Source organism: Streptomyces sp. SID5469, assembly GCF_009862865.1.
Taxonomy (GTDB): Bacteria; Actinomycetota; Actinomycetes; order Streptomycetales; family Streptomycetaceae; genus Streptomyces; species Streptomyces avermitilis.
Genome location: NZ_WWIN01000001.1, coordinates 3088999 through 3146669 on the forward strand (window position 1 = coordinate 3088999; position 57671 = coordinate 3146669).

Annotated in this window: 43 protein-coding genes and 1 pseudogene (2 of these 44 only partly in view); 13 read left to right on the plus strand and 31 right to left on the minus strand. The window is 70.2% G+C overall.

Annotated features, from left to right (window positions below; all coding sequences use genetic code 11):
* From GTY58_RS13230 to eccD, 5 genes are all read right to left on the minus strand, one after another.
* Positions 1–68, minus strand: partial view of a polyribonucleotide nucleotidyltransferase gene (locus GTY58_RS13230; protein ID WP_010983960.1) — the 5' end (the start) only. It extends 2149 nt beyond the left edge of the window; 68 of the gene's 2217 nt are visible here — the first part of the coding sequence; its start codon is at positions 66–68; its stop codon lies beyond the left edge, outside the window.
* A gap of 347 nt (positions 69–415) precedes the next feature.
* Positions 416–703 carry a 30S ribosomal protein S15 gene (gene rpsO / locus GTY58_RS13235; RefSeq protein ID WP_005479656.1) on the minus strand — a complete coding sequence of 96 codons (288 nt, stop codon included), beginning with the start codon at positions 701–703 and terminating at the stop codon, positions 416–418.
* Positions 704–921: 218 nt separating this feature from the next.
* The gene (locus GTY58_RS13240) at positions 922–2307 is read right to left on the minus strand and encodes a PQQ-binding-like beta-propeller repeat protein (protein ID WP_048894236.1); all 1386 of its coding nucleotides are present in this window, start codon (positions 2305–2307) and stop codon (positions 922–924) included.
* A 317-nt stretch (positions 2308–2624) separates the two neighbouring features.
* Positions 2625–4127 carry a PQQ-binding-like beta-propeller repeat protein gene (locus GTY58_RS13245; RefSeq protein WP_010983962.1) on the minus strand — a complete coding sequence of 501 codons (1503 nt, stop codon included), beginning with the start codon at positions 4125–4127 and terminating at the stop codon, positions 2625–2627.
* A 154-nt stretch (positions 4128–4281) separates the two neighbouring features.
* A complete protein-coding gene (gene eccD, locus GTY58_RS13250; RefSeq protein WP_010983963.1) occupies positions 4282–5790 on the minus strand; it encodes a type VII secretion integral membrane protein EccD in 1509 nt (502 codons plus the stop codon).
* Positions 5791–6124: 334 nt separating this feature from the next.
* Between eccD and eccCa the strand changes: the two genes are divergently transcribed.
* From eccCa to GTY58_RS13270, 3 genes are all read left to right on the plus strand, one after another.
* The gene (gene eccCa, locus GTY58_RS13255) at positions 6125–10096 is read left to right on the plus strand and encodes a type VII secretion protein EccCa (RefSeq protein WP_010983964.1); all 3972 of its coding nucleotides are present in this window, start codon (positions 6125–6127) and stop codon (positions 10094–10096) included.
* A 146-nt stretch (positions 10097–10242) separates the two neighbouring features.
* The gene (locus GTY58_RS13265; protein ID WP_010983965.1) at positions 10243–10563 is read left to right on the plus strand and encodes a DUF397 domain-containing protein; all 321 of its coding nucleotides are present in this window, start codon (positions 10243–10245) and stop codon (positions 10561–10563) included.
* A 131-nt stretch (positions 10564–10694) separates the two neighbouring features.
* Complete coding sequence (locus GTY58_RS13270) at positions 10695–11984, plus strand: hypothetical protein (protein WP_010983966.1); 1290 nt, start codon at positions 10695–10697, stop codon at positions 11982–11984.
* 34 nt (positions 11985–12018) lie between these two features.
* Here GTY58_RS13270 and GTY58_RS13275 read toward each other — a convergent pair whose 3' ends face one another.
* The 6 genes from GTY58_RS13275 to GTY58_RS13300 form a co-directional block, all read right to left on the minus strand.
* Positions 12019–13107, minus strand: coding sequence for a hypothetical protein (locus GTY58_RS13275; RefSeq protein ID WP_010983967.1), 1089 nt, complete (start codon positions 13105–13107; stop codon positions 12019–12021).
* A 443-nt stretch (positions 13108–13550) separates the two neighbouring features.
* Positions 13551–13850 carry a WXG100 family type VII secretion target gene (locus GTY58_RS13280; protein WP_010983968.1) on the minus strand — a complete coding sequence of 100 codons (300 nt, stop codon included), beginning with the start codon at positions 13848–13850 and terminating at the stop codon, positions 13551–13553.
* A gap of 80 nt (positions 13851–13930) precedes the next feature.
* Positions 13931–14281, minus strand: a complete 351-nt coding sequence (locus GTY58_RS13285; protein ID WP_010983969.1) for a WXG100 family type VII secretion target — start codon at positions 14279–14281, stop codon at positions 13931–13933.
* Positions 14282–14400: 119 nt separating this feature from the next.
* The gene (locus tag GTY58_RS13290) at positions 14401–15627 is read right to left on the minus strand and encodes a S8 family serine peptidase (protein ID WP_282957454.1); all 1227 of its coding nucleotides are present in this window, start codon (positions 15625–15627) and stop codon (positions 14401–14403) included.
* Positions 15628–15718: 91 nt separating this feature from the next.
* Positions 15719–17500, minus strand: coding sequence for a WXG100 family type VII secretion target (locus GTY58_RS13295; protein WP_078234461.1), 1782 nt, complete (start codon positions 17498–17500; stop codon positions 15719–15721).
* A 2-nt stretch (positions 17501–17502) separates the two neighbouring features.
* Positions 17503–17919: a hypothetical protein gene (locus GTY58_RS13300; RefSeq protein ID WP_306292872.1), complete on the minus strand. Its 417-nt coding sequence runs from the start codon at positions 17917–17919 to the stop codon at positions 17503–17505.
* 486 nt (positions 17920–18405) lie between these two features.
* On the opposite strand from GTY58_RS13300, the gene GTY58_RS13305 reads away from it, so the two are divergent.
* The 3 genes from GTY58_RS13305 to GTY58_RS13315 are packed head-to-tail and all read left to right on the plus strand — an operon-like array spanning position 18406 to position 21868.
* Entirely contained in the window at positions 18406–18858 is a 453-nt protein-coding gene (locus GTY58_RS13305; protein WP_010983973.1) for a hypothetical protein, read from the plus strand.
* Positions 18859–18862: 4 nt separating this feature from the next.
* A complete protein-coding gene (locus GTY58_RS13310; RefSeq protein ID WP_010983974.1) occupies positions 18863–21163 on the plus strand; it encodes a DUF6571 family protein in 2301 nt (766 codons plus the stop codon).
* A 39-nt stretch (positions 21164–21202) separates the two neighbouring features.
* Positions 21203–21868, plus strand: a complete 666-nt coding sequence (locus tag GTY58_RS13315) for a hypothetical protein (RefSeq protein ID WP_137951656.1) — start codon at positions 21203–21205, stop codon at positions 21866–21868.
* 441 nt (positions 21869–22309) lie between these two features.
* On the opposite strand, the gene GTY58_RS13320 is transcribed toward GTY58_RS13315, so the two are convergent.
* The 3 genes from GTY58_RS13320 to eccB are packed head-to-tail and all read right to left on the minus strand — an operon-like array spanning position 22310 to position 25746.
* Positions 22310–22888, minus strand: a complete 579-nt coding sequence (locus tag GTY58_RS13320; protein ID WP_137865253.1) for a hypothetical protein — start codon at positions 22886–22888, stop codon at positions 22310–22312.
* A 5-nt stretch (positions 22889–22893) separates the two neighbouring features.
* On the minus strand, positions 22894–24177 hold the full coding sequence (mycP, locus tag GTY58_RS13325; RefSeq protein WP_042494373.1) for a type VII secretion-associated serine protease mycosin: 1284 nt from the start codon (positions 24175–24177) through the stop codon (positions 22894–22896).
* A 45-nt stretch (positions 24178–24222) separates the two neighbouring features.
* Positions 24223–25746, minus strand: coding sequence for a type VII secretion protein EccB (gene eccB, locus GTY58_RS13330; protein WP_010983977.1), 1524 nt, complete (start codon positions 25744–25746; stop codon positions 24223–24225).
* 229 nt (positions 25747–25975) lie between these two features.
* Between eccB and eccE the strand changes: the two genes are divergently transcribed.
* The 3 genes and pseudogenes from eccE to GTY58_RS13345 all read left to right on the plus strand — a co-directional run bounded on the left by eccE (position 25976) and on the right by GTY58_RS13345 (position 32136).
* Entirely contained in the window at positions 25976–27310 is a 1335-nt protein-coding gene (gene eccE / locus GTY58_RS13335) for a type VII secretion protein EccE (RefSeq protein WP_078234460.1), read from the plus strand.
* A gap of 5 nt (positions 27311–27315) precedes the next feature.
* A complete protein-coding gene (locus GTY58_RS13340) occupies positions 27316–28113 on the plus strand; it encodes a hypothetical protein (protein WP_107082997.1) in 798 nt (265 codons plus the stop codon).
* Positions 28114–28510: 397 nt separating this feature from the next.
* Positions 28511–32136: pseudogene (locus GTY58_RS13345) on the plus strand (SCO5717 family growth-regulating ATPase).
* Between the two features lie 75 nt (positions 32137–32211).
* Here GTY58_RS13345 and GTY58_RS13350 read toward each other — a convergent pair.
* The 10 genes from GTY58_RS13350 to rimP all read right to left on the minus strand — a co-directional run bounded on the left by GTY58_RS13350 (position 32212) and on the right by rimP (position 45116).
* The gene (locus GTY58_RS13350) at positions 32212–33006 is read right to left on the minus strand and encodes a DUF2785 domain-containing protein (RefSeq protein ID WP_010983981.1); all 795 of its coding nucleotides are present in this window, start codon (positions 33004–33006) and stop codon (positions 32212–32214) included.
* Between the two features lie 73 nt (positions 33007–33079).
* Positions 33080–34033 (minus strand): bifunctional riboflavin kinase/FAD synthetase, encoded by a 954-nt coding sequence (locus GTY58_RS13355; RefSeq protein ID WP_010983982.1) that lies wholly within the window; start codon positions 34031–34033, stop codon positions 33080–33082.
* Between the two features lie 148 nt (positions 34034–34181).
* On the minus strand, positions 34182–37781 hold the full coding sequence (locus tag GTY58_RS13360; protein WP_010983983.1) for a trypsin-like peptidase domain-containing protein: 3600 nt from the start codon (positions 37779–37781) through the stop codon (positions 34182–34184).
* Positions 37782–38065: 284 nt separating this feature from the next.
* Complete coding sequence (truB, locus tag GTY58_RS13365) at positions 38066–38971, minus strand: tRNA pseudouridine(55) synthase TruB (protein ID WP_010983984.1); 906 nt, start codon at positions 38969–38971, stop codon at positions 38066–38068.
* Complete coding sequence (gene rbfA, locus GTY58_RS13370; RefSeq protein ID WP_010983985.1) at positions 38968–39441, minus strand: 30S ribosome-binding factor RbfA; 474 nt, start codon at positions 39439–39441, stop codon at positions 38968–38970. Before rbfA ends, truB begins: the two co-directional genes overlap by 4 nt.
* A gap of 34 nt (positions 39442–39475) precedes the next feature.
* Positions 39476–39769, minus strand: coding sequence for a DUF503 domain-containing protein (locus GTY58_RS13375; RefSeq protein ID WP_010983986.1), 294 nt, complete (start codon positions 39767–39769; stop codon positions 39476–39478).
* 152 nt (positions 39770–39921) lie between these two features.
* Entirely contained in the window at positions 39922–43062 is a 3141-nt protein-coding gene (gene infB / locus GTY58_RS41620) for a translation initiation factor IF-2 (protein ID WP_010983987.1), read from the minus strand.
* A gap of 147 nt (positions 43063–43209) precedes the next feature.
* Positions 43210–43503 (minus strand): YlxR family protein, encoded by a 294-nt coding sequence (locus GTY58_RS13385; protein WP_010983988.1) that lies wholly within the window; start codon positions 43501–43503, stop codon positions 43210–43212.
* 114 nt (positions 43504–43617) lie between these two features.
* Positions 43618–44604 carry a transcription termination factor NusA gene (gene nusA / locus GTY58_RS13390; protein WP_010983989.1) on the minus strand — a complete coding sequence of 329 codons (987 nt, stop codon included), beginning with the start codon at positions 44602–44604 and terminating at the stop codon, positions 43618–43620.
* Between the two features lie 2 nt (positions 44605–44606).
* Positions 44607–45116 (minus strand): ribosome maturation factor RimP, encoded by a 510-nt coding sequence (gene rimP, locus GTY58_RS13395; protein WP_010983990.1) that lies wholly within the window; start codon positions 45114–45116, stop codon positions 44607–44609.
* Positions 45117–45519: 403 nt separating this feature from the next.
* On the opposite strand from rimP, the gene GTY58_RS13400 reads away from it, so the two are divergent.
* The 3 genes from GTY58_RS13400 (at position 45520) to GTY58_RS13410 (ending at position 47567) form a co-directional block, all read left to right on the plus strand.
* Positions 45520–46089: a hypothetical protein gene (locus tag GTY58_RS13400; protein ID WP_037652039.1), complete on the plus strand. Its 570-nt coding sequence runs from the start codon at positions 45520–45522 to the stop codon at positions 46087–46089.
* Positions 46086–46589, plus strand: coding sequence for a ferritin-like domain-containing protein (locus tag GTY58_RS13405; protein ID WP_010983992.1), 504 nt, complete (start codon positions 46086–46088; stop codon positions 46587–46589). The genes GTY58_RS13400 and GTY58_RS13405 overlap by 4 nt, the downstream gene beginning before the upstream one ends.
* 75 nt (positions 46590–46664) lie before the next feature.
* A complete protein-coding gene (locus tag GTY58_RS13410; RefSeq protein WP_010983993.1) occupies positions 46665–47567 on the plus strand; it encodes an aminoglycoside phosphotransferase family protein in 903 nt (300 codons plus the stop codon).
* A 323-nt stretch (positions 47568–47890) separates the two neighbouring features.
* Here GTY58_RS13410 and GTY58_RS13415 read toward each other — a convergent pair whose 3' ends face one another.
* The 6 genes from GTY58_RS13415 to dxr all read right to left on the minus strand — a co-directional run bounded on the left by GTY58_RS13415 (position 47891) and on the right by dxr (position 55341).
* Positions 47891–49585: a proline--tRNA ligase gene (locus tag GTY58_RS13415; RefSeq protein WP_010983994.1), complete on the minus strand. Its 1695-nt coding sequence runs from the start codon at positions 49583–49585 to the stop codon at positions 47891–47893.
* 113 nt (positions 49586–49698) lie between these two features.
* Entirely contained in the window at positions 49699–50268 is a 570-nt protein-coding gene (locus tag GTY58_RS13420; RefSeq protein ID WP_010983995.1) for a GNAT family N-acetyltransferase, read from the minus strand.
* 157 nt (positions 50269–50425) lie between these two features.
* Positions 50426–51274 carry a GNAT family N-acetyltransferase gene (locus tag GTY58_RS13425; protein ID WP_037652043.1) on the minus strand — a complete coding sequence of 283 codons (849 nt, stop codon included), beginning with the start codon at positions 51272–51274 and terminating at the stop codon, positions 50426–50428.
* A gap of 183 nt (positions 51275–51457) precedes the next feature.
* Entirely contained in the window at positions 51458–52615 is a 1158-nt protein-coding gene (gene ispG / locus GTY58_RS13430) for a flavodoxin-dependent (E)-4-hydroxy-3-methylbut-2-enyl-diphosphate synthase (protein ID WP_010983997.1), read from the minus strand.
* Between the two features lie 168 nt (positions 52616–52783).
* On the minus strand, positions 52784–54076 hold the full coding sequence (locus GTY58_RS13435; RefSeq protein WP_171033236.1) for a site-2 protease family protein: 1293 nt from the start codon (positions 54074–54076) through the stop codon (positions 52784–52786).
* 8 nt (positions 54077–54084) lie between these two features.
* On the minus strand, positions 54085–55341 hold the full coding sequence (gene dxr, locus GTY58_RS13440) for a 1-deoxy-D-xylulose-5-phosphate reductoisomerase (RefSeq protein ID WP_037652046.1): 1257 nt from the start codon (positions 55339–55341) through the stop codon (positions 54085–54087).
* 189 nt (positions 55342–55530) lie between these two features.
* Here dxr and GTY58_RS13445 point away from each other — a divergent pair, with 189 nt between their 5' ends.
* Positions 55531–55980: a lamin tail domain-containing protein gene (locus tag GTY58_RS13445; RefSeq protein ID WP_010984000.1), complete on the plus strand. Its 450-nt coding sequence runs from the start codon at positions 55531–55533 to the stop codon at positions 55978–55980.
* A 6-nt stretch (positions 55981–55986) separates the two neighbouring features.
* On the opposite strand, the gene secA is transcribed toward GTY58_RS13445, so the two are convergent.
* A protein-coding gene (gene secA, locus GTY58_RS13450) for a preprotein translocase subunit SecA (RefSeq protein ID WP_010984001.1) crosses the window boundary here: on the minus strand, positions 55987–57671 show its 3' portion. It continues 1078 nt past the right edge of the window; only the last 1685 of its 2763 coding nucleotides appear in the window; the start codon falls outside the window, past its right edge; its stop codon occupies positions 55987–55989.

Consider the following 57671-nt stretch of genomic DNA (forward strand, 5'->3'; position numbering starts at 1 on the left):
CGGATGGTGCGGGTGCCGAAGGAACCGTTGTCAATGACGGCCTCGGCGTAGTGGGTCTCGTTCTCCACTAGCGTTTTCTCCGATACTTTTCGTCTTTTGTCCCGGGCTGCCCGTGTGGCAGGGGGACGGTGGTCGGAGAAGCGCTCCACTGGTGCGGGCCGGTCTTCGATCGAAGCACCCGGGGCTCACTTCCCCCGGGGGCCACTACCGAGGACCGGCGGCGGCGAGGTGCGCTTCTCCTCGTTGGGTGTGGCGTGCCGTCATCGCTGTGCGCTGTCGGTGTACCACGTTGTGTGTCGTACGTATTGCGTTGTGCTACCACACTACAAAGGGGCAGCGACACTCCGCACGTTTCCGTACGTACAGCAAAGGGAGCGGCCCCCTAAGTCATGGGAACCGCTCCCTTCACGGCGTCTTACTTGGCGCCCGCCGCACCGCGGCGGATGCCCAGGCGGTCGACCAGCGCACGGAAGCGCTGGATGTCCTTCTTGGCCAGGTACTGCAGCAGGCGGCGACGCTGACCGACCAGGATCAGCAGACCACGACGGGAGTGGTGGTCGTGCTTGTGGGTCTTGAGGTGCTCGGTCAGGTCCGAGATCCGGCGCGAGAGCATGGCGACCTGGACCTCGGGGGAGCCGGTGTCGCCCTCCTTGGTACCGAACTCGGTGATGATCTGCTTCTTCGTAGCGGCGTCGAGCGACACGCGTACTCCTCGTAGTCTGAAAGAGGCCACCGAGTGCCCCCGGTCTTGGTCTCGGGGGAGCTTCCGTTACTCGGGAGGCGGGGATCCGCTGGGCGCGGCCTCCAGATCCCTGGGCGATCCTTGCGGCGCCTGGGGCGGGGTCCGGGGGTGCGTACACGAACGGCCGTTACACAGGGTACCAGGCTGTACGGAGGCGCTCGGCCGAGGTCCTGGGGCGGTCAGCCGCTGGTCTCGAACCCGTCGGCGAGCCATTCGCTCTCCCCTTCGCCGTCCTTGTTCACCGGCCCGTCGATGGTGGTGGCGGCGAAGAAGATGCGGCCGTGCTCGTAGCGGACGTCCAGGTAGTCGAAGAACGACATGCCGTCGGTGCCGAAGAGCAGGAGCAGCGTCTCCTTCCCCGACGCGGTGTCGATGCTCACGGCGGCGCTGGGCGCGTATCTGGAGACGGAAGACCGGTAGGCGATGAGTCTGTCCCCGCTCATCCGGACGGGGTACATGGGGCGGCCGACCTTGGCGTCGAACTTCCGGACGCTCTTCCCGGTGGCCAGGTCGAAGGCGACGATCTCGTTGGCCACCTGGCCGTGGGCGCTCCCCGCGACGTAGTCGCGCCCCTGGGTGGCGACGTACAGCTGCCGGTCCCCGACCACCACGGCCTCGCAGGTCTCGACCGGGCCCGTGATGTCCGTGGCGCACTTGGTGACGTACCTCTGGCCGGGCACCGAGAGCGAGGCGCGGACCGTGCCCCGGTCGCTGAGGGAGATGAGGTCGGTGATCTCGGGGGCGCCCGCCGCGACGGCGATGACGACGGGGGACGAGGAGACCAGACGGACGTCCTGGACCCCGGGGTCCACCTGGTAGGTCCACAGTGACTTCCCGGTCCTGGGGTTCGTCCCCTCCACCCGGAACCGCCTGTTGTCCGCGTTCCCGCACTTGACGAGGCGCACGAGGGCCTTGCCCCCGGCGTACCCGCTGTCCCCGCAGACCGCCCCGGGCACATGCGACCAGAGCAGCTTCCCGTCGGCCATGGCGTACGCCGCCGAGCCGTCCTTCCAGGAGGCGATGACCTTTCCGCGCGTCATGGTGACGGTGGCGGGCACAAGTTCCTTCTCGGGCAGCTTGACGTGCCACAGCCGCTTGCCCGTGTCGATGTCGAACATGGCGATCTCGTCGCAGGGGCCGCTCATGACCCCACCGCTCGGGTCGGTTCTGGTCGCCTCGCCCGAGAAGGCCACGGCGGTACGGCCGTCCACGGTGACGTGTGGGGTGGCGGCGCAGACAGCGCCGGGGAAGCCGATTTTCCACGCTTCCTTGTTGGTCGCGATCTTGAACCCGGTGATGCGGTTGCCCAGGGTCTTCGCGAAGACCTTGCCGGTCGCCCAGGTACCCGTGGCCTCGATGGTCTGGCCCGCCTTGACGCCCTTGGCGCGGCGCGTGACCGCTGTCGCCCCTTCCGGCGTCGCCGGGCGCCGCTCGACCGTCTCCCGGATGGCGTCGGGATCTTGCCGGGAGGCCGTCGGGCGCTGGTCGGAGGGGGTGTGGGAAAGTCCCCAGATTCCCGCGCAGAGCACCGCGACAGCGGCCGCCGCGGCACCGAGGATCCGCAACCGACGGCGCTTCCTCCGGTTCTCGGATTCCAGGGTGGATGCGGTGTAGGGAGACGGCGGAGGACCGAAACTCACTGGAACGGGGCCTTTCTGCCTGCTGGGTTGACGGAATCGCCGCCCTCACGGACGTACCTTCGCGATCCCCTGACCAGGGGGAACGGCGGCAAGTAGGCCAGCCGTACAGCTCGTTGACACAAAAGGAGGACCTGAACGGCGGATTCGATCCGGAGCCCACGCCGCACGGCGGGGGACCCGCCACGGAGTGCCCGGAGCGGGACAAAGGGGCGGCACGCGCGCGTTGCCGCCCCGGCTCTTGCTCAGTGGCTGACCCCGGCGCTCCCCACTCCGATCGCTGCCAGCACCGGGTCCTTGGGGTGCTTGTCGTCGGCGGTCAGTTCCCGCTTCGCGAAGAAGACCCTGTCCTTCTCGACGATGATGTCCGACTGTTCCGGGTCGCTCAGCTCGGACTCCTCGTCCTCCGGGAGGTGGAAGAGGAGGAACGGTGACTCCTTGTCGGTACGGGGGTTCCAGCGCACCACGGCCGCCGGTCCGACGCTGCCGAAGGTCCGCCGGTAGATCAGAAGCTCGTCGCCGCTCATGCGCAACGGAAGAACCGACTGGAAGGAGCGTCCGTCGAACTTCCCCGCCGTCTTGCCCGTTCTGACATCGAACGCCACGATCCAGTTCGCCGGCTGAGCGGCGTCGAAGCCCTCCTTGGTGGCGACGTACATCTGCTTGCGCCCCACGACCATCTTGTCGCAGTTCTCCATCACACCGAAGTACGGCGCCGCGAAGTAGCGCTGCCCGCACCCGGGGTCGTAGCGATTGCCCGCCAGAGAGACCGTGGCGAGGTGTTTGCCCTTGTCGTCCAGCGTGATCAAGTCGGTCACCGTGATGTCCCCGGCCGCGACGGCGAGGACCGGCGGATCGGACGAGGGCATGTACACGGCCTGGATGCCGCCGGCGACCTTGTACGTCCAGTCGGCCCTGCCCGTGCGGGGGTCGAGCTTCTGCACCTCGTACTTGGTGTCGGGCGCCTCCCCGCAGCTGACCAGGGCGAGCAGGGCGCGACCGCCGGCGAAGCCCTCGTCCTCGCAGTTGGAAACAGCGGTGCTGTCCCAGAGCTGCTTGCCGTTCTTCATGTCGTAAGCCACCGAGCCATGCCTCCAGGCCACGGCGACGACGCCTCGCGTGAGAGTCAGGTTCGTGTTCGTCACGTAGGCCTGGTTCGCCGAGGGCATCTTCGCCTGCCAGAGCTTTTTGCCGGTGTCCAGATCGAAGAACACCACCTCGTTGCAGACGCCCGCGGTCTTGGAGCCCTCGGGCTTGCTGGGCTGAACGACGACCGCCGTACGACCGTCGGCTGTGACATGTCTGCTGGTGGCGCAGATGTGGCCGCCGAGCTCGAGGGTCCAGGCCGCCTTCTCGCTCTGGGACTGGATCTTGTAGCCCACGACCTTGCGGGCAATACCCTTGGCGAAGATCTTGCCCGTGGCCCAAGTGCCGGGCGCGTAGCGCGGGTCGGTGGTGTTCTTGGCCAGGCCGTCCTCGCTGTGTTCGATCACCAGCCGGCCCTCGGGTGTGCTGGGGATCTTCTCGACCGTCTCCCTGATCTCATCAGGGCGCTGCGAGGCGGCGGCCGCCTTGCCATCGGCCGGTGCGTCGTCGCCCGCGGACAACAGGAGCCAGCCGCCCACGCACAGCACGGCGACGACGAGTGCGGCCACGGCGCCCACCACCTTCATGCGGCCGCGGCTGCGGGCCTGGTCCGCCGCCAGTGCGGATTGGGTGTAGACGGACGGTGGTGGGCCGAAGCTCACGTTGGGAGGCCTTTCTGACAGTGGTCGTGTCTCGACGGTGATCACGGCTCGGTCCGCGCCGGGGCTCGGCCGGTCGGCGTGGTCCGGGCCGAGCCCGAGGTCATGGGGTGTGGGGTATCAGCGCGGGCAGCGCGTGCCGAGCAGGGCCGGTCCCCTAGCTGGTCATGGCCCGCGCCTGCGCGTACACGTCGAAGACAGCCAGAGCCAGCGGGATCAGCGTCAGCAGGACGAAACTCTCGGCGATCTCCAAGAAGCGTCCCCAGAAGGGGGTCACGCCGCGCTTCGGAGTGACCAGGCCGATCGCGGTGACCAGGACGGTGGCCGCGGCGACCGCCGCGGCGAGCCAGACGCTGCGGATGTCGAGGGCGGTGGTGTCTCCCTGGAGAGCACCGCGCCAGTACCCCTGCGGCGGGTTCAGGGCGAGCCCGAGGCCAAGGAGGACGAGAGCCGCGAGGCCGGCGGCCAAAGTGGCGCCGACCTGCGCGGTGTAGCGGAACAGATGGGCACGCATCAGCATCGCCACGCCTGTCGCGAGGGCGAGGAGTTGTGCCCACGCGTTGCTGGAGAAGCCGAGGACGACCGACGCGCCTACGGAGACCAGCGCACAGCCGCCGACCAGACCGACGAGAAGTTCGTGACCGCGGCGGGCCTGGGCCGCGACGCGCTCGGCGTCGACGGGCTCCTGGGGGGCGGGCTCGCCCGGGTCGTAGCCGCCGCGGGACGGGTTGGGCGGTTCGAAGCCGATGGGCAGCCGGGCGAAGCGCATGGACAGGCCCGGCAGGAAGGCGAGTGCGCAGACCGAGAGCGGGGCGCAGACGGCAGCCGTCTCCATGGGTTTCAGATCCGTGAGAATCGCGATGAAGGTGGTGAGCAGGCCGATCGTGGCCGCGAAGACGAACGCCACGAAGGGCCCGTCGCCCCTCGGCGACACCAAGGTGAGCACCACGGACGCGACCAGGACCGCCGTGCAGGCGAGCAGGAACTGGAGCCGTCCGATCCCCTGCCCGTCGGAGAGCGGCAGCAGCCCGGAGCCCGCCACCGCGACGTTCGGCAGGGCGCCGAGCCCCAGAGCGACGGCCGAGCCCCGGTCGTCGTACACGCGGGCGCGGACGCACGCGAGGGTGACCAGGAGGATGCCGGCGACGGCGGCCAGGACACCCTGAAGGCTGTGCATGTCGTGGCGGATCTGGGAACTCCAGACCACGAAGGCGAGCAGTGCGGGCAGGATGCCGCCCGCGACGAGACCGGCCGTGCGCGTCAGTTCGCCGCTCCACAGGCTGCGGTCGCGGGTGACGGCGGAGGCGACGGCTTCGGAGACGTCGTCGAAGACGGCCGGCGGAAGCGACTCGGAGAACGGGCGCAGCGTGAGCAGTTCACCGTCCAGGATGCGCTGGGCCGCGAACGAGCGGGCGCTGTCGAGGACGGACCCGTCGCGGCGTACGAGGGAGTAGCCGACGGGGGCGCCCTCGGCCGGACTCTGCTGGGACAGTCGCAGGATTTCCGGGTACAGGTCGGCGACCGGTACGTCATCGGGCAACGCCACATCGATCCGGCTGTCGGGCGCCACGATGGTGACCCGGCAGAAGCCGAGTCCTGCGCCCGCCCCGGCAGGGGCCGTGGTGCCCGCTCCGCCGGTCGCGCCGGTCGGCACGGAGGCCGTCATGCTCACCTGCTGTTCCCCCTCGATCAGTGGTGCGCACAGCTCTGCGGGCGACCGCGGACGTCCGCCCGTGGAGATCCTGTGCACGTTGCGCCGCGACCCCGCGGGGTCGGCCCCTTGTGCCGTCGTGCCGGTCACTTCGAGGTGAGCGGCTGTCCCGAACCACGCCCAATGCCCGTTTTTCCTGGGCCGATCCGCGGCTGCTCACGCGTACCACCGGCACCCTACCGCCCACCGTTGTCAGCGGTCGTCAGTAGGATCGCAAACAGCGATCGGCGTCCGCCCGACACGGGGCGGCGGACGGAACAACTCGGTCCGGCAAGGGAATTGGTGCGAAGTGAGCCACATCGTGGTCAAGCGTCCGCCTCGGGCGCTGCCGTCCGAAGTGCCCACGGAAGAGGTCGTACTACAGCCTCCGCCGGAGCTTCCGCGCGGGCAGCAGGAGGGCGCTCTGATGCAGCTCCTGCCGATGCTCGGCATGGGCGGCTCCGTGGTGTTCTTCTTCAATCCGCAGGCGCAGCCCTTCATGAAGATCATGGGCATGGTGATGGTGGCCTCCACCATCGCCATGGGCATCTCGATGCTCATCCGCTACCGCCGCGGCAGCCAGGGACAGATGGCGGACATGCGCCGCGACTATCTCCGTTACCTGTCACGGACCCGGCGTGCCGCCGCGGACGCCGCGAAGGCACAGCGCGACGCGCAGTACTACTTGCACCCTTCGCCCGAGCAACTGTGGGCACTGGTCGCCGAGGGCAGTCGAGTATGGGAACGACGCACCAGCGACGAGGACTTCGCGCAGGTGCGCGTGGGTCTCGGACCGCAGGCGCTGGCGACCCCCCTAGTGCCGCCGGAGACCGCCCCGGTCGACGAGCTGGAGCCGCTGACAGCGAGCGCGATGCAGCGTTTCCTGGCCACGTACAGCGTCCTCGAGGAACTGCCGATGGCGGTGTCGCTGCGCGCCTTCTACCACGTCACGGTCAGCGGCGAGCCGACGACCGTACGGGGCACGGCCCGCGCCCTTGCCGCCTCGCTTGCGTCCCTGCACTCCCCCGAGGACCTGGTCATCGCGGTCGCGGCCGCCCGTGAGTCGCTGCCCGAGTGGGAGTGGGCCAAGTGGCTGCCGCACACCCAGGCACCGGGCCTCGCGGACGGAGCGGGCAGCCGGCGTCTGATCGCCGGCGACCCGATGCAGTTGGAGGAACTGCTCGCCGCCCGCCTGGAGGGCCGCCCGCGGTTCCACCCGGCGGGCGCCCCGGTCCCCGAGCAGCCGCACCTGGTCGTCGTACTCGACGGTCTCTCCCTGCCTCCCACATCGATACTGGCCAGCCCCGAGGGCCTGCAAGGGGTGACGGTCCTGGAGGTCGTGCCCGGCAACCTCACCGCCGGTCGCGGCGACCTCTCCGTCGTCGTACACCCGCAGCTGCTGCGCCTGGAGTCGGCGCAGGGTTCGGTCTACGACGGCACGCCGGACGTGCTCTCGTACGAGGCCGCGGAGGCGCTCGCCCGGCAGCTGGCGCCGCTGCGCGTGGCGACGGGTGGGGACGACGACGAACCGCTCCTCGCCAACCTGGAGTTCACGGATCTGCTGAACCTGGGCGACGCCGCGTCCGTCGACACCAAGCGAACGTGGCGGCCGCGCTCGCAGTCCGAGCGGCTGCGCGTACCGATCGGTCTCGGCGAGGACGGCCGGCCCGTCATGCTCGACCTCAAGGAGGCGGCGCAGGAGGGCATGGGCCCGCACGGCCTGTGCGTCGGTGCGACGGGTTCCGGCAAGTCGGAGCTGCTGCGCACGCTGGTGCTCGGCCTCGCGGTCACCCACTCCTCGGAGACGCTGAACTTCGTCCTCGCGGACTTCAAGGGTGGTGCCACGTTCGCGGGGATGGCCCAGATGCCCCATGTGGCGGCCGTGATCACGAACCTGGCGGACGACCTCACCCTCGTCGACCGCATGGGCGACTCGATCCGAGGTGAGCTCAACCGCCGCCAGGAGATGCTGCGCGACGCGGGCAACTACGCGAACATCCACGACTACGAGAAGGCGCGCGCGGCCGGTGCCCCGTTGCAGCCGATTCCGTCACTCGTCCTGGTGATCGACGAGTTCTCCGAACTGCTCACGGCCAAGCCGGACTTCATCGAGATGTTCGTGCAGATCGGCCGTATCGGGCGTTCGCTGGGGGTGCATCTGCTGCTCGCTTCGCAGCGCCTGGAGGAGGGCCGCCTTCGGGGCCTGGAGACCTACCTCTCGTACCGCATCGGTCTGCGGACGTTCTCGGCGGCCGAGTCGCGTGCGGCGCTCGGTGTCCCCGACGCGTACGAGCTGCCGAACGTTCCGGGTTCCGGTTTCCTGAAGTTCGGCACCGACGAAATGGTGCGCTTCAAGGCGGCGTACGTGTCCGGGGTGTACCGCTCCGGTTCCTCGCAGGCCGCGGCGCTCGGCGGGCCGCTTCCGGTGGACCGGCGCCCGGTGCTGTTCACGGCGGCCGAGGTGCCGGTGCAGTACCTGCCGGTGCCGCAGCAGCGCCGGCAGGCCCCGGACGAGAAGGACGACGCGCTCGCGGACACGGTGCTCGATGTCATCGTGCGCCGTCTGGAGGCGCAGGGGCCTGCGGCGCATCAGGTGTGGCTGCCCCCGCTGGACAGCCCGCCGGCGCTCGACTCGCTGCTTCCGGGCCTCGCCGCGGTGCAGGGTCGCGGCCTCACCCAGCCCGGATACGAGGGCGCGGGACGGCTCGTCGTCCCGGTCGGTATCGTCGACAAGCCGTACGAGCAACGGCGTGACCCGCTGTGGACCGACTTCAGCGGCGCCGCGGGCCACATGCAGATCCTGGGCGGCCCGCAGTCGGGCAAGTCCACCCTCGTGCGCTCGCTCATCACCTCGTTCGCGCTGACGCACACTCCGCACGAAGTGCAGTTCTACGGGCTCGACTTCGGCGGCGGCGGCATGGCCGCCCTGGCCGACCTGCCGCACGTCGGAGGGGTGGCCTCGCGCCTCGACCCCGAGAAGGTGCGGCGTACGGCGGCCGAGGTGTACGGCGTGATGACGCGCCGCGAGGAGTACTTCCGCACCACGGGCATCGCCTCGATCGCCGACTTCCGCGCCCGCCGCGCCCGGGGCGACATCTCGACGGCCGATCAGCCTTGGGGCGACGTGTTCCTGGTCATCGACGGCTGGGGCAACTTCCGTACGGACTACGAGGCGCTGGAGCCGGTCGTCCTGGACATCGCCGCGCGTGGCCTCGGTTACGGCATCCACCTCGTCCTCACGGCGTCGCGCTCCATGGAGGTGCGTTCGAACCTCAAGGACCACCTGATGAACCGCCTGGAGCTGCGGCTCGGCGACCCCATGGACTCGGAGTTCGACCGCAAGGTCGCCGCCAACGTGCCCACCGGTGTGCCGGGGCGCGGCCAGACCCCGCAGAAGCAGCACTTCATGGCGGCGGTGCCGCGCATCGACGGCCTGTCCTCGGACACGGATCTGGCCGAGGCCACGACCGCTCTCGCGACCGAGGTGACGCGGCACTGGACACAGCCCGGCGCGCCCAAGGTCCGGCTGCTGCCGACGGAGTTCCCGGCGAGTCAGCTGCCGCCCGGTGACAGGTTCCCGAAGCTCGGTGTCTCCTTCGCGCTGGACGAGAACAACCTCGAGCCGGTGTTCGTGGACTTCGAGCAGGACCCGTTCTTCCTCATCTTCGGAGAGAGCGAGTCCGGCAAGTCGAATCTCCTGCGGCTGCTCATCAAGCGCATCACCGAGCGCAACGACGGCAACAGCACCAAGCTGTTCGTGGTCGACAACCGCCGGTCCCTGCTGGACGCCACCCCGGCTACGCACCTGGCCGAGTACATCCCCATGTCGAACCAGATGCAGCACCACATGGACGCCCTGGCCGACCTCATGCAGCGCCGCACCCCGACCGCGGAGGTGACGGCCCAGCAGCTGCGCGACCGCAGCTGGTGGCGCGGCCCGACGGTGTACGTCGTCATCGACGACTACGACCTGGTGTCCACGTCGAGCGGCAATCCGCTGGCAGGCCTCACCGAAATGCTGCCGTTCGCGCGGGACGTGGGCGTGCGGTTCATCATCGCCCGCTCCACGGCCGGCGCGGGGCGGGCCGGCTACGAGACCTTCATGCAGCGCATCAAGGAACTCGGCGCGCAGGGCGTCGTCCTCTCCGGCGACCCGGGGGAGGGTGACCTGCTCGGCGGGGTGCGGCCGCGGCCCATGACGGCGGGGCGGGGCGTGTTCGTGTCACGTCGGCGCGGAAAGCCTTTGATTCAGGTGGGACTTGCGGAAACCGCGGAGTACTGAGGGCCGAGGAGTACGTGCGCAAACTGTCCGGCGCGCGGTGCCGGGCCCCCAGTAGGCTGATCCCTCGGTTGGTTCGCACCCTTCGTGGTTCGCGCCGTTCATCGTTCGCACAGTTCAGCAGGTACGTCGGAGAGGGGCCGCCCACCATGGCCGACACGCAGGAGAACACCGCCGCAGAGACGGTGGACGAGGACGTCAAGGCCCGCAAGGAGCGCGAGAAGAACGAGCTGTACGCGCTCGACATCTCCGGCGTCGAGTGGCACAGCGCACCGGGTACCGAGGAGCACGAGGAGCGCGTCGAGATCGCGTATCTGCCGGACGGGGCGGTGGCGATGCGGTCGTCGCTCGATCCGGAGACCGTGTTGCGGTACACGGAGGCGGAGTGGACGGCGTTCGTCCTGGGCGCGCGGGACGGGGAGTTCGACCTGGAGCCGACAGAGCACAACGGGGGGCTTGCGGCGGAGTAGGCGGAGTAGGCGGAGTAGCTCGCGGGAGGGGCCGGGGGGCTGGGGGCGCCCCGGCCGGGGCGGGGCAACCGTTCGAGCACGCCTCACCCCCGGCGTCAGCCCATGCACCGGCTCCTCGCTAGCCTGCCGGTATGCGCAACGGGGACGACGATCACATCGGACATGACGACGCCGGATCCGCTGCCGGCGGTGCCGGCAACGGGGCCGACCAGGGGGACGCCGCGCTGTCCGCGCCTCCCTCCCCCGTCGGCCGCCGCGCCTGGCTGCGAAGTCACCGGCTGCTCGTCTCCGCCATGGCGACGGCGGTCGTGGCTCTGGCGGTGGCCATCCCCCTGACCGTCTCCGACTCGGCCGACGCGGCGCCCTGTTGGAGCGTTCCCGCCAAGGCCCGCGCCCTGGCGGGTGATCCGGCCGCCGCCCGCAAGGCACTCGACCCGCTGGACGACGCGAGCAACCTGCAGCGGGCCCGTCGGCTGCTCACCCACGACCGCGTCTGCGGCGACGGGGCCAAGGTCCTCGGCCGTATCGTCACCGCCGCCACTTCGGCCACCACCTCCGGCAGCCCGCACACCATGGCCCAGGCCCGCTCCGCCTTCGCGGTCGCCTCGGCGCTCTCACACCGGGAAATCCCGCCCGGCCTGGCTCCGGCGGTGGCCCGCATGCTGGCGGAGTACGTGGTGGACGTGACGCGCGACGTCTCCGACGGCCATGACCGCGACGCGACCGGCCCCGCGGAATCCGCCGAAGGGGCCGCCCTGGACGACACCGGCTTCACGCCCTACGGCCGCTTCCTGGCCCCGCACGAGGCCCACACCAACTTCGGTCTCTACGAGGGTCTGGACAGCGCACACCATGTCTCCCTCGGCGTTGTCATCACCGAGCTGGCCAAGGACCCGGAAGCCTTCGCGATCCTCTACGACGCCGAACGCACCTACTTCGCACACTACTTGGAACGTCTGACCGACCGCGCGGGCGATCCGGCCGCCCGCCTCACCGCCAAAAGCAAGGCCGAGGACAAGAAGTTCGGCGAGGACTGGCACGCGTACGACACCGACTGGCCGGACAACGACCTGGAGGACATCACCGACGTCATCGCAGCCCTCATGCAGGCCCGCACGCGGTACGCGAAGAACGGCACGATCACGGACCTGGCCGCGTTCGACAAGTCGGTGCGCGCCCACACCGACGGCGCCTACCGCCCCGCGGCCGACCGCGTGACCACCCGCCCGCCGATGGGCGACATCGCGGAGCGGCCGCCGTCGGCGCGGGTACGCGGTGACTTGTTCGACGGGCGGCAGCAGTTGTTCACGGTGTACGACGCCTGGGTGCGCGATCGCGACATTCCGGCCGAACGAGCGGGCACACTACGGCAGTTGCTGGACGATCACTATGTACGGGGGTTGTGGCTGGGGCGCTTTTGAGCGTGTCGCGCGGTCGACGCCGCCCGGCATGATGTCAGAAGGAGAACTTCGGCTCGCCCACACACCCGTCGTGCCGCTCCATCTGGTCCGCGACGAACAGCCGCAGCAACCGCCGCTCGTCGGCCTCGCTCACGCCCTCGCTCAGACCGAGGTCGCGCACGCCGTCGGAGGAGTCCAGGGAGAAGTTGGCCGCCTCGCCGTCACAGCGCACCGTGGCCGTCATGGACGACCTCCCGCCGTGCGTGGAATCGCGGGTGACGAACCGATTGCTCCAGTCTCCGTACCAGGCGTACAGGCCGATCGACTCGCCGCCGGCCTCCGTCACCCCCGCCTCCTCCGGCACGTCCAGGTGGCAGGACGCGAGCGGTGCCGCCGCGCTGCCTTCCCCGGACACCCGCCAGTCCACCCCGTCGGGCAGGCCGGCTCCGGCAACCCAGGCACAGGGCGTCTTCTCCGCGTCGGCGAGAACCACCCCCCGGGGATCGTCGCTTCGCCCCGGATCGGCCAGAGCGGCCGCGGCCGCCGTCCTGGTCAACGTCAGCGGATCGGCGCCGCACCCCAGCCGCTTCGACGCCGTGTTGGTGAAGGAGACGGCGGCCCGGTACGCCGTACCGCCCGCACCGACGAGCGCGTCTTCGGCGAAGGAGACACGGGACACCAACCTCCGGGCCCGTCCCTCCGCGTCCTTGCCGAGGTCCGGGCAGGGCACTTGCAGTACAACGTCCCGGAAGCGGTCGACGAAACCGGGAAGGCCGCCCGGAAGCACGGTGTGCGTCGCGGAGCCGTACTCCGGGAAGGAGTCGAAGAACGCCAGGTCCTGGTCGTCACGCCGGGTGTAGGCCGACATGGCCAGCAGGTCCCAGTCGCGCGCGTGGTCGCCCTGCTTGGCGGTGAGCACGCAGGTGTACGTTCCCAGCTGCTCGATCTGCCGGCCCCGGGACTCCTTCAAGTGCGTGTCTTCCGGGATGAGTTGGTCGACCGTGTCCCGGGAGACGGCTCCGTCGCACACGTCCCGGGCGACGGCCCAGTCCTGGACGTAGGGCTCGGCTGTCCAGGCGCCGCCGGAGAGGACCACGGCGGCCGCGACGGACCAGGTGAGCAGGCGGCGGGTGCGGGGGTTCATTGAGAGTGGGGTTCCTGTCGTCTCAGCACACGGTCAGGACGACAACTGTGCTGTCGCTCATGACGAAATCAAGGTCTCCGTCGGCGGCCATCCGGACGTACTGGGGCACGGGGAGTGTGTCTCCCCATGCGCACTTTTGCCGCTGAACACCCGCATTGTCTTGATCTCCACGTCGGATGCGCATGCAAGAGAGTTGAGGGCCCAGACACCTCGCCCCTGCGGCAAGGCGGGCGGGCTCGGTGCGGTCACCCTCGGCGCCGCCGACGATGAAGTTGCGCTCGGGGACGGGCCCTTGCCCTGGGTGGTTCCAATGGCACAGCAAGAGGGTGGGCGTCTCCCGCGCACGCCCACCCTGCGTTGCTTGCTTGCCTTGCTTGCCTTGCTTGCCTTGCTTGCCTTGCTTGCCTTGCTTGCCTTGCTTGCCTTGCTGCTACGACCTCGTACTACAGGAAGTAGCTGGCGGCCTTCTTGTCGCCACCCATGTACGTACCACCGGCCGTACCGACGGCGTGACCGATGCCGGTCAGCGCGGTGTGGATGTCGTTGGCTTCCTTGTCCCACCTGGCGAGCTTGCTGTCGAACGCGTCCTGGGCCGCGCCGTCCCAGTACTGCTTGCACTGGGCCACGAGCTTCTTGAGCTCCTGGAGGTCCTGCTCGAGGGTCTTCGCCTCGTTACCGATACTCGTCGCCGCGAAGTCAAGTGCGTCATAAGTGACTTGCGTTCCGTCTGCGTTGGTCGCCATACCTGTCTACCTCGTCTCGCTCGGTCGTACCGATGACCCTTGATGCACTGCCACTGCCACTGCCATGCGCGCCGCAGTGCTCAGTAGTTGTTGAACGCGGATGCGGTGACCGTCGGAGCGCCGTCCTGAAGGTCGATCTTCTGCACGGCCGCGCGCACCTCGTCCTCGCTGCCGTCCGTGATCTTTCGCGTCTTGTTCACGCCTTCGATGACCTCGGTGAGGATGCCACCCAGGGCTCCCAGGGACTGGTTGATCTCGTACTGCTTCTTGTCGAAAGCGGCACGCCCGATTCCCTGCCACTGGCCCTCAAGTCCGTCGATGACACCCTGAAGCTTGTGCACCCGTGCCCTGATGGCCTCGAACTTGGTGTACATGTCCTGCTCCAGCTTGATTACTGGATCATTGTTGACCTTCATGCCATTGGTGGCCATAACCAGCCCGCCCTTCTTCTGTCTGTTTTCTCAGTCCGACCGTCTCGGCTCCCCGCCGTAACGGTGAGCGCAGTTCCCTGCCCTATACGAACGGTGCAGGGCACAACCGACCGACGACGTCACCTGGCACGTCGCGCCCGCATCACAGCTGCTCCGGCGCCGCCGATCACGATGACCGCGGCGGCTGCGCCCAGCGCAATCCACAGCGAATTACTGTCGTTCGACGACTCCGCACTTGATCCTGCCGCCGATGTCGCGCCACCTGAAGTGTCCTTCGGGGCTTGTGACGAGGCTGATGCGGAAGGGGAGGGAGCCGGCGAGACTTCCGTCACCAGCTCCTCTCCATCCGTCTTGTTCTCCTTGGCGAGCGGGTCGGAGTAGGCGGGGCCGGCGTTGTAGTGGGGGTTTGCCAGGACCTTGCGGGGGCGGACAAGCCCATAGCCCGCGTACTTACTCGGATTGCCCTTCGCCCAAGTACGGCCGGCCGTATCGATCAACGAACGGGTGACCTGATTGACCGTCCAGTCGGGGTGAGCAGACCAGATCAAGGCGGCGGAGGCTGAAGCGATTGCGGCAGCCGGGCTCGTACCGTTGCGATCGTCGCAGTACGAGCGGAAGTTGGCGTTACACCAGCCGGGGAAACCCTCGCCCGGTGCCACCAGGTCGACATAGTTTCCGCTTGAAGAAAACTTCGACACCGTCAAGGACTTATTGGCCGATGCAATGCCAACCACGTAGGGATAGGCGGCGGGATAGTCGATCAAGCCGCTCCCCCCGTCACTCGCATTGTTCCCGACTGCGGCGATCAATAGCTTGCCCTTTGACGCGGCGTATTTGACCGCCGCTTCATCCTCATCGGTGGTCATGCCGCCGAACGACATACTGATGATCTTTGCGTCGGTGTCGGCGGCCGCCCTGAGAGCCTCCCAGGCCTTGGGTGTCTTGTCTTTCTCCGCCCCGCTCTTGAGACCCTCAAGCTGAACGCGATAGGGGACGATCTTCGCACCCGGCGCCAAACCTTGCAGCCCACCGCCGGACCCCGTGCCTGCGATCAACTCAGCCATGCTCGTTCCATGGCCGACGTAGTCGTCCGTGGCGTGGTAGGCAACCGACTTGGGGACCTCACCGGCCAGGACTTGCCCTGTCAACGCGGACGTATCCGCGTTCACCCCTGTGTCGATAAGGGCAATCTTGACGCCTTTCCCCGTGCTGGCCTTCCACATCTGCTCGGCCTGCATCGATTCCAAGTACCACTGTTTCGACTGAGCGTCGTACGCGGCGGCACTCGGGGCGAACCCCATACTCACAACTGTCAGGGCGCCGACGACCGCGCCCACAGCTCGCACTCGCCTCGCGCAGCACGTCCTGAGGATCGCAGTCCGCTCATCTCGTCGACTGGTCCCTGACTTCATGGCTTTGTTATGTCCTCGTTCGCGTTCAGCTGATGGTCGGCGGCACATCGCGTCGCGGCCGAGTGGGCAGATGCGTCTCTTCGTCTTCAACCAAGTACTCGGGGCGCTTCGGTCCCCCGGTGCTCTGCCCATCACTGGACTTCGCCTGGCCGCCAGGCCCACGCACAAGACCGACACCTCCGCGCGTCATGCCGCTGCGCTCGGCTCCGGCAACAGAGTTGCGTGCGGAGGGCCTGCCGGTGACAGCCTCCGACGTTCCCGCACCTCCACGAGAGGCGGTCGCACTCGAACCCGGCCTGGCAGTGGGCTCGGGCGCTCCGAAGACTCCACGCTGGCCGGGTCGGCCATTCGCAGCGGTCCGGGAGTTGGCCGTTTCCTCGGCTCCGATGACCGTGCCACGAGGAATTCTCGGCCCGCCCTTCCCCGAAGCGCCGCCAGCAGTCGTGGGTCGCCCCCCGACCACGCCGTTCGAACGGCCGGCACCAGTGGTCGGGCCACCGGCGCCCCGTGGCATTGCCTCGCCACCGACCCGCGGGGTGCCACCGGTGACACCTCTGCCCATCGAGGACGACTTCGCCCCGGAAGCAGTGCTCTTGGCAGCCGACTGTCCAGTCGCCGTGGGGCGGCCCATCTGGTTCATGGGCCCTCTCCCCCCAGACCGCCCCGTGCCCTGGTTGCTCAAACCGGACGCACCGGCCCGGCCCTGAGCGGACGCGGGGGGCCGGACACCACCGGCTCCACCGCCCCTGCCTGACGTGCCGTTGGGAACCGGGGTCCCGTAGCCGCCGTCGAACGCGCTGGTCGGGCCGCCACCTGTGCCCGGGGCAGCTGTGACTGGTGGGGTGTGACCGGTCCCGGGTGCGGTTACGGGTGGCGGCAACGTGCCGACGCTGTCGATGTTCGTACGGGCAGGATCATCGGGAGGCGGAGTCCTCCCGGTAGCGTCATAGGAAGGCGTAGGTGTATCGATTGAAGGCGTAGGCGTATCGATTGCGGCGCGTGAGCCAGCATGGCCCGCTGCCCCGGCCGTCGCGTGATGGTTCACGCCGGCGGTCGATCCGTCCGAGGCCGCCCCTCCCGAACCATGCACTTGCGCATATGAGGTGGGCGCAGGTACACCCACGTCAGGCATGGCCTTGAATGTCGGCGCCTCCGAGTTCAAGGCAACCAGCGCCTCGTGCGACACCGAGTAGTACGACGACAACCGATTCATCTGGTTGATCGCTTCTTGCCGGTCCTTCTCCACCCGGACGGCAGTGGCGTACTCCTCGTTACTTTCGACCTGCTTGGCCTTCGGGAGCTGCTCGGGTCGCGTCGCATGCGGTCGCTGATCGCGAGGTGGCATGGCACTGCGTACGTTCGCCAGGCCCACAGCGACGGCGGTGATCTGATCGCCCGCCCCGCCGGCGAAGTCACTCAGTTTCTGCGTGCTGGCGACGAGCGAACGGCTCCACGTACGGAAGGCATCGCCCGACTCTCCGACCCAGTGGACGTTCTCGATGTGGCCGTCGAGTTCCTTGGCTGCCGCCTTAATGGCGTCCCGCGCGTCCCACAGGGCGAACCCTGAGGACTCCAGGTCCTCCGGGTTCGTCTGCTCGACCAGGTCGAGCATCTGGTTGAGGTCGTGCAGCTCGAAGTTCGTACGGCCGTGCATGGCCTGCCCGAACGGGGTGGCGTCGACCGCCGAGCGCACCAAGTTGTTGAAGAGCCCACCTCGTGGCCGCTCCTCAACCCCCCGAGCGAAGTCCGTGATGGAGTTCTGACTGGCGACTCGGTCCAGGTCGGCCTTGTGCTGCTTGTCGGTCATTGTCATCCCTTCAAGCTGGTGCCGTCGCCGGAGTGCTCGCTGCCCTTCGCGCCCCGAATCTCCTTGATCTCAGTCTGGATCGCCCAGAACCGCCGACGCTGCTCCTCTTCGAGGTTGTCGAAGCCCCGATGCGCGCCCTGAACGGCGATACCGATCGCCTCGATCTGCAGGTGCAGGGTCCTGGAGAGGGAAGTGAGCTTCTCGTGGACCGCGTTGTACTGCGCGTACAGGTCGTCCGCCTCAGGAAAGGCACCCTGCTTGCCGCTGTTCAGCGACGCGGGCCGGATCGTCTGGGCACCGACCCGCTTCGGGTTGCCCGCCGACGCCTCGAGCTCGCTGAGGACCGTGTCCACCCGCTTCATGAACGTGGACAACGCCTCACCACTGACCTCCAGGTTCGCCGCCCTGGTAGCCGACACGCCCCCCACCATGTCTGCCGGAAGCACGACACTCCTCCCCGTTTTCCCCGTATGACCGTCGTGCGCACTGCCGTTCGGCCCTCGATACGATCGCAAAGCGAGCCGCGCCACACAACGCTTTTACCACTGTAGTCACTGTGCGCATCCAGTCCAACAGAGCCGCGTGTTAGCTCAGTTACGGGGCCGCTTCAGACATCACTCTTCGGCCGATCTGCCGGTTTGCCGCAAATGGTCGTGGAAGCCTCGGCGGCAGCCGTGGTACGGCCCTACCTTCCCGGGGGCGACCGTTGATGCTGCCGCCGCGACCCCCTTGGCTACCTTCAACAAATTTCCACACGTGATCGACGGCGGCTCCACGGCAACTACCCCTGTACACGGGCGGAGTTGCTAGCGTGCTTCGGACTACCCGCCGAAGCACGCTGACGTCTCAGGGTTCGGTGGGGACAGCAGGCAGGCATTGATCACCACGGGGGAAGGGTCCTGCAAGTGGCATGGGACGAGTGGGAACAGCTCAAGAGCGAGGCGCAACAGCGTCAGCAGGGCACCACGCACATGCAGCTCAACCAGCTTCCGGTCGATCCTGGCGGCGGTAGCACTCAGGGTGACCTCAAAGTCAGCCAGAAGGACCTCGCCGCGATCGGCGACGCGGCATACGAGTTGAATCAGGCGTTCGAGCACTTCAGCGACCTCGCCCGAATGAGCTCGATCGCGGCGGGGGATGGCTTGAAAGGCGAGGGTTATGCGATCGGTTCGGCGCTGGATCACGTAGCGGAGCGCTGGGTGGACCAGGTCCGGTCGCTTCTGGACGCCACGGCCCACATCTCCAACCACCTGGACTACACCAAGGGCGCGCACGCCGGCGACGAGGTCTATATCGCCGGCACTCTCAGCAGCATCGCCACGCTCGACCAGGGTTTCGACGAGCGGAAGGGCAGCTGAACCAGTGGATCTCGACTCGCTCCGGCAGGGCAACTTCCATCAGCTCGGTGAAGCGATCACCGACTGGCAGAACATGACGAAGCACCTCAAGACTCTCGCCGAGGACGCTGACAAGAACCTCAAGGGCAAGGCACACAAAGCCAACTGGGCCGGCATGAACGCCACCGTCACTCGCGAGTTCATCGACAAGACGGCCGGCGAGTTCTCCGACGCCCATACGCAGGCCGACACGGTCACCAAGATCCTCAGCGATACCCGGGGCGAGCTCATCGACTACCGCACCCAGGTCAATGACGCCATCGATCGAGGGCTGAAGAAGAACCTGACCGTGATGGACATGGGCGACGGCTCCTTCGTGGTCACCAGGTCCACCCGCCCCGACTGGGCTTCCGATCCAAGTGGTCAGAACGACACAACGAGCCAGAAGGACGCGGACGATCTCCGCGACGAGATCCAGCGCATTCTCGACAAGGCCACGGAGAGCGACTCCACTGCCGCCAAGGCGCTGCGTCTCATCGCCGACCAGGCCAAGTACGGCTTCTCCGACGCCAGCTACGCAGACCGGGACTCCGCAGCGAAGGCCCTCGCGGACGCCGACAAGATGGCCAAGATCCTCGCGAAGAACCCGCATGACGTGACGAACACGGAGCTCGCGTCCCTCAACTCCACCCTGGCCAAGTACAAGGGCGATCCGCTCTTCGCCGAGGAGTTCGCCACAAGCGTCGGCCCCAAGAAACTTCTCACCTTCTATGCCGGGATCGCGGACCCCTATCAGGCCCAGTACGACCCCGAACGCGGCAAGCAGGCAAAACAGCTCCAGAAGAACCTCGGAATCACCATCGGTCAGGCGACGCTCTCCGACAGCGATGCAATGCAGGGCTGGGAGAAAAAGATGATCAAGTTGGGTCCCGGCCAACTCGACATCGACGACGCGAGCAACCCGACCGGCTATGCCGCCATGAGCAACCTGATGCGCTTCGGTGACTACGACGACCAGTTCCTCAACAACTACGGCAACAAGCTCTTCGCATACGACAAACAGGTCAACGGTGAGGCCATCAGCCTCTGGGTGAACAACGCCAACCAGGGCGACCTCAACTACTGGGGCTACAAGAACGATCGCGGCCGCGACCCGGTGACGGGCTTCCTGGAGGCTTTGGGGCACAACCCGGACGCGTCGACCCAGTTCTTCGCGCAGCCCGACGGCGCAGGTGCCACCGTCAACAAGGGCTCCGAGGTCAACGACCATCTGAAGTACCTGACCCAGGAGCGCGTCTGGGCGTCCGACGTGACCCTCGAGGGCAAGCACGGCTACGTCGCTGGACGCGACTCTCTCGGCCATGCCCTGGAATCCGCGACGACAGGCTACGCCTACGACGCCAAACCGATGACAGAGAAGGATCCGATGATCCCTGGCAGCGGTGACCGCCGCACCGCAGCCACGGCCGGGGTAATGGAGGAGGTCGCGTACCTCTACGGCAGCGAAGACGGTCCCAAGATGCTGCGCGGCCAGCCGGAATTGGCAGACAGTTTGGGCAAGATGGCCGGCGCGTACATCGACGACATTGACTACAGCCTGTCTGGTGTCGGAGAAAGCGCGAAGGACGCCGACACCTTCCCTGCCAAATACCAAGGGCGGGCGGACTTCACCAACGCAGGCGCAATCAACTTCCTGAGCGTACTCGGGCAGGATGAGAACTCCCACCGCGCCGTCACCGCAGCGCAGCACCTGTATACGCTCAGCCAACTCGACGCCCACCCATCCACCAGCGATGCCAACATCGAGCATGCCCACGACGCCCTGGTTACCGGATCCCAAGTTCGGGGCATTCTGGATAATTCCCGCGTCGAGCAGGCCCAGACCGACTACGGCGAAGGCTCGGAGGAGAGCAATAAATCGCTGGGCCGTTCCGCCGACTGGATCAAACTGGGGGCCGGTGCGGTCGTCGCGGGGGGTGTCGCCGCCATCCCCCTCCCCGGGACGAGTGCCGCGGCACTCGTGGTCGCACCGCTGGCAGCGGACACCGTGGGCGAGGCGGTGAACACCTTCATCGGCCAGCAGATCGACAAGGGTGTGGACGACGCAGAAGCGGATCCCGCCGAGAAATCGCAGTTGACCAGCAGCCAGTTCTATGGCAAGGGCGCCAATCAGCTCGGTGCCGCTTACCAGTCCTACATTGAAGACAGTTCAAAAGCTGCCGACGTCGCTGGCAAGGAGGATTGGAAGGATGACATCAACAACGCTTACTACGGGACGGGATCACACGAGAACGAGTATCGCGGGCGTGCTTCGTACAAGGATTGAACTGTGCAACTGACAAGCGAACGACGACAGAGTCCGGCAATGCTGCTCACGGCACTGGGCCCAGCCGTCTGCTGCATCGCACTGATTCTCGGCCTCTCTGCGTGCAGTGGTGGCAACGGTGACAAGAAGGAGCGGAGCCTGACTGCCGCCGAGGTCTGCGACTCCACGTTGGACTCCTCCGCGATCGCGGGGCTAAAACGCATGGGGGACACTCAGAAGTTCACTGAACTTCCCGGAACAGACGACTCGGGGGAACCCAACAAGTTCTCACTGAAACGGGCCGCAAGCACTATTCATGATGACATGACGCAGCGAAACCAGTGCGTTGTCTACAAGACAGGAGATACGACTGGGCATCCCTTGATCGATGTGGACTTCTCTGCTGTCAAGTATCACCCGAACTCAGAGAAACCCACTGCGGATGCAAGTGCAGAGCTGACCATCTACCCAATCGGCGTATACGCGGCGACGCACGGAAACGCAAGCGCTTCACTCTACTTCAAATGCCCCACAAAGGACCCAGAGGGAACGAAACCGTACATCCAGGCAAGTGTGCACAGCACCGCTGATCAGGTGTCCGCCAAGGCCACCGCCAAGGACAGCATGGACATCCTCAACTCCGTCTCGCGGAGCATGGCGAAGCAGCTGGGCTGCGCATCCCAGGCCGACCTTCCCGCCAACGTCCCGCTGCCCGAGCAGAGTTGATGGGGACAGGATTGAATGGGCGAGGGGCACTGCCGAGCACCCGAGGTCTGCCCGGTCGCTCACGCTGTTCGCTAGCCGGTGACCAGACGTTGCATCCGGGAGCGCGGCGGTCTTCAGCCCCTGGCGACGCACTGACTGCTTTGCCTGAAGGCATACTGTCTGCGGGGACCTGGTTGAACGTGCCCCCGGAGGAACAGGCGAGTTTCATGAACTCACCGTCAGGCACCCTCGCGCACGCCGTTCTTCTCCACCTGCTTCGCACGTTGGACAGCGAAGGGGTAGCGGTCTTCGGCGAGAGCCGTGAAGGCCAGAGCTGTGGCGAGGAAGGAGCGGTGGACGCGCGGGATCGGATGCTCGGAGTCGTCGTCGGCACGGGAGCTCTTCCTGTGAGAGACGGTTGCGGGGGGTGGGACGGGGCGGACGGTCGGCCGGCGAAAAGCGTCAGCACTCCCCCTCATCCACCGTCGCCGCAAGTTCGTACTCGGGAATGGTCACCGTGCCCTCGCCGCCCGCGACGCCCGGTGGCGTGTAGCCGCCGTCCTTCGACTCCGTGCGCTTGACGTGCATGCAGAAGGCGGCCTTCGCGCCGTCGGCCTTGATCGTGTAGTCCGCGTCCTTGGCCGTGTTCGTGTCGGCGGGGAAAGCGTCGACCCCGGACTGCGGGGCGTCGCCGCCGCCATGCTGGACGACCTCGTCCTCGATCATGGACTTGATGTCGTTGCCGACGGAGTCGATCTCGAAATAGGAACGCGCGTCCAAGGCGGTGGTGGCCCCCTGGACCGCCTTCGTCAACTCGCTGTCGCTCCACGACACGTCGTCCGAGACGGCCAGGAGCTGAAAGCCCTGAAAGGCCATGATGCCGGCCAGGACGAAGAAGACGGCACGCCCCGCGACGAAAGCGGAGGACGGGAGTTCGTCCGCTGACGGGTTGAAGCCGTGGCGCCACGCGCGCACGCGGTCCGCCTTGACGCACCCGGCCGCGGCCATCACGACGGCGAGGGCGAAACAAATGGTCGTCATGGCCGTCATACGCCGCCCCCCACACGCCCCCGCCGTCTCCGCGCATCCCGTACCGCCACCGCGGAGCCCGTGAGTCCGAGGACCAGTACCGCCGCGCCGACCACCGCGTACGTGGCCAGGCGGGTGTTGCGTTCCTCCGCTGTTTCGCCGAAGTGGAGGGTGGGGACCGAGGGGGCTTTGGCCCGGGTCACGCCATTGACCGGCTTGGGGGACTCGACCGGGTGGGCCGCGTCGATGTCCGAGAGCGCCTTGACGGGGTCCACCACGCCCCAGCCGACCAGGCGGTCGTGTCCGGGGATGGAGCGTTCCGCGGTCTGTTCGATCTGGGCGACCACCTCTTGGGCCGTCCAGTTCGGGTACTTGGACTTCAGCAGCGCCGCGACGCCCGCCACGTAGGGGGCGGAGAAGCTTGTGCCGTTGTCGGAGCAGTGGCCGCCGCCGGGGACCGTGGAGATCATGTCGACGCCGGGGGCCGCGACACCGACGAAGTCGCCGGACTGGGAGAACGAGGCGCGTTCGTTGTTGCGGTCGGAGGCGGCCACCGCCAGGACGCCCTTGTACGACGCCGGGTAGGTGGCCTTGTCGTTGCCGCCCAGGCCGTCGTTGCCGGCCGAGGCGACGACCACGACCTTCTGGGTCAGGGCGTAGTCGACGGCCTCATGCAGCTTCGGGTCGGGTTCGACTGCGTTCGCCGTGTCCTGGGAGATGTTGATGACATCGGCGCCGGCGCCCACGGCGTAACGGATCGCGGTGGCGAGGGTGAGGGCCGTGCCGTCGCCCTCCGCGTTGTTCTGCTTGATCGGGATGATCGTGGCGTCCGGGGCCAGGCCCACGAATCCCGTGCCCTTGACGGAGCGGGCCGCGATGATGCCGGCCACGCGCGTGCCGTGGCCGACGGTGTCGGTGGTGCCGGACGCGTTTCCGCGGTCTATCTTCTCGCCCTTGGAGTTCTTGGCGGGGAGGCTGTTCTCCCCTTTGGACGCGTCCACGGCGTTACTGAGTTGGGGGTTCTTGACGTCGACCCCCGTGTCGATCACGGCCACTTGGACGCCTTTGCCGGTCGACAGGTCCCACAACTGGTCGAGATTCACGCGCTGCAGTGCCCAGGGCCGGCCCTCGTACTTCTTCGAGGGGAAGGTGCACTGGCCGGTCGTCGAGTCGGCGACCGCCGCGGGAGCGGCGGCCGGGAGCAGCACCGTGGTCGCCGCCAGGACGGCCGTTGTGGTTGCGGCCAGCGCCGCGCGGCGCGCGAACGTCCCGCGGAGGGTGGCTTCAGTGACGTACGGCATCGGCGTCGACATCATCAACTCTCCAGGCAGGTGTACGTACTTCACTCACGATCCCTGTGGCTGGCGCGCCGCGGACTCCGACAGTCGGGGGCCCGTCGGCAGGAAGGTCGACCAGGCGGTGGGGATCGGAGCCGCATCCGTATCCGCGTAACCGAGCCTGGTCTGGGCGATCTTGGCCTCCTTGAGTTCCTCTTCGCGCTGCTTGGCCGTGGTGCCGATGCCCTTGTCGTCGGTGGCGCTGTCGCTGTTGGACTGCAGGGCGTAGCGCAGGCCGGTGTCGGTGACCAGGAAGACCGGGCCCGCCGAGGTCTCGGTGCCCTGGAACTGGCGGTAGAGCTGCCCCGATCCGGGCGTCACGTATGCGCTGGAGGAGCCGGAGGGCAGCGAGGTGGGGAACTCGGTGCCGGCCCAGGTCGACAGAGTGGTGGCGCCGCCCTTGCCGTGGACCGAGCGCAGGACGTTGCACACGGTGTTGCGGCCGCTGGTGGCGCTCGTGGCGTTGTTCACCGTCTCCGGTGCGGCCTGCGGCCACTTCTCGCTCGCGGCGAAGGGCGCACCTTCGACGATGGCGCCGGGACTGACCTGCTGCGCCTCGCCGGTCTGGCCCACGGTGACCAGCTGGGGGCTGTTGAGGAGCAGGGTGGCGGTGAAGTCGGAGATGGGGGCGACGCGGCCGGGCAGGACCACGTAGGACTGCATCGTGGTGCCCTTGCGGGCCTTGATGATCATGCCGACCTTGTCGGCGGAGCGGAGGTCACCGGGGGCGTTCGCCGCCGCGCCCGGGATGCCCTTGACCGTGGGGATCGAGATCGGGTCGCGCTGGTGGAGCGTGTTCAGCCACTGCTGCGAGACGCGCTGCGGCTTGCGCCCCTGGGTGTCGAGCGCGTTCAGCAGGTTGTCGTCCGTGGAGTCCACGCGGTACGCGTTGCCCTGCGCGTCGACGATGTACGGCGTCTTGTTGTCGGGGCCGACGACGTACAGGAGTTCACCGCCGGCCAGCCGGTCGGCTCCGTCGGTCTTGCCGTAGTCGCGCTGGGCGAAGACGAAAGTGGCCTTCTGGATGGCGGTGCCGCCCTGGCCGGGACGTTCGCACACAGCCCAGCGCTTGGCGGCGCCGGCCTCCTTCGCCGACGGCAGGCGGTCGGGTGCGTAGGGGATGCCGATGGTGGGACCGTGCGGCAGCGTGTCGCTGTCGAGGACCTTCTCGTCGACGGTGATGACGGTGTCCTTGTCGGGCGCGAGGAGCAGCTTGGCCGAGGCCATGTTGAGGACCGGATGCAGTTGCGCCTTGCCGTCGGTCTCCAGGACCACGTACCGGGTGGTCGAGTCGCTGGCGACGATGACGTTCGCGTTCGGGGTCTTCCAGCCCTTGGGAGCCGTCGGGCTGAACATGCCGATGGCCCCGAACACGGCCAGGATGACGACGCCGATGATGACACCGGGCAGCACCGCGCGCAGCGGCTTCGGCGCCCCTTCCTCCGAGCCCGAGGGCGAGGGCTGCACGAAGGACGCCAGGACGCGGCGCTTCGCGAAGGTGTAGGCGTTGAGTTCGTCCCGCCGTGATGCCATCTGTTGTCCGCTCTCTCCCCGTGCGGCGCTGCGGGGCGCTGTCGTAGCGGTTCCCCCGGCCCTGTGCTGCCCCGGTCCGCCGCCTCGGTTGCCCGCGCTGTCAGACCCGGCCCCTACTATGCCTGCTGTGGAACGGTACTTGCGGGGCGGGTAGGGTGCCTGGATCTTCAAGAGCCCTATGTGGTGCTGAAATTCCAGCGAGTTGTGAGCAAAACGGGGGGATGGAGTGATGGCTTCCGGAACGCGGACCCGGTCGCGTGACCGGGCGCAGGCGCGGGGCTCTTCAGCGCCCCGTCCAGGGGCGGCACAGCAACCGTCCGCGCCGGGGCCGCGGCCGCAGGCGTCGGGCGCGCTCCATCTCAGAACGCGTCAGGGACAGTCCGGGGCGTTCCGGCTGCAACGGATCGTTCTGTTGGAAATCGCGGCCGCTGTTCTTCTCGCCGGCTGGGTGATCGATCCGCTGGCGCTGGTGCCGGCAGCCGTCGTCGCCGTCGTACTCGTACTGCTCGCCTTCGTGCGCCGCCGGGGCCGCTCCCTGCCCGAATGGCTGGGTACGGCACGGGCGTTGAAGGCGCGGCAGCGGCGGGCAGCGAGTACGCCGATACCACCGGGTACGGAGCCGGGCCTCGCACCCGCGGTGGAGTGCGACCCGAGTCTGCGGACGTATGCGTACGGCGGACGGGACCGACGGCCGGTCGGGATCATCGGGGACGGGACGTTCGTCACCGCTGTGTTGCAGGTGGAGGCCGACGCGACGGCGCTGCGTGCCGAGCGCAGTCGGCAGCCCCTGCCACTCGGACTGGTGCGGGACGCCCTTGAAGTGGACGGGATCCGCCTGGAGTCCGCGCAGATCGTTCTGCACACGCAGCCCGCGCCCGCACTGCACCTGCCGCAGCAGTCCGTGGCCGTCACCAACTACGCGCCGCTGCAGGCGCAGACGGGCGCACCTGCCGTGCGCATCACCTGGATCGCGCTGAAGCTCGACCCGGAGCTGTGCCCGGAGGCCGTGTCCGCGCGCGGTGGCGGACTCGTGGGGGCGCAGAAGTGCGTCGTGCGCGCCGCCGACCACCTCACGAGCCGTCTGACGGGAGCGGGATTCCGTACAACCGTGCTCAACGAGGAGGAGTTGACCGCCGCCATCGCCACCTCGGCCTGCGCCAACCCGCTGGTGACGGCGGGGGCGGGGCGGACCGAGGCGAGGGAGCGGCGGACCGAGGAGTCGGGGCGCAGCTGGCGTTGCGACAACCGCAGGCACACGACGTACTGGGTCCGCCGCTGGCCCCTGGTGGGCGGCGACGGACGGTCGCTGCCCCAACTCGTCGCCCTGCTCACGGCCGTACCCGCGCTCGCCACCACGTTCAGTCTCACGCTGGCGCACGGCGAGCGGGGCGAGGTGTCGCTGTGCGGGCATCTGCGGGTGACCGGGCGCAGTGACGACGAACTGGTCGCGGCGCGGCGGGCGCTGGAGGAGGCCGCACGACGGGGCGGCGCCGGGCTCGCCCGCCTCGACCGGCAGCAACTGCCCGGCGTGCTCGCCACTCTGCCTCTCGGGGGTGCTCGCTGATGGCCATGACCACGGCATCGACACCGGGAGCGCGGGCGTACGGCGCCCCGGGGAACGCCGATGGCCCGGGCGAGCCCTCGGTCGCCGAGCGGCTGCGCGGACGGGCGCGCAGCGGGTTCGGGCTGATCGGGCCCCGGCACGGGCGGCACTCGCTGTCCGTGGAGCAGGTGGACTCGCTCGCGCTGCCCATCGGGGACGACGGGGTCGTCGTCGGGGTGGACGCGGAGGGGCAGCCCGCCGTGCTCGGGCTCAATCGGCCCACTCCGTACGACGTCGTCCTGATCGGTGGCCTGTGGACCGCGCAGGTGCTTGCTCTGCGGGCTGCGGCGACCGGGGCGCGGGTCGCCGTGGAGACCGGGCGGGCACCGGCCTGGATGCAGTTGGTGCATGCCATGGGCGGCGGACAGAACGGGATGTCCGTGTACGACGTGGGGCGGGTGCCGCCGCAGGGTGCCTCGGCGGGCAACCCGGTGCTGGTGGTGCGTGACTGCGGTATGCGGCCGCCGCGGGGGCGGGTCGTCTCCGGGCCCTGGCAGGCGGTGCTGACGCTGCTGCCGTATCTCAGTCCGGTGGCGCCGCGGCTCATGCGGCAGGCGCGGCTCGTCGGGGTCCAGCGGGTCTCGCCCGACGAGGCCGCGGAGATAGGCCGCACGGTGGCACTGCCCCGGGGCGACATGGACTCGCTGCCGACCCTGCCCGACGGTGTCACGCTCTGGTGTGCCGATCGCGACCGGCAGTATGTGATGACCCAGCCGACCGACGCCGAGACCGGATTGTTGGGTATGCCCCGCAGGATGGACTGATCGGGCGGAACTCGATCGGATTGGGTTGCTTGAGGCCGGTTCGCGGCTTCTTGCGTCCGATTACGTCCAGTTGACGCCTAGTTGTTCACTCCTTGTTAGCCATCATCGTCCTGGTTTGTCCATTCTCCACGGGACTGGGGCCGTCACTTCCGGGCAGGCTGTGACGTAGCGGGTTGGCGTGGAGGGGCGGACGGCCCTGCCGTGGGGGCGCTTGTGGTGATTAGGCTGGGACCGGGCGCCACACCGAAACCCGTGGCGGACCGCCGGCACCTCAGGGGGAGCCGGGCGGTTTCGGATCCGTCGGTCGACTTCGGGCAACGGGATCGGACGACTTCGTACGAACAAGAGCGGTCGCCTCAGCGCGGCATGAGGGTGCTCGACCACACCAGGAGGAATTGTGAACAGCGATCGGGACGGGATCCGCGGGGGCTGGGCTTCACCCGACGATGACCAGTCCGACGCCGAGTCTGCCATCGAGATGACGGGCGAGTTCACCATCGACTACGCAGCTCCTGCCTGGTACACGCAGAACGCGTCGGGAGGCGCGACGACGGATCCGGTCGATACCGACACCCCGGGTGCGCCGGTCGCGCCTGCTGCACCGGTCGGGCCGGCCGCGCCGGTCGCGCCTGCCGCACCGGCCTTCCCGGCCGGGGGTCCGAGCGGTGGTGTGGCGGCTCCCGTTCCGGCCGTGCCGCCGGGTCCGCCCGTGGCCGCGGGTCCGCCCGCGCCGCCGGTCGGTCCGCCCGTGGACCTGCCGCATCCGGCGCCCGAAGAGGGGTTTCCCGTGTGGACTCCGCCGACCGTCGCGGCCGAAACGGCCGCCGGTGACGGGGAGCTCGAGAGCGGCGCGACGGTGCGGTTCTCCCCTGCCGCGCTCAAGCGTGAGTTCGAGGAACTCGCCGCCGCGGGCAAGGCCGTTGAGGAGTTCGGTGCGGGGGCGAGTGCGGGTCCGGGGTCTGCTCCCGGTACCGGTTCCGCCGGTGGCGACTTCGAGTTGAGCGCGCCCACGGCTCCGGGGGGCGGCCAGGGAGCCGAGGGCTCCGGCGCCACGGCCGGCGTTGACGCCGACGCCGACGCCGACGCCGACGGGAACGACCGTGCACACGGCTCGGCCGAGCCCGTTTCGACGGGCGGTACGACGACCGGCGCCGGCGATGCGGGCACCGTTCCTGAGGGCGCGGACGCCGGTGTGGGCGCAGGCGGTGACGAGAGTGCAGGAGGCAGCGGCGAGGCCGGGCAGTCCGGCGTTGCCGCGCCGTCCGCGGAGGGGGCCTCGGACACCGCCTCCGTCGACACCACGTCCGAGGACGCGAACACACCACAGGCTGAGGCCGCGGCCTCGGACGCGGAGACGGAGACCGAGACGGAGACGGAGACGGAGACGGAGACGGAGACGGAGACGGACACATCGTCTGCGGACGCCGCATCCCGGGGCGCCACGTTCCCAGGACTCCACCGAGCAAGGCCCTGCCCCGGAGGCGCAGAACGCGCAGGCCTCCCCGGCTGCCTCGGACTCCGCCGACGTCCCGGATTCTGCAAACGCATCGGCCGCATCTGCCGCTCCGACTCCGGCCGCTCCGGCGAACGGTGGCGAGGCAGACCCCGCCGCCCCTGCCCCGACCGCCTCCAACGACGTACCGGCCCCGCAGTCCTGGACCCCGCCGCCGGCTCCGCCGAGCGCGCTTCCGCCGTTGCCGCCCGCCTATCAGCCGGCCGCGCCCGCACCGGCGGCCCAGTGGCCCGCGTCTCCGCAGCCGGGCGAGCCGACGAGCCCCGAGGCCGCAGCCCCCGCTCCCGTCCAAGGCCAGCCGCAGCCGCAGCCGCAGCCCCAGCCGGCGGCCGCGCAGGGCGAGCCGGCCACGGCGCCCCGGGAGCCGCAGCCGCAGCCCCCGTTCCAGCCGCAGGCACCGCAGCCGGCACCCGCGGCCTGGAACCAGCCTGCGCCGCCCGCACCCACGGATCCCGTGCCCCCGCCGGCGCCCCACGCCCCGGGCCCGGGTCACCGGCGCCCCGGCGGCACCGCAGGCGGGCTACGGCTTCCCGCAGCCCGGAGTTCCGACTCCCCCGGCGCCCGACTCCCGTGTCAAGCAGGATGGTTACGGGTTCCCGCAGGCCGGTGCCCAGGGCGTTCCGCAAGCCGGCCCCCCGGCCGGCCCCATCTCACCCGCAGCCCAAGCGGCCCCCGCACCTCCCGCGGCTCCCAGCGCCCCCACCCCTCAGCCCGGCTACGGCTTCCCGCAGCCCGGCGGACCCGTTCCGCCCCAGAGCGGCTACGGCTTCCCGCAGCAGGGCGCTCCCGCTCCGGGCCCGGCCGCCCCACAGGACCAACCGCCCGCCCCCCAGGCCGGCTACGGCTTCCCGCAGCCGCCGGCCCCGGCCGCAGGTCCTGATGCGCACAACCCGCCCACCCCGCAGCCCGGCTACGGCTTCCCGCAGCAGGGCCAGCCGCCCGCCCCACAAGCCGGCTACGGCTTCCCGCAGCCCCCCGCGCAGCACGCCCAGGCCCAGCCCGGGCAGCCGCAGGGTCCCGCGGTCCCGCCCGCCGCCCCCGCCCCTCATCCCGGCCCGCAGCCCAGCGGCTACGGCTTCCCCCAGGCCACCCCAACGCCGCCCGCTCCGCCCGCCCAACAGGCGCCGCAGGCACAGCCGTCTCAGCCGCAGCCGCAGCCCCAGCCCCAACCCCCCGTCGACCCTCGCACCGGTGCCGCCTGGCCGCAGCCCGTGCAGCACGACCAGCGGCAGCCCACCAACCCCGGTGTCGCGCCCCTCGGTTACACCGCCGCGGTGGAGCTGTCCTCCGACCGGCTGCTCAACAACAAGAAGCAGAAGGCGAAGAGCGGCCGGCCGGGCGCGGGCGGTGGTCTGTTCAAGCTCGGAGCGAAGAAGGAAGAGGCCGAGCGGCAGCGGAAGCTGGAGCTGATCCGCACGCCGGTGCTGTCGTGCTACCGGATCGCCGTCATCAGCCTCAAGGGCGGTGTCGGCAAGACGACCACGACCACCGCGCTCGGCGCCACGCTCGCCACCGAGCGGCAGGACAAGATCCTCGCGATCGACGCGAACCCGGACGCCGGTACGCTCGGCCGCCGCGTGCGCCGCGAGACCGGGGCCACCATCCGCGACCTCGTCCAGGCGATCCCGTACCTCAACTCGTACATGGACATCCGGCGGTTCACCTCGCAGGCGCCCTCCGGCCTGGAGATCATCGCCAACGACGTCGACCCGGCCGTCTCCACGACGTTCAACGACGAGGACTACCGGCGCGCGATCGACGTGCTGGGCAAGCAGTACCCGATCATCCTGACCGACTCGGGTACGGGTCTGCTCTACAGCGCGATGCGCGGGGTGCTCGACCTCGCCGACCAGCTCATCATCATCTCGACGCCGTCCGTCGACGGTGCGAGCAGTGCCAGTACGACGCTGGACTGGCTGTCCGCGCACGGATACGCGGATCTGGTCTCGCGGTCCATCACCGTCATCTCCGGGGTGCGCGAGACCGGCAAGACGATCAAGGTGGAGGACATCGTCGGCCACTTCGAGACACGGTGCCGTGGTGTCGTCGTCGTGCCGTTCGACGAGCACCTGGCCGCCGGTGCCGAGGTCGACCTCGACATGATGCGGCCGAAGGTGCGGGAGGCGTACTTCAACCTCTCCGTGATGGTCGCCGAGGACATGGCGCGCCACCAGCAGTCACATGGGCTGTGGACCTCGGACGGCAACCCGCCCCCGGTCGCGGCACCGCCGATGCCGGGCCAGCCGCTGCCCGGTCAGCCGATGCCGGGGCAGCCGGCTCCGGGACAGCCCGTCCCCGGGCCGCCGTACCCGCAGCAGGGGCAGCAGCCGTACCCGCAGTACCCCGGCTACCCGCAGCAGCCGGGTCAGGCACAGCCCCAGCCGCAACCGCAGGGCCAGCCACAACCGCAGCCGCACCCGGGACAGCCCTACCCGCCGGCCCAGCAGCAGCCCTACCCGCCGAACCCGAACCAGGGCCAGGCTCCCGGGCAGGCCCCGCCTCAGCAGTAGTCCGCGGCCAGTCCGCCCGAACCGCCGAGGACACCGGCCGCTTCCTGCGTCGTACGACGGAGGGGGCGGCCGGTGTCATGCGCTGTACGGCGCGACGATCGCAAGTGTCCCCGCGAGAGCGTCGAGGGCACTCGTCCGATGGGTGACCGTACGGATCCCGGCGCCCGTGTCCTTGGTGCGAAAACCCCGGTCCGTCAGGACATAGAGCATGCGCAACGTGCGCATGGTGTTGGACGCCCAGGCCGGGACCGGCCCCGGCTCTCCCGTGCGGAAGGCCTCGGAGACGGGGTCGAGCCACCGCGCCGACTGCGCGGCGGTGAGTCCGGGGTGGCTCAGGATCTGCGCCAGGGCGTGGGCCAGTCGGTCGTCCTCCTGCGCGTCGAAGAGGTGACCGGTGGGGGTGAGCAGCCGTGCGACCGCCAACTCCAGGAGCGGCACGGGGTCTTGTCCCGGGTGGTGGGAAACGGCTGCCAGCAGGTCGGCGCCGTGGGCGACGGCGTGCAGCCAGCCGAGGGCGGGGTCATGGCCGCGCAGGTCCGTCTCGGCCGGATACCAGTCGGCGAAGGCGCTCCACCACCGCGGCCGCCAGGCGCCCGCTTCCACGATCCGGGCCAGGACCAGCGGCGCGAAGGCGCGGGCCTGGACGGCGGGGTCGGTGAAGCTCGCGGCCATGCGGTCGCCCAGCCGGAGCCGGTCCGCCGCGTCGAGGACCGGTATCCAGCGTGCGGCCCTGACGTAGGCCTGTTCGTCGCGCACCACGGGATCGGGTGAGCGAAGGTCCTCGACGAGCGTGTCGAGGGCCTCGGTACGGGCCGCCCCCGACAGCGTGCCGATGTCACCGACGTAGGTGCGGGAAGCAGAGGTGTCCATGGGCGGAGGCTATGCCGCCCCCGCCCCGCCGAACCCTCGAACGAACGGAGATCCGCTCCGAACGTAAGGAGAGCTACTCCCCGTCGTACGCCGCGATCAGCTCCCGGCACCGCTTGACGTCCACCGCCATGGTTTCCAGGAGCGCGTCGATGGAGTCGAACTTGGCCTGGCCGCGGACGAACGCGAGGAAGTCGACGGCGACGTGCAGGCCGTACAGGTCGAGGCCGACGCGGTCGATGGCGTACGCCTCCACCGTCCGCTCCGTCCCGTCGAACTGCGGGTTCGTGCCGACGGAGATCGCGGCCGGCATCGCCTCGTCCCCGACGTGCAGCCACCCGGCGTAGACGCCGTCGGCGGGGATCGCGGTGTGCGGCAGCGTCTCGACGTTGGCCGTCGGGAAGCCCAGCTCACGGCCGCGCTGGGCGCCGCGTACGACGACGCCCTCGACGCGGTGCGGGCGCCCGAGGATCTCGCGCGCGCCCTCCACGTCGCCCTCGGCGATCAGCCGCCGGGTCAGCGTCGAGGAGAAGGGCGTGCCGCCGCCTGCCTCACCGGTCACGTACAGATCCACCAGCTCGACCTCGAAGTCGTACGTCTTCCCCTGCTCGGCCAGGAACTCCACGTTCCCGGCGGCCTTGTGGCCGAAGCGGAAGTTCGGGCCCTCGACCACGGCCCTGGCGTGCAGTTTGTCGACCAGCACCTTGACCACGAACTCGGCGGGCGAGAGCCGCGAGAACTCGGTGGTGAAGGGAAGGATCAGCAGCGCGTCGACGCCCAGCTCCGCCATCAGTTCGGCACGGCGGTGGTGCGGGGCGAGCAGCGGCGGGTGGCTGCCGGGCCGCACGACCTCGCTGGGGTGCGGGTCGAAGGTCACCACGACGGAGGGAACGCCCAGCTCACGGGCGCGTTCCACGGCATGCCGGATGATCAGCTGGTGTCCGCGGTGGACTCCGTCGTAGGACCCGATGGTGACGACGCTGCGCCCCCAGTCCTGGGGGATGTCCTCCAAGCCACGCCAGCGCTGCACTGTGACCGCTCCTCGTCGAACCTGTGTCCGTGTCTGCCTCATACGCAGGTCTAAGGGTGCCATGCCGCGTCCGTTCGGCCCGCATCGGCATGGGGGCTGTGACGGGCGGCACGTAGCGTCACCGGCCGTCACGGGGGTTTCGCGCCGGTCAGGCCGGGACGCGGACGACGCCCGCCAGGTTCTCGATCATGCGGCGGGTGCTCGGTCCGACCACCGCGGCCCATGCCTCGGGCTCCCTGGTCAGCCAGCGGGCCACGAGGGGTGCGAAGCCCGGTACCCGGCGGCCCAGTTCTACCAGGGCCTGGTCGAAACGGGTCGCGCCGTCGGGAGTGCGTACGAGCAGCAGACCGGCCCGGCGCACCAGCTCACGGGTGTGCTGCTCGCCGCTGTGCCGCGCTCCGTCGGCGGCGGCGCACAGCAGGGCGACGAGCACGGCGGGATCGCGTTCACGCCCGAGAAGCAGCCCGAGCAGCTCGTGCCGCAGCGGACCGGACTCCGCACCGCCGGGCGCGGCGAGAACGGTCGTGAGCGCGACCCGCACCTCGGGGGGACCGCCGTCCAGCAGGCCGCCGACCAGCGGAAGGAGTACGGCCCGGGAGGCGAGGCCCTGCTCCAGGCGCCGCTCGACGTACGCGGCGACGTGGTCGGCCGTCTCCGGGCGCAGCTCCACGACCTCGCGGACCAGGGTGGCGACCCGGCGGGCGAGGGCGGGCGTGGTGACGTCGGCGAGCGTACGCAGCACTTCGCCGACGTCGGGTCCCGGTCGTCGGAGCCGGGCCTGGAAGGCCTCGAGCACCGGCTCCGGGTGGGAGGCGAGGGCGGTGGCCAGCGCGCTCGCCGGCACCTGCGGGTCACCCTCGCCGAAGCGTGCCAGGGCCTGCGGGAGGTGCCGGGAGCGGGTGCGCGGATCGCGCACGAGAAGCGCGAGGGCGCCGCCGTGCAGGGTGCAGTCGGCGGGGCGGGCGAGCAGGGCGAGCGCGGCGTAGCGCAGCAGTTCCCGGCCGTCCTCGGTGCGCACGTGCGGAGCGGCACGCAGCCCGTAGGCCACGGCCGCCACCCGGCGCGCGGGGCGCTCGTCGTGGGCCCACCGGTCGACGGCCCGGCACACCGCCGACGGCTCCTCCTCGGCGAGTACGGCGAGCAGCTCGTCCCCGCGCCGGTGCGCGCTGTCGGCCAGCGCCTCGGTCAGGTCGTCCAGGGCGCGGCGCCGGTGCGTGTGCAGCAGCGCCTGGGCGGCGGTGGCCACGGTCGCGTCCGGGGTCGCGGGCAGCGGGCGGTCGTCGTCGAACCAGCGGGTGAGGTGGGGGTGTACGGCGGCGGGGTCGGCGGCGAGGAGCCCGGAGACGGCGTCCAGATAGCGGGGGCCTTCGGCCGGGCCGCCCGGCGCCTCGTCCGCGACGACGAGCTGTCGCAGCAGGTCGAACCGCTCGGTGTCCCCCACCGGCACGCTCTCCCAGAACGAGGGCCCGAACTCCTCCGGCACACACCGCCCTTGGGCCCGCCACTCGATGATCCGCGCGGCGAGGTGCCGCAGGACGGGGAGGTACGGCGTCGCGTCGGGCACGTGCAGCAGAACGTCCGCGAGGAGCCGCACGGGCCACCAGGCGGGGTGGTCCGACGGAGTGGGGTGTGACGGAGTGGGGTGCGACGAAGTGGGGTGCAACAGAGTGGGGCCCAGCGGACCGGGGTTCGTCGGGACGGGGGTTCTCGCGGCGAGGGTCCTCGTAGCGGGGGGCCTCGTGGCGGGGGGCCTCGTGGCGGCAGTCGGCGCGGCGAGGCTCTGGGCGTTGCCGGCCCCGGGATCGGGGCGCTGCGGCAGCAGTGCGCCCGCGGCGTCGGCCAGGTCCTCCAGACGGAGGGCGAGTTCGGCGGGGCCCTGCTGGCGAGCGAGGAGGAGCAGGGCCTGGACGATGGGGCCGGTGCGGTGGCGGGGGACGGGGGGAGTGCTGGGCGGCGTGTCACGGTCGCGGTGGACGAGTGCGTGCAGCGCGGCCTCCAGGTCCAGATGCATGCCCTGGATCCAGTCGGCGAGTTCCTCGTGGGCGAAGCGGTAGCCGTTGCCCGCGGGCACGAGGAGGCCCTCGGTGAGAACCGCGGTGGCCCAGCCGGTGATGCCGTCGAAGGGCCGTCCCGGCACGGGCCCCCACGGGAACACGGCCTCGAACGACTCGCGGTCCAGCTCTCCCTGCCCGGCCCCCAGACAGCGGCGCGCGGCCGCGTGGACCTGCCCTGACACCCGGGCGGCGAGGCGCCGCACCGCCGTGCCGCGCAGCCCGTCGGCCGCCGCGAGCCGGACCGCGATGCGCAAGCACATCAGATCCAGGTAGGAGGAGAACACCTCGTCGCGACCGAGCCGCCCGAACCACGCACCGGAGCCATCGGTTCCGCCCAAATCACCCGAGCCACCTGACCCACGTGAATCACCTGAGCCACCCGACGCACGTGAATCACCCGAGCCACGTGCATCGCGCGCGCCACGCGAGCCACCACAACCCTCTGAATCACCCGAGCCACCAGGGGCCGTCCCGGCGGTCCACTCGGGCAGCCGGTGCGCGAGAGCCGACGGCATCTCCTCGGGCCCGTCCAGCAGGAGCAGCAACGGGCGCCCCGCTTCCCGCGCGACACGGGCCAGCCGCTCCGGACGGACGTCGCCGAGCACCCCGTCCGCGTGGCGGGCTCCGCCGTCCACGCCGCCCACGCCGTCCGCCGCCGCCACGATCCGCGCCGCTCGCTCCAGCGCCCGTGCCGCGGCATCGGCCACGGACGTGTCGGTGGCCAGCAGATCCGCACCGCGCAGCCACAGGGTGGGCGCCGGTTCAGGCGCCCGGGTGCGCCGGGCGGCCAGGGACGCCAATTCGGTCGTACGGCCGCTGCCCGGGGCTCCGACGAGCCCGAGGACGGCGGCCGGACCGTCGGCGAATGCCGCGAACTCCCCTACGATTCGGGCGCGTTCCACCGGAGCGAGGGCCTCGTGTGCTCGGGAGGGCCCGTCCGAGCCGACCGTAGTGGCGGCCAGCTCCAGCACTCCCGCCGGATTCAGATCGGCCCGGTAGGCCGGGACGGTCGCCGCGTTACGGGCGAGCAGCTCGTCCAGCGGTCCGGCGGCGCACCCGGTGCCCCGCAGCGGCACGGCGAAGCCCGCCGCCCGGTGCTCGGTGTGCAGGGCCGTGCCGAGGACGGCCACCACCGCGCCGGTCTCCGCGTCGAGCACCGGCCCGCCGGCCGCTCCGCCGCCGAGACGCAGCGCGTCGACGCCCGCCGTGCCGATCGCCAACTCCATTGCGCCGTCGAGGAGATGGCAGCGGTCCGTCGCCGTGTACGTCACGGCGGTCGTGCCGAGCACCCGCGCCTCGCGCCAGCCGCCCGCGACGAGCCGCACATACGAGCCGACCCCGACGCGGTCCCGCACGATGACGGGGAGCGGCGCCAGGGCGAGGCCCTCCGTGCGTACGATCGCCAGGCCCAGGTCGGGCAACGGGGTGACCGCGCCGGCCGTCACCACGCAGCTGCGGTCGCCCGGCGCGTGCAGGACCAGCCGGGACAGGCCGTCGACCGCCTCGTGGCTGGTGAGTACCGTGCCGTGGTGGTCGGCGGCGAAGCCCGTGCCCCGCGGCCGCCCGGCCGGATCACAGAACCGCACCAGCGCGGCAGCCGTCGCGTCCTGCCCTTCCCGGCCGGCCGGCGCGCCCTCCGCCGCGTCTCGCCCTCCCCGGCCGTCGTCCCGTGTCCGACGGCCCCGTTCCGCCATACTCGAACCTCCCCGCCGTGCGCCTGACTTCGACGTTAGGCGCGGGGTGATCAGCGGGAAAGATCGCGCATCGAACGCGCCCCCTTCCGCTCCGTCGGTTCACTCCGAGCGCCTGCCCGAAGGGGTGAATAGCCGAGTGCGGATGGATACACCTCTGTGAGGGGGAGCCGAGGGGGGACCGTGGAGCGGCGGCCAGGACGAACGTCCCCGTGATCGCCGCTCCACGGCCGAAGAAAGCGAGTGCACGCCGGCCGAGGCCACGGCAGCCGGTCGGCCCGCGCGCCTCAGCCGAACACGGCCAGGCTCTTCGCCTTGCCCTTCTGCTCCTCCACCAGGGCCAGGAAGCGGCCCGCGGGGTCGACGACCGCCACCGCGCCGCGGCCCGCGTACTCCTCGGGCATCTCCAGGCGTACGCCGTTGAGCAGCAGCCTGGCCCGCTTCGTGTCCACGTCCCAGCGGGGGAACGCGGCGGCGGCCGCTTCGGCGATGGGCATCACGGTCAGCTCCTCCTGGAGCTGGTCGAGGGTGCGCGCGGCATCGAGCTTGTACGGTCCGACGCGCGTCCGGCGCAGCGCCGTCAGATGTCCGCCGACGCCCAGGTCCGCGCCCAGGTCCCGGGCCAGCGCCCGGATGTACGTGCCGGACGAGCACACCACCGACACCACCAGGTCGAGCACCGGTGTGCCGTCCTCGGCGACCGCGTCACGCACGTCGTACACCGCGAACGACGAGACGGTCACCGGGCGGGCCGGGATCTCGAAGTCCTCGCCCTCGCGCGCCCGCTTGTAGGACCGCACGCCGTCGATCTTGATCGCGCTGACCTTGGACGGCACCTGCATGATGGCGCCGCTGAGCTTGGCGACCCCCGCGTCGATCGCGTCCCGGGTCACCCGGGAGGCGTCCGTCGAGGAGATGATCTCGCCCTCGGCGTCGTCCGTCAGGGTGTTCTGCCCGAGACGGATCGTGCCCAGGTATTCCTTCTCGGTGAGCGCGAGATGGCCGAGGAGTTTGGTCGCCTTCTCGACGCCGAGGACGAGCACGCCCGTCGCCATGGGGTCGAGGGTGCCGGCGTGTCCGACGCGGCGGGTCCTGGCGATCCCGCGCATCTTGGCGACCACGTCGTGCGAAGTGAAGCCCGACGGCTTGTCCACGATGACAAGCCCGTCGGGCGTCCTGTGCTTCTCGGTCATTCCGCGGCGTCGCCGTCCGTCTTGGCAGCGGTGTCCGACTCGTCGTCGGACTCCGGCTTGCGGTACGGGTCCGCGTCGCCCGCGAACTGGGCACCCGCCGAGACCTCACGCACCTTCGCGTCCGAGGCCCGCGCCTTGTCGAGCAGGTCCTCGATGGTCTTGGCGGTGTCCGGCAGGGCGTCCGCCACGAAGGTGAGGGTCGGGGTGAACTTCACGCCCGCCGCCGCACCCACCGCGGAGCGGAGCACGCCCTTGGCGCTCTCCAGGCCGGCGGCCGCGGCCGCCCGCTCCTCGTCGTCCCCGTACACCGTGTAGAAGACGGTCGCCTCCCGCAGATCACCCGTCACCCGGGTGTCCGTGATGGTGACCTGCGAGCCGAGCCGCGGGTCCTTGATCCCGCGCTGCAGCTTCTGGGCCACCACCTCTCGGATGAGGTCCGCCAGCCTCTTCGCCCGCGCGTTGTCGGCCACTGGTCCGTCTCCTTCTTAGCCTTGCTTGTTCTGGTCAATCTTCGTCGTTGTGGAGCCTGCGGCGCACCGAGAGCAGTTCCACCTCCGGTCGCCCCGCCACGAGCCGTTCGCACCGGTCGAGCACGTCGGTGAGGTGCCCTGTGTCTCCGGAGACCACCGCCAGGCCTATCTCGGCCCTGCGGTGAAGGTCCTGATGACCCGTTTCCGCCACGCTCACGGCGTACTTCCGCTGAAGTTCCGCGACGATCGGCCGGACGAGGGAGCGTTTCTCCTTGAGCGAGCGAACGTCGCCGAGGAGCAGATCGAAGGACAGTGTCCCCACATACATGTGTATCCGGATATCCCGCCGGTACGGGGTCGATGGCCCCGCCAACGACTTGGCGGGGACATCAGAACCGTACAACGAACGGCCGGGGCCGATCGACGGAATACTCTCCGCCGACCGGCCCCGGACCGGACCGATACTTCGGAACCGAACTCTTACGAGCGCGGCTTCTCGCGCATCTCGTAGGTCGCGATGACGTCGTCGACCTTGATGTCGTTGAAGTTTCCGAGGTTGATACCGCCCTCGAAGCCTTCGCGGATCTCGGTGACGTCGTCCTTGAAGCGACGCAGCCCGGAGATGTTGAGGCTCTCCGCGATGACCTTGCCGTCGCGGATGAGGCGCGCCTTGGTGTTGCGCTTGACCTCGCCCGAGCGGACCAGGACACCGGCGATGTTGCCCAGCTTGGACGACTTGAAGACCTCGCGGATCTCCGCCGTGCCGAGCTCGACCTCCTCGTACTCCGGCTTGAGCATGCCCTTGAGGGCCGCCTCGATCTCCTCGATGGCCTGGTAGATCACCGAGTAGTACCGGACGTCGACGCCCTCGCGCTCCGCCATCTGAGCCGCGCGGCCCGCAGCGCGGACGTTGAAGCCGATGACGATGGCGTCGGAGCCGGTCGCCAGGTTGATGTCGGACTCGGTGACCGCACCCACACCGCGGTGCAGGATGCGGATGTCGACCTCTTCGCCGACGTCGAGCTGGAGCAGCGAGGACTCGAGAGCCTCCACCGAACCGGACGCGTCGCCCTTGATGATGAGGTTGAGTTCCTGCACCAGACCGGCCTTGAGGGCCTCGTCCAGGTTCTCCAGGGAGAACCGGACACCCCGGCGGGCGAAGTTGGCGTTGCGCTCGCGCGCCGCGCGCTTCTCGGCGATCTGACGCGCCGTGCGGTCCTCGTCGACAACCAGGAAGTTGTCGCCGGCGCCCGGGACGTTGGTGAGACCGAGGACGAGGACCGGGGTCGAGGGACCCGCCTCTTCCACGTTCTCGCCCTTGTCGTCGAGCATCGCGCGGACACGGCCGTACGCGTCGCCGACCACCATGGTGTCGCCGACCCGCAGGGTGCCTCGCTGGACCAGGACGGTCGCGACGGCGCCGCGGCCGCGGTCGAGGTGGGACTCGATCGCAATACCCTGCGCGTCCTGCTCCGGGTTGGCCCGCAGGTCGAGCGAGGCGTCCGCGGTGAGGACCACGGCCTCCAGCAGGCTCTCGATGTTGAGGCCCTGCTTGGCGGAGATGTCGACGAACATCGTGTCGCCGCCGTACTCCTCGGCCACCAGACCGAACTCGGTGAGCTGACCGCGCACCTTGGTCGGGTCCGCGCCCTCGACGTCGATCTTGTTGACCGCGACCACGATCGGCACGTCGGCCGCCTTGGCGTGGTTCAGCGCCTCGATCGTCTGGGGCATCACACCGTCGTTGGCCGCCACCACGAGGATCGCGATGTCGGTCGACTTGGCACCACGGGCACGCATGGCGGTGAACGCCTCGTGACCGGGGGTGTCGATGAAGGTGATCTTGCGCTCTTCGTCGTTGACCTCGGTCGTGACCTGGTACGCACCGATGTGCTGCGTAATACCGCCGGCCTCGCCCGCCACGACGTTCGTCTTGCGGATGGTGTCGAGCAGTCGGGTCTTACCGTGGTCGACGTGACCCATGACGGTCACGACCGGCGGACGCGCGACGAGGAACTCCTCGCCACCCTCGTCCTCGCCGAACTCGATGTCGAAGGACTCGAGCAGCTCGCGGTCCTCCTCCTCGGGGCTGACGATCTCGAGGACGAAGTTCATCTCGTCCGCGAGGAGCTTCAGCGTCTCGTCGGAGACGGACTGCGTGGCAGTGACCATCTCGCCGAGGTTCATCATCACGCCGACGAGCGACGCCGGGTTGGCGCCGATCTTCTCCGCGAAGTCGGTGAGGGACGCACCGCGCGACAGGCGGACGGACTGTCCGTTGCCGCGAGGCAGCATCACGCCGCCGACCGACGGGGCCTGCATGGCCTCGTACTCCTGGCGCCTCTGCCGCTTCGACTTGCGACCACGACGCGCGGGACCGCCGGGACGACCGAAGGCGCCCTGCGTGCCACCACGGCCACCCGGGCCACCGGGACGACCACCGAAGCCGGGACGACCGCCGCCGCCACCGCCGGGACCACCCGGACGGCCGGCGAAGCCGCCGCCACCGCCACCGGGACCACCGGGACGACCGGCGAAGCCGCCACCGCCGCCACCGGGACGGCCGGCGAAGCCGCCGCCACCCGGACGACCGCCGCCGCCACCGGGACCACCGGGACGACCGCCGCCACCAGGACCGCGGCCACCGGGGCCACCGCCACCGGGACGCGGGCCCGCAGCGGGACGCTGCGGCATCATGCCGGGGTTCGGACGGTTACCACCAGGCGCACCACCGGGACGGGGGGCCTGCGGACGGGGCATGCCGCCCGGAGTCGGACGGGCACCGCCCGGACCGCCCTGCGGACGCGGAGCGCCGCCGGGACCGCCCTGGGGACGGGGAGCACGGTCCTGGCCGCCCGCGCCCTGCGGACGCGGACCGCCGGGGGCACCGGCGCCACCGGGACGCGGGGCACCACCCGGACGGGGCGCCTGCGGGCGCGCCATGCCGGTGGAGCCACCAGAGGTGAACGGGTTGTTGCCGGGACGTGGACCGGCCGGACGAGCGCCCGGACGCGGGGCCTGGCCGCCCGGACGCGCAGCGCCCTGACGGTCACCGCGGTCACCACGGTCACCGCGGTCAGTGCGTTCGCCACGGACCTGGCCACCCTGGCCCTGGCCGGGCGTGGCCGGACGAGCGCCACCGGGCTTCGGGGCACCGGGACGGGCACCCGGACGCGGACCGGAGGCGGCAGCGGCGGGAGCCGCGGGGGCCGACGGAGGCGCCGTGAACTCGGGCGCGGCCGGAGCCGGAGCCGCCGGAGCGGGTCGCGGCGCGGGCTTCGGGCCCGGACGCGGGCCCGGGGCGGCCGGAGCCGCGGCGGGCCGCTCAGCCGCTGCGGGCCGCTCGGCCGCGGCGGGCTTGGGCGCCGGCGGACGGGGGGCGGCCGGACGGGCCGCCTGCGCGGGAGAAGGCGCACCCGGCTTGGCCGGTGCGGCCTTACGGGGGGCTGCCTTGCCGCCGTTGCCCTGCTGCAGGGCATCGGTCAGCTTGCGTACTACGGGCGCCTCGATCGTCGAGGACGCCGAACGGACAAATTCACCGAGTTCTTGGAGCTTGGCCATGACGACCTTGCTCTCCACCCCGAACTCCTTGGCGAGTTCGTATACCCGGACCTTAGCCACTTCGCTCCTTTTAGGTCCGGGTTGCGTCCGGACCGTCGCTACTTCATGGGCGTACTCATCGCGTGCTCATCGAGTGCTCATCGCAATCTCGACCTACTTCCAACTCGCGGAATACCAGGGCCGCACGGGGGTTCCGTACGACACGTCTTACGGTGTTGCCTGCTCGGCAACGGTCTGCTCGACGTAGTGGCGCAACGCCGCTGTGTCGAGCGCTCCCGGGGCGCGCAACGCCCTCGTGAACGCCCGGCGGCGGACCGCCAGGTCCAGACAGACCAGGGCGGGGTGCACATACGCACCCCGGCCGGGCAGCGTACCGCGATGATCGGGGACGCAATCACCCTCGACCGCCACGATGCGCAGCAGATCCTTCTTGGCCGCTCGCTCCCGGCACCCCACACAGGTGCGCTCAGGGCATGCGCGGGCATGCGTCCGGCCAGACACGGTTAAGTCTACCTCCCCGCACCGACCTCACCCCTCCGGGGCAAGAGTCGAACGGTTGTTGTCGTGATCTAAGCCACCTGCGGCTGAGATCTATTCCCCGATCCCGCGAACGGCCTAGTCGCCGCTCTGCTCGGTGTCCGGGCGGATGTCGATCCGCCACCCGGTGAGCCGGGCCGCGAGCCGGGCGTTCTGCCCTTCCTTGCCGATGGCCAGCGACAGCTGGTAGTCGGGGACCGTCACGCGCGCGGAGCGGGCCGCGAGGTCGACGACCTCGACCTTGGAGACCCGGGCCGGGGACAACGCGTTCGCCACCATCTCGGCCGGGTCGTCCGACCAGTCGACGATGTCGATCTTCTCACCGTTCAGCTCGGCCATCACGTTGCGCACGCGACCGCCCATGGGGCCGATGCAGGCGCCCTTGGCGTTCAGGCCCGATCGGGTGGAGCGGACGGCGATCTTGGTGCGGTGGCCGGCCTCGCGGGCGATGGCGGAGATCTCGACGGAACCGTCGGCGATCTCCGGCACCTCCAGCGCGAAGAGCTTCTTCACCAGATTGGGGTGGGTGCGGGACAGGGTGACGGACGGACCGCGCACGCCCTTCGCCACCCGGACGACGTACGAGCGAAGGCGCAAGCCGTGCTGGTACGTCTCGCCGGGTACCTGTTCCTGCACGGGCAGGATGGCTTCCAGCTTGCCGATGTCGACGAGCACGTTCTTCGGGTCGCGGCCCTGCTGGACCACGCCCGTCACGATGTCGCCCTCGCGCCCGGCGTACTCGCCGAGCGTGGCGTCGTCCTCCGCGTCCCGCAGGCGCTGCAGGATGACCTGCTTGGCGGTGGTGGCGGCGATACGGCCGAAGCCGGACGGCGTGTCGTCGAACTCGCGCGCCTCCTGCCCCTCCTCCAGGTCCTCGGGGTCCTCCTTCGCCCACACCGTCACGTGGCCGGTTTCCCGGTTGAGCTCCACGCGCGCGTGGCGGCGGCTTCCCTCGGTACGGTGGTAGGCGATGAGGAGGGCCGACTCGATCGCCTCGACCAGCAGGTCGAAGGAGATCTCCTTCTCCCGCACCAAGCCCCGCAGGGCGCTCATGTCGATGTCCACGGCTACGCCTCCTCTTCTTCCGTCATGTCCTTCTTGTCCTTGCGGTTGAACTCGACCTGGACGCGGGCCTTGGCGATGTCCTCGAAGGCGAGCCTGCGGGTGGTGGCCTTGCGGCCCTTCACTCCGGGCACCTCGAGGTCGAGGCCGGCGTCGTCCACGGTCAGGATTCTGGCGACCAGCTCATCACCCTCGGTGAGCTGGAATCTCACCAGACGGTCCACGGCACGCACGTAGTGGCGGTGCTCGGTGAGGGCGCGCTCCGCGCCCGGGGTACCGACCTCGAGGGTGTACTCCCCCTCGCCCATCGCGTCCGTCTCGTCGAGCTTCGCCGAGAGCGCGCGGCTCACATCGGCGATCGCGTCGAGGTCGGCGCCCTCGTCGGAATCGACGACGACACGCAGCACACGCTTGCGTCCGACGGATTCCACCTCGATCCCTTCGAGATCGAGGCCCTGGGAGCCCACGAGCGGTTCCAGAAGTTCTCGCAGCCTCTCGCTCTGGGTGGTGCTCATCCGGGTGACTCCTCGGCCGCGTGTGCTGTTGTGGGTAGGTCGTGTGTCAGGTCAAAGGGTATCCGGTCGCGGAGGGTGTTGCCGTCCACCCGCACCGCCGTTCGGACGGACGTGCGGTGGGCCCGAGCCGCTGGCGGGTGCCGGGGCGGGGCCCGGGTACCGTGATCACGAGCAGGGCCTGTCCGGCGGATCGAGCCGGAGAAGAGCGACGGTGACCGACGAGCGCGGGTGAGTGGGATCCGGCGCGTGCGGCTGCGAGGCGGAGGAGGACGTCGTGGCGGGGCCACGGCGACCGACGACAACGCCGCAGAGGTGCGTGCCGGCCCCCGCGGCCCCGGCAGGATCCGCCGGACAGGCCCTGGGCCGCCCATCCGTTCGTACGAGCCCTTCGAGGACGTCTGCCGTGCCGTTCACCCTGCCGCCGCGCATCCCGCCGGGGCCGCGCCGAAGGAGCCTGCTCGCTTCGGCCGCGGGCGCCGCGCTGCTCGTCGGCTGCTCCGAAAGCCCCGACTCGGCCAACACGGCCGGCAGCCCCTCCGCCGCCGACCGGGCACGCGCGCGTGCCGCCCGGGACAGCGCGGCGCTGGCCACGCGGTACGCGGCTGTGATCGCCGCGCATCCGGCGCTGGCGGACCTTCTGCGCCCGCTCCGGACCGCGGTCGTACGGCATACGGAGGCGTTCGGGGGCAGCGCTCAGGCATCCGCGTCCGCTTCGGCTTCGGCATCCGTTTCGGCTTCGGCCGACGGTGACGGTCGGGCGCCCGCGTCCGCCCACCCCTCCGCGAGCGCCTCCCCCGCCGTGGCCGCCGACCGGAAGACGGCCCTGTCCGACCTGGCCGCCGCCGAGCGCGCCCTGGCCGACCGGCGCACGAAGGCGCTGCTGGAGTTGCCGGGAGAGCTGGCGCGGCTCATGGCGTCCGTTGCGGCGGCGGGCGCCGCGCACGCGTTCTTGCTGACGGAGGGCGCGAAGTGAGCGCGAGCACCGGCACGACCGGCACACCGAAGGCCGAGAGCACCGAGAGCGCCGAGCTGAGGGCGCTCCAGGCGGCCCTCGGGGCCGAACACGCCGCCGTCTACGGGTACGGCGTCGTCGGCGGGAAGATCGGGCAGGCGCGGCGGGCCGACGCGCGGGCCGCGTACGACGCGCACCGGGCGCGCCGGGACGAGCTCGCGCGGTCCGTGCGTGACCTGGGCGGGACGCCGCAGGCCGCCGCGGCCGGGTACGCGCTGCCGTTCGCCGTGCCGGATGCGACGGCCGCCGTACGGCTCGCCGCCGAGCTGGAGGAACGGGTGGCCGGGGTGTACTCCGATCTCGTACGGGCCGGCACGGGCGCGCGACGCCGCTCGGCCGCCGAGGCGCTGCGGGAGGCGGCGGTGCGGGCGGTGCGCTGGAGCGGCGAGAGCGTAGCCTTCCCTGGTCTCGCCGAGCGGGCGGCGGCCACCCCCACCGCGTCGGCGACACCACAGACGTAAGGCGTACGCCGTACGGGTACTCGGGACGAGTCGCGTACGGCGTACGAAGCCGACCTGGAAGGGAACACCTCGCGCATGGCTTTCGAACCGCCGCAACGCCTCGTGCGGGCGCTCGGCGAGACCGAGCGGAACGGGGCCGCCGACTGGCTGGTCAAGCTGCCCGAGCTGGTTCAACAGGTCGTTGATCTACGCGAGTTGACCGTCGAGCGGGTGCAGGCGCCGGGCGGGCGCAGCAGCCTGGTCGTGCTGGTGCGGCAGGCCGACGGCACGCCCGCCGTGCTGAAACTCGCGCCGCCGTGGGCCCGGCCCGAGAGCGAGCGGGCCGCGCTGGCGCACTGGGGCGGCTTCGGCGCCGTACAGCTGCTCGACGGCGACGGCGGCGAGGGTGTGCTGCTCCTGGAGCGGCTGCACCCGGAGATGTCCGTACGGTCCCTGCCGGAGGCGAAGGCCTTGCTGGAGGCGGCCGGAACCCTGCGGCGGCTGTGGGTCGAGCCGCCGGCCGGTCAGGTCTTCGAGAGCGTGGCCGAGCGGACCGGGCGGCAGGCCGAGGCGATGCGGACGAGCGCGGCCGCCGACGCCGAGGTCGCACCGCTGGTCGACGCGGCCCTCGCGGCCCGCGAGGAACTGCTGGCCTCCGCCCCGCAGGCGCGTCTGCTGCACGGCACCTTCCGGCAGAGCAAGGTGCTGGCCGGTGAGCGGATGCCGTGGCTGGCCGTGGGGCCCGACCCGGTGGTCGGCGAGTGCGCCTTCGACCTGGCCCGGCTGGTCCGGGACCGGGTGGAGGACCTGATCGCGTCGCCCTCGGGGGCCTCGATCACCCGGCGCCGGGTGAAGCGGCTCGCGGAGTCGCTGGAGCTCGACCAGGAACGACTGCGCGGCTGGACGCTGTTCCGTGCCGTCGAGTCGGGGGTGCGGGCACGCAGGGTGGGCCGTCCCCAGGACGCGGAACTGCTGCTGGAGTTCGCGGGCTGGCTCTGAGCGGGGGTGCGTGCGAGGCCCGGTACCGGGCGGTCGGCCACCGCGCGCCGGGCCCGTTCGAGGACCGCGAGCGGGTCCGGGCCCGGACCGAGGAGCCGGTGACCCCGTTGGTCGAGCGTGCCGTGCCGGCGCGACCGCCGCTGCGGCCCCGTACGCCGTGCGCCTCTGCGGGCCGCTTCTGCGGCCCCCGCTCCTTGGCCGGCCTGACCGTCCCCTCCACCTGACGTGTTGTCACGTCCTACGGGCGGGAAGCGGCCTGGGGAAGACAGTGAGGCGCCCCTGTGCCGGAAACAACTTCCCGAGGGGCGCCTTCCGTCGGACGATCACGCCGACAGGCGGGCGATCGCCTCCTCGACCGTCAGCTCCTCGCGCTCGCCGGTCTTGCGGTCCTTGAGCTCCAGGACGCCCTCGGCCGAGCGGCGCCCGGCGACCAGGATCTGCGGTACGCCGATCAGCTCGGCGTCGGTGAACTTCACGCCGGGCGAGACGCCCGCACGGTCGTCCACCAGCACCCGTACACCGGCCGCGCCCAGCTTCTCGGCGACGTCGAGCGCCAGCTCGGTCTGCAGGGCCTTGCCCGCGGCGACCACGTGGACGTCGGCCGGGGCGATCTCCTTGGGCCAGCACAGGCCCTGCTCGTCGGCCGTCTGCTCGGCGAGGGCGGCGACGGCGCGGGAGACGCCGATGCCGTAGGAGCCCATGGTGACGCGGACCGGCTTGCCCTCCTTGCCGAGGACGTCGAGCTGGAAGGCGTCGGCGTACTTGCGGCCGAGCTGGAAGATGTGGCCGATCTCGATGGCGCGGTCGAGCCTGAGGCCCGTGCCGCAGGAGGGGCAGGGGTCGCCCTCCTCGACCACGACGACGTCGAGGTAGTCGTCGACCTCGAAGTCACGGCCGGCGACGACGTTCTTCGCATGCGTGTTGATCTTGTTTGCGCCGGTGATCCAGGCCGTGCCGGGGGCCACGCGGGGGTCGGCGATGTAGCGGACCTTCTCCAGGCCCTGCGGGCCCACGTAGCCGCGTACGAGGTCGTCGCGGCCCTCGAAGTCCTCGGCCGTCACCAGTTCCACGACGGCGGGCGCGAGGTGCTCGCCCAGCTTGCCGAGGTCGACCTCGCGGTCGCCGGGGACGCCGACGGCGACGATCTCGCCGTCGGCCTTCACCAGGAGGTTCTTCAGGGTCGCCGAGGCCGGGACGCCGAGGTACTCGGCGAGGGACTCGATGGTCGGGGTGTCGGGGGTGTCCAGCTCCTCGACCGCCGGGTGCTCGACGCTCTCGACGGCCGGGGCGACGAACGTGACGGCCTCGGTGTTGGCGGCGTAGTCGCAGGCCGGGCAGTCCACGAAGGTGTCCTCGCCGGCGGGGGCCGGAGCGAGGAACTCCTCGGACGCCGAGCCGCCCATCGCGCCGGAGACGGCGGAGACGATCCGGTGGTCGAGGCCGAGGCGGTTGAAGATCTTGATGTACGCCTCGCGGTGCAGCGCGTACGACTGCGCCAGGCCCTCGTCGGCCGTGTCGAAGGAGTAGGAGTCCTTCATCAGGAACTCGCGGCCGCGCAGGATGCCGGCGCGCGGGCGGGCCTCGTCGCGGTACTTCGCCTGGATCTGGTAGAGGATCACCGGCAGGTCCTTGTAGGACGAGCACTGGTCCTTGACCAGCTGGGTGAAGATCTCCTCGTGGGTGGGGCCGAGGAGGTACTCGGCGCCCTTGCGGTCCTTGAGGCGGAACAGCTCGGGGCCGTACTCCTCCCAGCGGCCGGTCGCCTCGTAGGGCTCCTTGGGCAGCAGGGCCGGGAGCAGGACCTCCTGGCCGCCCATGGCGTCCATCTCCTCGCGGACCACGCGGGCGACGTTCTCCAGGACCTTCTTGCCCAGCGGCAGCCAGGACCAGATGCCGGCCGCGGTGCGGCGCACGTAGTCGGCGCGCACCAGCAGCTTGTGGTTGAGCGTCTCGGCGTCCGCCGGGTCGTCACGCAGTGTCTTGACCATCAAACGGGACATGCGCTGGACCTGGGCCATGATTCGACTCCTGCTGCGAAAGGGTGATGGCAAGGAGGTTAGCCGGGGGGCCGCCGTCGCCGGAAATCCGTATCCGCCGAAAAGGCCCCTTGAGCGTGCGCCGCGGACAGGTGTCAGCGGCGCCGCAGGGGCAGGGGGGCGCCCATGACGGCGTACGGCCGCGGCGCGCTGGGGAACAGGACCTGCCGCGCCAGGTCCTCGTAGCCGAGCGAGTGGTACAGCCCGCGGGCGGGGCTCTCGGTGTCGATCGCGGAGAGGATCGAGCGGGGCTCGGCGGCGCCGTCCGTGATGGTGGTGATCAGGGAGCGGCCGATGCCGTGGTTCTGGAAGTGCGGGTGGACGTGCAGCTCGGTGATCACGAAGGAGTTGTCGAGCCAGTCCTCGTGGCCCTGGCCGCGCAGATAGGGCTCGACGACGGTGGACCACCAGTGCGTACGGTCGTTCGGCATCCCGTAGACGAAGCCGACGAGCCGTCCGTCGCCGGTGGTGGCGCCGAACGCGCGGGCTCCCGGGGAGGTCAGGTGCCGCAGGACGATCTGGTGTCGTACGGCGACCTCGTCGGCGCCGAGCCCGAAGGCCACCGCCTGTACGGCGAGCGCCTCGTCGACGCGCGCGGCGAGATCCAGGAGGCCGATGACCACGTCGTCGGGGTTGTGGTGGCCCTGACCGGGAAAGCGCAGCATGCCGGCGAGACTACCGGGGCGCTTCGCTGGATGGTGCCGGGGACTGCGGGTTGTTGGTCTGCTGCGGGACAGTCGTGGCTGGTCGCGCCCGCGCGGCGGAGCCGCACGATGTCACCGCCCCGCGCCCCTGACGGGGCGGCCCTGATGAGGCCCGGTCCTAGAACAGAACGCTCATGAACGCGCCGACCTCTTGGAAGCCCACTCTTCGGTACGCGGCCCGGGCGGGGGTGTTGAAGTCGTTGACGTAGAGGCTGACGACCGGGGCGACATCGGCGAGGGCGTAGCGCAGGACGGCCGCCATGCCGGGGGCCGCGAGTCCCTGGCCCCGGTATTCGGGGGCGACCCAGACGCCCTGGATCTGGCAGGCGTGGTGGGTCGCGGCGCCGATCTCGGCCTTGAAGGCGACCTTGCCGTTGCGGTCGAGGCGGGCGAACGAGCGTCCGGAGCCGACGAGTTCGGCGACCCTGGCCTGATAGAGGAGGCCGCCGTCGCCGGCGAGCGGGGAGACACCGACCTCCTCGGTGAACATCGCCACGCACGCCGGCATGATCGTCTCCATCTCGTCCTTGCGGATGCGGCGGACGTACGGATCGGGGGCGACGTCGTCGGGCAGCCGGTCGGTGACCATGAGCGGCTGATGGGCGCGGACCTCGCGGGCCGGGCCCCAGCCGGGTTCGAGCAGCTGCCAGAGCTGGGTGGTGGGTTCGACGGGGCCGACGATGGAGGAGCAGCGGCGGCCGGCCCTGCGGGCACGGTCGGCGAAGGCGCGGACGGCCCGCGGGGTGGCGCAGATGGGGACCAGGTTGGCGCCCGCGTAGCACAGGGACGTGAGCATGCCGTCCTCGTACCAGCCCCACATCTCACCGCCGAGGCGCCAGGGGTCGAGGCCCGCGACCTGTACCCGGGAGGTCACGAAGGCGTTCGCGACCGGCTCGCGGTCGAGTACGGCGAGCGCGGCGTCCAGGTCACTCGGTTCGAGGACCCGGGTGGTGGTCTGCGTCAACACGTGCGGGGGCCTCACCCTGGGGTCTGCTGATCTCCGCACTGTACCTGGCGGAAATGGGCGACGCCGCCCGATGTCATGGGGCTCTGGTCACTCCATGTTCGAGGCGCTTCCCTCGAACAACCACGCCCCGCCACAACCAGTGTGACGGGGCGCAGGTGGCGTACGTACGCGAGGGCGCGGCTCTCAGCCGGCCACCGACACCGAGGGCTCGCCGGAGGCGATGCCGTCCGCCTCCATCTGCTCGGCGATCTTCATCGCCTCCTCGATCAGGGTCTCCACGATCTTCGACTCGGGCACCGTCTTGATGATTTCGCCCTTCACGAAGATCTGTCCCTTGCCGTTGCCGGAGGCGACGCCGAGGTCGGCCTCGCGGGCCTCCCCCGGCCCGTTGACGACGCAGCCCATGACCGCGACGCGCAGGGGCACCTCCATGCCCTCCAGACCCGCCGTGACCTCCTCGGCCAGCTTGTAGACGTCGACCTGGGCGCGTCCGCAGGACGGGCAGGAGACGATCTCCAGGCCGCGCTGGCGCAGGTTCAGCGACTCCAGGATCTGGATGCCGACCTTGATCTCCTCGACGGGGGGCGCGCTCAGCGAGACGCGGATCGTGTCGCCGATGCCCTCGCTGAGCAGCGCGCCGAAGGCGACGGCCGACTTGATCGTGCCCTGGAAGGCGGGGCCGGCCTCGGTCACGCCGAGGTGCAGCGGGTAGTCGCACTGCGCCGCCAGCTGGCGGTACGCGTTGACCATGACCACCGGGTCGTTGTGCTTGACCGAGATCTTGATGTCCCGGAAGTCGTGCTCCTCGAAGAGCGACGCCTCCCACAGCGCCGACTCGACGAGCGCCTCGGGGGTGGCCTTGCCGTACTTCTCCAGCAGCCGCCGGTCGAGCGAGCCCGCGTTGACGCCGATGCGGATCGGCGTGCCGTGCTCCTTCGCCGCCTTGGCGATCTCCTTGACCTTGTCGTCGAACTGCTTGATGTTGCCCGGGTTCACCCGGACCGCCGCGCAGCCCGCCTCGATCGCCGCGAACACGTACTTCGGCTGGAAGTGGATGTCCGCGATCACGGGGATCTGCGACTTGCGGGCGATGACCGCGAGGGCGTCCGCGTCGTCCTGCGTGGGGCAGGCCACACGGACGATCTGGCAGCCGGACGCCGTGAGCTCGGCGATCTGCTGGAGCGTGGCGCCGATGTCGGACGTACGCGTCGTCGTCATCGACTGCACCGAGACGGGTGCGTCTCCGCCCACGGCCACGGTTCCGACCTGGATCTGCCGGCTCTTCCGGCGCTCGGCGAGCTTGGTCGGAACGGACGGCATGCCGAGAGAAATCGCAGTCATCTGCTGTGCAACCCCAAGTTGTGGATCAAGGTCCGGTAGCCGGAACGGCGGGCTCCAGCCTTCGAGATTACGGCACGGGCGTACGCCGGAGCACATCACGCTCCCAAACCCACTCAATGGAAGACGGTCGGACACAGAGCGTGCCCGACCGTCACGAAATCCGGGTGACTAGGAGATTTTCACCGGGTTAACCACGTCCGCGATCAGGACCAGGATCGTGAAGCAGACGAAGATCCCGGCCACCACGTACGCGACGGGCATCAGCTTCGCCACGTCGAACGGGCCCGGGTCCGGGCGTCGCAGCACCTTCGCCGCGTTCCGGCGCAGCGACTCCCACAGGGCGCCCGCGATGTGGCCGCCGTCGAGCGGGAGCAGCGGGAGCATGTTGAACAGGAACAGCGAGAGGTTGAAGCCCGCGACGAGCATCAGCATCATCGCGATCTGCTGGGACGGCGGGATGTCCAGGGTGAAGACGTCGCCGCCGACGCGGGCCGCGCCGACCACGCCCATCGGCGAGTCCGCCTCGCGCGGGCCGTCGCCGAAGGCCGCGTCCCACAGGGCGGGGATCTTGCCCGGCAGGGAGATCAGCGACTCGACGCCGTTCTGCATCATGTCGCCCATACGGGTCACGGACTGCCCGAACGACTGCTCGACGATGCCGGAGGCGGGCGTGAAGCCGAGGAAGCCGGCGTACACGTACTTGCCCTCGACGTAGCCGCCGTTGCCGTCGGTCTTGCTGACCTGGTTCTTGATCAGGTGGGCCTTGAGGTCGAGCTGCTGCCCCTTGCGCTCCACCGTGATCGTGACGTCCTTGCCGGGGTTGGCGCGGATGTCGGACTGGAGGGCCGACCAGTCCGCGACGGCCTTGCCGTCGAACGCGACGATCTTGTCGCCGCCCTTGAGCCCGGCGGCCTTCGCGGGCGCGGCCTGGTCGCTCCGCGCGCACTTCGTCCGGTTCTCGCTCTGCTGGATGACGCAGTCCGAGACCTTGCCGACCGTGGTGGTCTGGGTGTTGACGCCGAAGGTCATCATCACGCCGAAGAAGATCACCACGGCGAGGATCAGGTTCATGAAGGGGCCCGCGAACATCACGATCACGCGCTTCCACGGCTTGCGCGTGTAGAAGAGACGGTCCTCGTCGCCGGGCCTCAGCTCCTCGAACGCGGCCGAGCGGGCGTCCTCGATCATGCCGCGGAACGGGGAGGTCGAGCGGGCCTCGATCTTTCCGTCGGATCCCGGCGGGAACATGCCGATCATGCGGATGTAGCCGCCGAGCGGCACCGCCTTGACCCCGTACTCGGTCTCGCCCTTCTTCCGCGACCAGACGGTCGGGCCGAACCCGACCATGTACTGCGGGACGCGGATGCCGAAGAGCTTGGCCGTCGACAGATGGCCCAGCTCGTGCCAGGCGATCGAGATGAGCAGGCCGATCGCGAAGACGACTATGCCGAGGATGAACATCAGGGTCGTCATGCACGAGCCTCCGCGGTCGCCGTCTGAACTGTCAGTTCCCTGGCCCGGGCACGCGCCCAGGTCTCCGCTTCGAGGACGTCCGCGACGGTCAGGGAAGTTCCCGTGCGCGGCGTGCCGTGTTCCTCGACCACTCTCGTGACGGTCTCCATGATCCCGTTGAACGGCAGCGTGCCGTTCAGGAACGCGTCGACGCACTCCTCGTTGGCGGCATTGAACACCGCCGGGGCCGTGCCCGCGAGCTGTCCCACGTGCCGGGCGAGTCCGACCGAGGGGAAGGCGTCGTTGTCGAGCGGGAAGAACTCCCAGCTCGACGCCTTCGTCCAGTCGAAGGCGGGCGCCGCGTCGGGCACGCGCTCGGGCCAGCCGAGCCCGATGGCGATCGGCCCGCGCATGTCCGGGGGCGTCGCCTGGGCCAGTGTCGATCCATCCGTGAACTCAACCATCGAGTGGACATACGACTGGGGATGCACGACCACCTCAATCCGCTCGAAGGGAATGTCGTAGAGGAGGTGCGCCTCGATGACTTCGAGTCCCTTGTTGACCAGGGTCGCGGAGTTGATCGTGATGACCGGTCCCATGGCCCAGGTGGGGTGGGCCAGGGCGTGCTCGGGCGAGACGTTCGCCAGCTCGGCCTTCGTACGCCCCCGGAAGGGGCCGCCGGAGGCGGTGACGACGAGCTTGCGCACATCGGCCCGCGTCCCGGCGGCGAGGGCCTGGAAGAGGGCGGCGTGCTCGGAGTCGACGGGAATGATCTGGCCGGGCTTGGCCAGCGCCTTCACCAGCGGGCCGCCGACGATGAGCGACTCCTTGTTGGCGAGCGCGAGCGTCCGGCCCGCCTCCAGGGCGGCCAGGGTGGGGGCCAGGCCGATGGAGCCGGTGATCCCGTTCAGGACGGTGTGGCAGTCGGAGGCGGCCAGCTGGGTGGCGGCGTCCGCCCCCGCGAGGATCTCGGGGAGCGGCTCGCCGGGGCCGTACTGCGCGGTGAGCGCTTCGCGCAGCACCGGTACGACGTCCTCGCGGGCGACCGCGACGGTGCTCACGCGCAGGCGGTGGGCCTGTTCGGCGAGCAGTCCGACCCGTCCGCCGGCGGCGGAGAGCCCGGTGACACGGAACCGGTCGGGGTTGCGCAGCACGAGGTCGATGGCCTGGGTGCCGATCGAGCCGGTGGAACCGAGGATCACGACATCCCGGACTCCGTCCACGGGGTCGAAGACGAGATGCGGGTCGGCGAGGGGGGCTGGACTGTCGGTCATCCCTCCATTGTTGCCGTAACGCGCCACGGGCAGGACAGGGCGTCCCCGTCGAGAGTCCGTCTATCACTCCGATGTGCAGAGTGCGGCGAAATCCGCCTTTGTGAAACAGCGGTGAAGATCACGTGATAGCACTGTCAGGCACTGGCCGGCGGACGACCGGCCGGCGGACGACACCCTGGGGGGACCTCCATGCGGATACGCGCTGCCCTGCCCGCGCTCGCGGGCGCCGTGGCACTCACCGGCACCATTCTCAGCACTCCGGCCGAAGCGGCCGGCGGTGTGACCATCCATCACGTCTGGTTCGACAGCCCGGGCTCCGACACCCGCTCCAACGCGAGCCTCAACGCCGAGTGGGTGCAGATCAAGAACACCGGCTCCGCCACGGTCTCGCTGAAGGGCTGGGTCCTCAAGGACGTCTCGAACCACAAGTACGTCTTCCCGGACGTCGCGATCGGCGCGGGCAAGACCGTGAAGGTGCGCACCGGCAAGGGCACCGACACCACCTCGACCAAGTACCAGAGCCGCGGCGCGTACGTCTGGAACAACACCAGCGACACCGCCACGCTCACCAAGGCGAGCGGGACCAAGGTCGACTCGTGTGCGTGGACGACACGGGACCCGAGCGACACGTACTGCTGACGGGGGCTACCTCTTGCGCCGCCGCCGGTTCCGGGACTTCCCGGGCCGGTGCGGCGGCGCTTTGTCGTGCTCGGCCGGTTCCCCGGCGGGCGCCGTCGTGAAGCGGCCCTCGACCACGCCCTCCGCGGTGTCCAGCGTCGGCGCGCTGAAGTGCAGTCCGTCGGTGGGGCGGCGGTCCAGGGCGGAGCCCTCCCCCTCCCGGCCCGTGGCGTCCAGGTTGAACACGTATCCGACGGACTCCTCCTTGATCGCCTCGGTCATCGCGCCGAACATGTCGAAGCCCTCGCGCTCGTACTCGACGATCGGCTCGCGGCCCAGCGTCCAGCGCAGGCCGATGCCGTCGCGCAGGTAGTCCATCTCGTAGAGGTGCTCGCGCCATTTGCGGTCGAGGACGGAGAGCACGACGAGGCGTTCCAGGTCGCGCAGGGCGTCGGCGCCGAGTTCCGCCTCGCGCCGCGCGTAGCGGTCGTGGACGTCCTCGGTGACCGCCGCCACGAGGTCGTCGACTGTGAGGTCGGGCCGGCCGCCGACGGAGTCCTCCAGGTCCTCGATGGTGATGCCGACCGGGTAGAGCTGCCTGAAGGCTCCCCACAGCCGCTCCAGGTCCCACTCCTCGGGGAAGCCCTCGCCGGTCTCCTGCCGGATGTACGCCTCGATGGTGTCGTCCATGAAGTGCCGGACCTGCTCGCGCAGGTCCTCACCGGCCAGGACGCGGCGGCGCTCGGCGTAGATCAGGGTGCGCTGGCGGTTGAGGACCTCGTCGAACTTCAGGACGTCCTTGCGGGACTCGAAGTGCTGCTGTTCCAGCTGGGACTGGGCGGAGGCGATGGCGCGGGTGACCATCTTGTTCTCGATCGGGACGTCGTCGGGCACGTTCGCCATCGACATCACCCGCTCGACGACCTGGGCGCGGAACAGCCGCATCAGGTCGTCCCCGAGGGAGAGGTAGAAGCGGGAGGCGCCGGGGTCGCCCTGCCGGCCGGAGCGGCCGCGCAGCTGGTTGTCGATGCGGCGCGACTCATGGCGCTCGGTGCCCAGGACGTAGAGGCCGCCGAGTTCCTTGACCTCCTCGTGCTCGGCGGCGGCCGCCCTGCCGACGCGGTCGAGTACGGCCTCGCGGTCCTCCGGCGTGGCGTCTTCGGGGAGCGCGGCGAGCGCCATCGCCTCGGGGTTGCCGCCGAGCATGATGTCGGTGCCGCGGCCGGCCATGTTGGTGGCGACGGTGACGGCGCCCCTGCGGCCGGCCTGGGCGACGATCTGGGCCTCGCGCTGGTGGTTCTTGGCGTTGAGGACCTCGTGCCGGATGCCCTGCTTCCGCAGCAGGCCGGACAGCAGCTCGGACTTCTCCACGGAGGTGGTGCCGACGAGGATCGGCTGGCCGGTCTCGTGCCGTTCGGCGATGTCGGCGAGGATCGCGGCGTACTTCGCCTCCTCGGTGCGGTAGATCTGGTCGGGGTCGTCGCGGCGGATCATGGGCCGGTTGCTCGGGATCGGCACGACGTTCAACTGGTAGATCTGGTGGAACTCGGCGGCCTCGGTCATCGCCGTGCCGGTCATGCCCGCGAGTTTCTCGTAGAGGCGGAAGAAGTTCTGCAGGGTGATCGTGGCCAGGGTCTGGTTCTCGTTCCTGACCGTCACTCCCGCCTCCGTGCCCTCCTCCGCCTCCTTCGCCTCGATCGCCTGGTGCAGCC

What these genes read in the sequence shown, in the direction of transcription:
- eccD (WP_010983963.1), bottom strand. Translation starts at nt 5,790, where the DNA reads ATGACGGCCTCCGTGCCGACCGGCGCGACCGGCGGAGCGGGCACCACG.
- GTY58_RS13265 (WP_010983965.1), top strand. Translation starts at nt 10,243, where the DNA reads ATGGCCGACACGCAGGAGAACACCGCCGCAGAGACGGTGGACGAGGAC.
- GTY58_RS13270 (WP_010983966.1), top strand. Translation starts at nt 10,695, where the DNA reads ATGCGCAACGGGGACGACGATCACATCGGACATGACGACGCCGGATCC.
- GTY58_RS13275 (WP_010983967.1), bottom strand. Translation starts at nt 13,107, where the DNA reads ATGAACCCCCGCACCCGCCGCCTGCTCACCTGGTCCGTCGCGGCCGCC.
- GTY58_RS13280 (WP_010983968.1), bottom strand. Translation starts at nt 13,850, where the DNA reads ATGGCGACCAACGCAGACGGAACGCAAGTCACTTATGACGCACTTGAC.
- GTY58_RS13285 (WP_010983969.1), bottom strand. Translation starts at nt 14,281, where the DNA reads ATGGCCACCAATGGCATGAAGGTCAACAATGATCCAGTAATCAAGCTG.
- GTY58_RS13295 (WP_078234461.1), bottom strand. Translation starts at nt 17,500, where the DNA reads ATGACCGACAAGCAGCACAAGGCCGACCTGGACCGAGTCGCCAGTCAG.
- GTY58_RS13315 (WP_137951656.1), top strand. Translation starts at nt 21,203, where the DNA reads ATGCTGCTCACGGCACTGGGCCCAGCCGTCTGCTGCATCGCACTGATT.
- GTY58_RS13320 (WP_137865253.1), bottom strand. Translation starts at nt 22,888, where the DNA reads ATGACGACCATTTGTTTCGCCCTCGCCGTCGTGATGGCCGCGGCCGGG.
- mycP (WP_042494373.1), bottom strand. Translation starts at nt 24,177, where the DNA reads ATGCCGTACGTCACTGAAGCCACCCTCCGCGGGACGTTCGCGCGCCGC.
- eccB (WP_010983977.1), bottom strand. Translation starts at nt 25,746, where the DNA reads ATGGCATCACGGCGGGACGAACTCAACGCCTACACCTTCGCGAAGCGC.
- eccE (WP_078234460.1), top strand. Translation starts at nt 25,976, where the DNA reads ATGGCTTCCGGAACGCGGACCCGGTCGCGTGACCGGGCGCAGGCGCGG.
- GTY58_RS13340 (WP_107082997.1), top strand. Translation starts at nt 27,316, where the DNA reads ATGACCACGGCATCGACACCGGGAGCGCGGGCGTACGGCGCCCCGGGG.
- GTY58_RS13350 (WP_010983981.1), bottom strand. Translation starts at nt 33,006, where the DNA reads ATGGACACCTCTGCTTCCCGCACCTACGTCGGTGACATCGGCACGCTG.
- GTY58_RS13360 (WP_010983983.1), bottom strand. Translation starts at nt 37,781, where the DNA reads ATGGCGGAACGGGGCCGTCGGACACGGGACGACGGCCGGGGAGGGCGA.
- truB (WP_010983984.1), bottom strand. Translation starts at nt 38,971, where the DNA reads ATGACCGAGAAGCACAGGACGCCCGACGGGCTTGTCATCGTGGACAAG.
- GTY58_RS13375 (WP_010983986.1), bottom strand. Translation starts at nt 39,769, where the DNA reads ATGTATGTGGGGACACTGTCCTTCGATCTGCTCCTCGGCGACGTTCGC.
- rimP (WP_010983990.1), bottom strand. Translation starts at nt 45,116, where the DNA reads ATGAGCACCACCCAGAGCGAGAGGCTGCGAGAACTTCTGGAACCGCTC.
- GTY58_RS13410 (WP_010983993.1), top strand. Translation starts at nt 46,665, where the DNA reads ATGGCTTTCGAACCGCCGCAACGCCTCGTGCGGGCGCTCGGCGAGACC.
- GTY58_RS13415 (WP_010983994.1), bottom strand. Translation starts at nt 49,585, where the DNA reads ATGGCCCAGGTCCAGCGCATGTCCCGTTTGATGGTCAAGACACTGCGT.
- GTY58_RS13420 (WP_010983995.1), bottom strand. Translation starts at nt 50,268, where the DNA reads ATGCTGCGCTTTCCCGGTCAGGGCCACCACAACCCCGACGACGTGGTC.
- ispG (WP_010983997.1), bottom strand. Translation starts at nt 52,615, where the DNA reads ATGACTGCGATTTCTCTCGGCATGCCGTCCGTTCCGACCAAGCTCGCC.
- GTY58_RS13435 (WP_171033236.1), bottom strand. Translation starts at nt 54,076, where the DNA reads ATGTTCATCCTCGGCATAGTCGTCTTCGCGATCGGCCTGCTCATCTCG.
- dxr (WP_037652046.1), bottom strand. Translation starts at nt 55,341, where the DNA reads ATGACCGACAGTCCAGCCCCCCTCGCCGACCCGCATCTCGTCTTCGAC.
- GTY58_RS13445 (WP_010984000.1), top strand. Translation starts at nt 55,531, where the DNA reads ATGCGGATACGCGCTGCCCTGCCCGCGCTCGCGGGCGCCGTGGCACTC.